This is a genomic window from Serratia sp. 121840015-1 (assembly GCF_053627655.1).
Genome location: NZ_JBSEYF010000006.1, coordinates 230,687 through 287,330, shown reverse-complemented (window position 1 = coordinate 287,330; position 56,644 = coordinate 230,687). Strand labels below are relative to the sequence as shown.

Below are 56,644 nucleotides of genomic sequence, written 5' to 3'. Positions count from 1 at the left end.
ACCAGCGCCAACTGCGCATAGTCGCACTGCAAGATATATTCTGCTTCCGGCACCTTTTGTGCCAACGCCAACTGCTTCAACGCCTGTTGAACACCGTTGCCATAGGCTTTCACCAGCCCGCCGGTGCCCAGCTTGACGCCGCCATAGTAACGAACGACCACGGCGGTCACTTCGCCGATACCGCTGCCCATCAGCTGCGCGAGGATCGGTTTGCCGGCGGTGCCCGACGGTTCTCCGTCGTCGGAGAACCCCAGCTGCTGCGAGTCATCGGGGCTGCCGGCGACGAATGCCCAACAATGGTGCCGCGCCGTTGGGTGCTCATCCCGCACCTGCTGAATAAACGCCTTTGCCGCTTCTACCCCGCTGGTCGGCGCCAGCAGGGTGATAAAACGGCTCTTCTTTATTTCTTCGGTAAAGCAGGTTGCTTCAGCCGGTATCGGGTACGGCCGCATCAGGCCAGGTTCAGATCGCGCGTCATGTTCTCGATGCGCTTTTCGTGGATCACGATGTTGTCTTCGATGCGGATGCCGCCGTATGGCTTCAGCGCATCGATGCGATCCCAGGCGAAGTGCTGCTTGAACTCACCGCTGCGCCACGGCGCCAACAGAGAGTCGATGAAGTACAGACCCGGCTCGATGGTCAACACCATGCCCGGCTGCAACACGCGGGTGCAACGCAGGAACGGATACTTGGACGGCGCCGCCAGGTGGGTGCCTTGCTCGTCCTGCATAAAACCGGCGGCGTCGTGCACCTGCAGGCCCAGCGGGTGGCCCAGCCCGTGCGGCAGGAACGGCGTGGTGATACCCGTTTCAACCATCGCCTCTTCGCTGAGGCCGTTCACCAACTTGTGATTCTTGAGCAGCTTGGCGATGCGCTGGTGCATCTGCACATGGTAGTCGGTATAACGCACGCCGGTTTTGATGGTGTCGATCAACGCCAGCTGCTCACCGTTGAGATCTTTCACCAGGTGGGCGAACTCGCTGCCGCTTTGCGCCGCGTAGGTGCGGGTCAGATCGGCGGCGTAGCCGTTATATTCCGCGCCGGCGTCGATCAGAAAACTCAGGGATTCGGCCGGCGGCTGATGATCCAGCTTGGTGTAGTGCAGTACCGAAGCGTGTTCGTTCAGCGCCACGATGTTGTCGTAAGGCACATCGGTATCGCGGTGGCCGGTCGCCGTCAGGTAGGCCAGGTTGATGTCGAACTCGCTCATGCCGGAGAGGAAGGCCTCATGCGCCGCACGATGGCCGGTTACCGCCGTCTTCTGCGCTTCGCGCATGCAGGCCAGCTCATAGCCGGTTTTGATCGAACGGTGGAAATCCAGGTAGTTCAACACCGCTTTCGGATTGATGTTCTCAGAAGGGATGCCGAGATCGCGGGCGCGCTGTTGCGCATAACCGATATAGCCCACGCGCTCGCGCTGCGGCGGAAGCTGCTGGGCGATGGCGTCGGCGTTGGCCAGCGGCATCAATTCAAGGGATTTGGTCCAGAAACTCTCCGGCAGCGGCTCTACGCTGTGCCAGTAGTCAACCGGGGAGTAGAACCACAGCTTCGGCTTGTTAACACCGTCGATCCACAACCAGCAGTTCGGCACCGACGTCACCGGCACCCAGGCTTTGAAATGCGCGTTCACTTTGAACGGATAGCTATGGTCGTCCAAAAATACCTTTTGCAGTTCTCCGGAGTGAATCAGCAGCGCATCCAACTTGTTGCGCTCCAGCACTTCGCGCGCGCGTTTTTGCAGCTCTGCCAGGTGGTCGTTATACAAAGAAGCCAGCGTTTCCATCACAGTACCCTTATGCCTTAGCACGAAAGAAGCCATCTTAACACAGCGCTCCGACGCACCAACCTCATCGCGTTGGGCATGCGGAGCAGCTCGCAATTCCCTGCAAATGCCGTTACATCCGCAGTTTAACCATTAGCCAACCGGCCAGGCCGAGCACCGCTATCGCCAGCGCCCACAGGCCATGGTGCTCCAACAACACCGCGCCGGCCGCGGCGACGCCCGCCAGACACTGCTGCAGAAAGCCGCACAGCGCCATCGCATAGGCACCGTACTCTTTGGCGTCGCTGACCGCCATCGCCATGCTGTTGGGAAACAACACCGCCTGGCCAAAAATAGTCAGGCAATACAGCGCGATGAACAGCGCCATACCGGAAAGGCCGGCCAGAATGCCGCTCCACCACAATATCAGGATCGCCACCGTCGCCAGGGCCACGATGCCGCTGCCGGTTTGCATCAGTTTTTTCCCGCCGACGCGCGCCACCGTACGGTTCACCGTCAACGCGCCGCTAAAGTAGGCGATGCCGATCACCAAGCCCAGCGCGCCGAACGCCGTGACGTTGAGACCAAAACCCTGTTGCATGACGAACGGGCTCACCTCCTGCAACGTCACCGTGGTGGCGAAACCCAGCCCGCCGACGCAGGCCGGCCAAAAAAATCCCGGCCGCCGCAGGATGGCGAAGTAGGTAGCCGTCAGCGCCGGGCGAGGCCCGCGATCGCGCCCCGCCTCCAGCGGCAGCGTCGCCATCAGCGCCAGAATGGCCAAACCGGTGGCCCCCATCAAGACGAAGCCCATCTGCCAGTGCGAATATTGGCTGAGCAGGCCGCCGACGAACTGACCGCCGCCCAGCGCGGTGATAAAAGCGATAGAGAGCACCGACAGCCGCCGCGCCAGCTCGTCACCGCTCCAGTTATCCCGCACGATGATGCGTGCAATGATCGCCGCGCCACCGGCACCCACACCCTGCAGCGCGCGCAGCGCCAGCAGCTGGGCGCCGTTGCTGCACAGCGCCAACAGCCCGCTGCAGCCAATGAAAAGCAGCAGGGAAAGCGTCAGCGGCGCTCGGCGGCCAAAGCGATCGGCAGCCGCGCCCCAGAACAGCACCGGCAAGGCAGCGCCGATGACGAAGATCGAAATGGACAGCTCGGTGGCGCGCCGGCTCATTGCCAACTCGCGCATCACCGTCGGCAGCGAAGGCAGGTACACGGTCGTCGCCATCTGCGCCATAAATACCAACAGACACGCCAGCGTCATGGTTCTGGCGGGAATACTCCATAAGCCGCTGCGTTTGACACAAGCCGCCTTAGTCATGCCTTACCTCGTCTGAATGCTAAATCGCTGCAGGCAAGTGTATGAGGGCCGACAGACTCCAGCAAATGCCGATAGCACATAAAATATAACTTCGTTTTAAATCAAAAAACTAACTTGGCGAGATGTGATCCGACCAGCAAATATGCAATCTCTCATTTGCATATTTTTAACATAAAAACCACACTCCTCATCATCTGGTCATACCAGATCATACGCTGATTCAGGAGATAGACATGCTCTACCAAGGCGAAACATTACAACTGCACTGGCTCGATAACGGCATCGCCGAGCTGGTGTTCAACGCACCGGGCTCGGTCAACAAGCTGGACACCCGCACCGTCGCCAGCCTGGGCGAAGCGCTCACCGTGCTGGAAAACCAGCCTGAGCTGAAGGGGCTGCTGCTGCGCTCCTCCAAAGCCGCGTTTATCGTCGGCGCCGATATCACCGAATTCCTTTCTCTGTTCGCCGCACCGGCTGAAAAGCTGCAAGAGTGGCTGGTGTTCGCCAACAACGTCTTTAACCGGCTGGAAGATTTGCCGGTGCCGACCATTTCGGCCATTAACGGCTATGCGCTCGGCGGCGGTTGCGAATGCATTCTGGCGACCGATTTCCGCGCCGCCTCACCGGACGCGCGCATCGGCCTGCCGGAAACCAAATTGGGCATCATGCCGGGCTTCGGCGGTTCCGTCCGCCTGCCGCGCCTGCTGGGTAACGACAGCGCGCTGGAAATCATCGCCGCCGGCAAAGACGTCAGCGCCAAAGACGCGTTGAAAGTCGGTCTGGTGGATGCGGTAGTGGCACCGGAGAAACTGGCCGAAGCGGCGCTGAAAATGCTGCAACAGGCGATCGACGGCAAGCTGGACTGGCGCGCCGCGCGTCAACCTAAGCTGGAGCCGCTGAAGCTCAGCCCGATTGAAGCCGCGATGAGCTTCACCACCGCCAAAGGCATGGTGCTGCAGACCGCCGGGAAACATTACCCGGCGCCGATGACCGCGGTGAAAACCATTGAAGCCGCCGCCAAGCTGGGCCGCGATGAAGCGCTGAAACTGGAAACCGCCAGCTTCGTGCCGTTGGCGCGTTCTAACGAAGCGCGCGCGCTGGTCGGCATCTTCCTTAACGATCAGTTCGTGAAGGGCCAGGCGAAAAAGCTGGCCAAGAATGTGGATGCGCCGAAACAGGCGGCGGTGCTGGGCGCCGGCATCATGGGCGGCGGCATCGCCTACCAATCGGCGCTGAAAGGCGTGCCGGTGATCATGAAAGACATCAGCGACAAGTCGCTGACGCTGGGCATGAGCGAAGCGGCCAAGCTGCTCAATAAGCAGCTGGAGCGCGGCAAGCTGGATGGCCTGAAAATGGCGCAGGTGCTGTCGACCATTCAGCCGACGCTGGACTACGCCGGCATCGAGCGCGCACAGGTGATCGTTGAGGCGGTCGTCGAGAATCCGAAGGTCAAAGCCGCCGTGCTGTCGGAAGTGGAAAACCTGATCGATGAGGACACCGTTCTGGCGTCGAACACCTCGACCATTCCGATTAATCACCTGGCAAAATCGCTGAAGCGCCCGCAAAACTTCTGCGGCATGCACTTCTTTAACCCGGTACACCGCATGCCGCTGGTTGAAATCATCCGCGGCGAACAGACCAGCGATGACACCATCGCCAAAGTGGTGGCCTACGCCAGCCGCATGGGCAAAACGCCAATCGTGGTGAACGACTGCCCGGGCTTCTTCGTCAACCGCGTGCTGTTCCCGTATTTCGCCGGCTTCAGCCTGCTGCTGCGCGACGGCGCCGACTTCCGTCAGATTGATAAAGTGATGGAAAAACAGTTCGGCTGGCCGATGGGCCCGGCCTACCTGCTCGACGTCGTGGGCATCGACACCGCGCACCACGCGCAGGCGGTAATGGCCGCCGGCTTCCCGGATCGCATGAGCAAAGACTATCGCGACGCCATTGACGTGATGTTCGACAACCAGCGCTTCGGTCAGAAAAATCAATTGGGCTTCTACCGCTACAGCCAGGACAGCAAAGGCAAACCGCGCAAGGACAACGACGAGCAGACCGACGCGCTGCTGGCCGAAGTGAGCCAACCGCGCCAGACCATCAGCGACGAAGAAATCATCGCGCGCATGATGATCCCGATGATCAACGAAGTGGTTCGCTGCCTGGAAGAGAAGATCGTCGCCAGCCCGGCGGAAGCCGATATGGCGCTGGTCTACGGCATTGGCTTCCCTCCGTTCCACGGCGGCGCGTTCCGCTACCTGGATACGCTCGGCACCGCCAACTACGTTGAGCTGGCCCAGCGCTACGCACACCTCGGCGCCCTGTATCAGGTGCCGGCCGGTCTGCGCGCCAAGGCCGAACGCAATGAAAGCTACTACCCGGTGGCGACACCGCTGTCCGACGTCGCTACCCGCCAACCGGCATGAGGTCATAAAGATGGAAAACGTAGTTATTGTTGATGCCGTACGCACGCCGATGGGCCGCTCCAAGGGCGGCGCCTTCCGCCAGGTGCGCGCCGAAGATCTCTCCGCTCACCTGATGCGTGAAGTGCTGAGCCGCAACCCGGCGCTGGATGCCGCCGAGATCGATGACATTTACTGGGGCTGCGTGCAGCAGACGCTGGAGCAAGGCTTCAACATCGCCCGCAACGCCGCGCTGCTGGCCGAGATCCCGCACCGCGTGCCGGCGGTGACCGTCAACCGCCTGTGCGGCTCTTCGATGCAGGCGCTGCACGACGCGGCGCGCGCCATCATGGTCGGCGACGCGCACGTCAGCCTGATCGGCGGCGTGGAACACATGGGTCATGTGCCGATGAACCACGGCGTGGATTTCCATCCGGGGCTGAGCCGCAGCGTGGCCAAAGCCGCCGGGATGATGGGGCTGACCGCCGAAATGCTGGCCAAGATGCACAACATCAGCCGCCAGATGCAGGATGAGTTTGCCGCCCGCTCCCACCAGCGCGCGCATGCGGCGACGCTGGCAGGTTACTTCAAAAACGAGATCATACCGACCAACGGCCACGACGCCGATGGCGTGCTGACCCGTTACGATTTCGATGAAGTCATTCGCCCGGAAACCACCGTCGAAAGCCTGTCGGCCCTGCGTCCGGCGTTCGATCCGGTCAACGGCACCGTCACCGCCGGCAGTTCTTCCGCCCTGTCGGACGGCGCTTCCGCCATGCTGCTGATGAGCGAATCGCGCGCCAAAGCGCTCGGTTTGAAGGCCCGCGCCCGCATCCGCTCGATGGCGGTCGTCGGCTGCGATCCTTCCATCATGGGTTACGGCCCGGTGCCGGCCAGCAAGCTGGCGCTGAAACGCGCCGGTCTGAGCGTGCAGGACATCGATCTGTTCGAGTTGAACGAGGCGTTCGCCGCCCAGTCGCTGCCGTGCATCAAGGATCTGGGCCTGATGGACAGCATCGACGACAAGATCAACCTGAACGGCGGCGCCATCGCGCTCGGCCACCCGCTGGGGTGTTCAGGCTCCCGCATCTCGACCACCCTGTTGAACAACATGGAACGTCGCGACGCGCAGTTCGGCCTGGCGACCATGTGCATCGGCCTGGGCCAGGGCATCGCCACCGTCTTCGAACGCGTTTAGCTGTGTCTATCTTGGGATGACCGCGTCACCACTTCAAATCGCGGCATCCCGCCAAGTTTAGTTGCCGTTCTTCCCGCCTGTCAGGGGCGGGTTTTTTATGCCTGAAGTTTGCCGGCGCCCAAATAAAAACGGGGCGACCCTCGGCCACCCCGTTCACTGCGCATCGCCTCTGTCAGATAAACGAAAACGCATCGCCGAACATATGCGCTTCCAGCGCGCCGCGCTCGGCGCAGAAACGCTCACGGGCGATTTTCGCCATCTCGAAACGCCCGGCGATATAGATATCGTGCTCCGCCAGCGTGCCGAAATCCTGCAGCACCGCGCTGAGCACGGTGCCGCTGCGGCCGCGCCATTCGGCTTCCGGCTGCTCGACCACCGGGATCACCTTCAGATTCGGATGCTGCAACGACAGCGCTTCCAGCTCGCTCAAATCGTACAGGTGCTTCAGCTCACGCCCGCCCCAGTAGATCGAAATATCGCGATCGGGCTGCTGCTCCAACGCGGTCAACAAGATTGAACGCGCGTAAGAGAAGCCGGTACCGCCGGCGATCAGCACCAGCGGACGGCTGCCCTCTTCCCGCAGCCAGGCGTCGCCGTGCGGCACGTCGACGGTGATCGCCTGCTCTTTCAGGATGCGATCCATCACCGCCATGGCATACAGATTCAGCTCCGAAGCGCCGATGTGCAGCTCGATATAATCTTGCTGCGTCGGGGTAGATGCCAGCGAGAACGGACGCTTGTCGCGCTCGTCCATCACCACCATCAGATATTGCCCTGCCTTGAAAGAAAACGGCTGCTCGGGCACCAGACGTACCCGATAAACCGTATCGGTAATGGCCTCTACCGAGGTCACTTTACAGCTCAATATTGTCATGCGTTCCCTCTGTCGGGTCATCAATGCAAAGCTGAGAACAGAGCCTGACGCTACAGCGTCGGTTCCCTGTCACTGAAGATTGCGAGCTCATCCCAGATTTCGTCGACGCGCGCACGTACCTTTTCATCCATCTGAATCGGACGGCCCCATTCGCGATCGGTTTCACCCGGCCATTTATTGGTGGCGTCCAGCCCCATCTTCGAACCCAGGCCGGAAACCGGCGAGGCGAAGTCCAGATAGTCGATCGGCGTATTCTCCACCAGAACGGTATCCCTTGCCGGATCCATTCGTGTGGTGATCGCCCAAATCACGTCGTTCCAGTCGCGCGCATTGACGTCGTCATCGCAGACGATAACAAATTTGGTGTACATAAACTGCCGCAGGAACGACCAGACGCCCATCATCACGCGTTTAGCGTGGCCGGCGTACTGTTTTTTCATGGTCACTACCGCCAGGCGGTACGAGCACCCTTCCGGCGGCAGATAGAAATCGACGATTTCCGGGAATTGTTTTTGCAGGATCGGCACGAACACTTCATTCAGCGCCACGCCCAGGATCGCCGGCTCATCCGGCGGGCGGCCGGTGTAGGTCGAGTGGTAGATCGCGTTGCGGCGCTGGGTGATGTGGGTGACGGTGAACACCGGGAACTGGTCGATTTCATTGTAGTAACCGGTGTGGTCGCCGTAGGGGCCTTCCGGCGCCATTTCACCCGGCTCGATATAGCCTTCCAGCACGATTTCGGCGCTGGCTGGCACTTCCAGATCGTTGGAAAGGCACTTGACCACTTCGGTTTTATTGCCGCGCAGCAGCCCGGCAAAGGCGTATTCAGACAGGGTATCCGGCACCGGCGTGACCGCACCGAGGATGGTGGCGGGATCGGCGCCCAGCGCTACCGCGACCGGGAAACGCTCGCCGGGGTGCGCCTGGCACCACTCCTGATAATCCAGCGCGCCGCCGCGATGCGACAGCCAGCGCATAATCACTTTGTTCTTGCCCAGCACCTGCTGGCGATAGATGCCGAGATTTTGCCGTTCCTTATGCGGGCCACGGGTCACCGTCAGCCCCCAGGTGATCAGCGGCGCGGCGTCTTCCGGCCAGCAGTGCATCACCGGAATACGGCCCAGATCGACATCCTCACCCTGCCATACCTGCTCCTGACAAGGCGCGGATCCCAGCACCTTGGTCGGCATGTTCAGCACCTGCTTGAACTTCGGCATTTTGTCGAACAGATCGCGGAAGCCTTTCGGCGGCTCAGGCTCTTTGAGGAACGCCAGCAGTTTGCCGACTTCGCGCAGCGCGCTGATGTCTTCCTGCCCCATGCCCATCGCCACGCGATTGGCGGTGCCGAACAGGTTGCACAGCACCGGCATGTCGTAGCCTTTCGGGTTTTCAAACAGCAATGCCGGGCCGCCCGCCCGCAGGGTGCGATCGGCAATCTCCGTCATTTCCAGGTAAGGATCGATCGGCTGGCTGATGCGTTTTAGTTCCCCTCTCTTCTCCAGCAACGAGAGGAAATCGCGTAAGTCACGGTATTTCATGCTGATCATTATAACGGCCAGTGGGGAGGGCATTATAAGCCCTCTTCACGGTTGTTGCTGCAATTTTGTTAACGCCGCCCGCTGCGGGGTGGCCCTCAGCCGCAGTTGAACGGCACTAGCGTGGCCAGCGCACGCGTATCCTGATATTCGCGCGTCTCCTCGCCGTGGCGGAACACCTTGAAGCCCTGCCCGTTAGCGCTGAAGTAACGCAGCGCATCGCCTTCAACGTGCAGCAGGCTGCCTTCACGCAGCGCCACCACCGATTCACTCGGGTTGACCGCGCAGAACTCCGCCAGGCGCTCGTCACGGGTTTCGCCCATGTGGCCGCTGATATGCGCGTCGATGTAATGCGGGTTGATCTGCACCGGGAACAGCCCCAGCGCCGGCAGCACCACGCTGCAGCGCACCGGCATATCATTGGTGGTACGAATGCTCGGCGTAGCCACGTTGCAACCGGCGCTCCAGCCGACGTAAGGCACCTCACGCTCGCGCACCGCGCGCTGGATAGGCACGATCAGGCCTTGTTCGTGCAGCATTTGGTTCAGCAACCAGGTATTGCCGCCGCTGACCAAAATACACTCCGCCTGCGCGATCGCCGCCGCCGGCGAAGCGGCGTGGTGGATACTGGTGACTTCGATGCCCAGCGTTTGCGCCAGCTCCTGCGCACGCTGGTCGTAGTCATAACGGATCAGGGCGTAAGGGATAAAGACGGCGGATTTGATGCCGCGACGCGCAATCATCGCCAGCAGTTGGCTTTTGGCGTACCCCAGCAGCTCGGCTTCGCCAGACAGCTTGCCGTTGCTCAACAGAAACAGCTCCATTTCTTTCCCCCTCGGTCAAAAACGATGAATAGCGTCACAGCCGGTAGCGCAACGCCTTGCCATACTGTGACGGTAACAAATTTTCAGCCCTCTGTTATACCAGCGCCGTATCGATAAGTGTGTGACCCCTCGCTAATAGCCGCATATTCATAGAGATAGGTGATGTTACACGCTGAAACTTGCATCACTATGTATCCGGAATAGCTTTTGATATGCTTACCGGCTGGCAGAAAGGCATGTGAAATTATGGAATCCTGGTATCTACTTTATTGCAAACGCGGTCAGCTGTTGCGAGCGCAGGAACATCTGGAACGGCAGCAGGTAAACTGCCTCAGCCCGATCATCACGCTGGAAAAGATCGTGCGCGGCAAGCGCATCGCGGTCAGCGAACCCCTGTTTCCCAACTATCTGTTTGTGGAGTTCGACCCGGAGCGCATTCACACCACCACCATCAGCGCCACCCGCGGCGTCAGCCACTTCGTGCGTTTCGGCGCGTTGCCGAGCGTGATCCCGAGCAAGGTGATCGATGAGCTGCGCACGCACGCCAGCGAAACCTATGTCGATCCGGAAACCCCGCAGCCGGGGGATACCGTTCTGATCGTCGACGGCGTATTCGAAGGGCTGCAGGCGATCTACACCGAGCCGGACGGCGAGGCGCGTTCCATGTTGTTGCTGAACCTGATCAACAAACAGGTCAGTCAAAGCATCGACAACCGACAGTTCCAGAAGATGTAATGCAAAAGGCGCCCTCAGGCGCCTTTTTGTTGGCTCAGTTGGCGCTTAACGACGCATCGCGTCGTCGTGCAGCCACTGGGCGACACGCTTGGCGAAGTAGGTCAACACACCGTCGGCGCCGGCGCGTTTGAAACACATCAACGACTCCATCACCGCAGGTTGTTCTTGCAGCCAGCCGTTCTGAATCGCCGCCATATGCATCGCGTACTCGCCGGACACCTGATAAGCGAAGGTTGGCACGCCGAAGGTATCCTTCACGCGGCGTACGACGTCGAGGTACGGCATGCCCGGTTTCACCATCACCATGTCCGCGCCTTCCTGCAGATCCTGTGCAATCTCCTGCAGCGCTTCGTCGCTGTTGGCCGGATCCATCTGATAGGTCTTCTTGTTGCCGCCCTTCAGGTTGCCGCTGGAGCCCAGCGCATCGCGGAACGGGCCGTAGTAACAGGAAGCATACTTGGCGGAATAGGCCATAATCTGGGTATTCACCAGGCCCTGCAATTCCAGACGATCGCGGATCGCCCCGATGCGGCCGTCCATCATGTCACTCGGCGCCACGATTTCCGCACCCGCTTCGGCATGGGACAGCGCCTGACGCACCAGGATGTCTTTGGTCACGTCGTTAATCACATAGCCCTGCTCATCGATGACCCCGTCCTGCCCATGCGTGGTGTAGGGATCGAGCGCTACGTCGGTCAGAATGCCCAGCTCAGGCACCGCGTCTTTCAGCGTGCGCACCGTGCGCTGCACCAACCCTTCCGGGTTATAGGCTTCTTCCGCATGCAGCGATTTCAGGCCCGGCTCGATCACCGGGAACAGGGAGATCACCGGCACGCCGAGTTTGGCAATGGTTTCCGCTTCTTTGACCAGCAGATCGATCGTCATGCGCGATACGCCCGGCATCGAGGCCACTTCTTCCTGACGGTTGCTGCCTTCCATGACAAACACCGGATAAATCAGGTCGTTGACCGTCAGTTGGTTTTCGGCGACCAGGCGGCGGCTGAAGTCATGACGGCGCACGCGGCGCATACGGCGACCAGGGAAGGTACCCGGAAATGCATAGCTCATAGTTTTCTCCTAGCTCAAACCAGCCGGAATAGCCGGCGGGCGTTCTCATCGGTTTTTTGCCCCAGCCATTGCGGCTCTTCCTGTCGCCAGACGGCGACCTGATGCACGATATGGGGCAGGAAACAGGGTTCGTTGCGGCGAGATGCGGGTTTAGGTTGTAAATCCCGGGGCAACAAATAAGGGGCGTCCGTTTCCAGCAGCAGACGCTCGGCCGGGATCTGCGGCAACAGGGCGCGCAATTCCAGGCCGCGCCGCTCGTCGCAGACCCAACCGGTAATCCCGATCGACAGGCCCAGCGACAGGCAGCTTGTTAATTCTTCGGCGGTGCCGGTGAAGCAGTGCACCACGGCCGCGGGCAGTTTATCCAACCACGGCGTCAGTAGCTCGGCAAAACGTGCGTGTGCGTCGCGGCAGTGGAGAAACACCGGCAGCGCCAACTCCGCCGCCAGCGCCAGCTGCGCGGTGAACGCCGCTTCCTGCTGCGCGGGCGTCGAGAAGTTGCGATTGAAATCCAGGCCGCATTCGCCGATCGCCGCCACTTCAGGGCGCGCGGCCAACGCATAAATCTGCTCGGCGGTGTGTTCATCCCAACCGCTGGCGTAGTGCGGATGCACGCCGGCGGTAGACCAACCGTAGCCCGCATGTTGCTGCGCCAGTTCGGCGGCCTCGCGGCTCTCCGCCAGATCGGTGCCGGTAATCAACATCCCCGTCACGCCCGCAACGCGGGCGCGTTCCACCACCGCCTGGCGGTCTTTGGCGAATTGGCTGCTAGTGAGATTAACGCCGATATCAAACATGGTTTTTTCCAAAGCAAAAGCCGCCCAATGGGCGGCTTCGCAATCAATGTGGATCAGGGTGCTGGGGGTTCGTCACCCTCGTCTTCTTCTTCCGCCTGCGGGCGACGTTTACCGGTATAGAAGCGAGCGAAGAACACCCCCACTTCAAACAGCAGATACATCGGTATTGCCAACAGGGTTTGCGAGAACACGTCCGGCGGCGTCAACAGCATGCCGACCACAAACGCGCCGACCAACACATACGGCCGTTTCTTCTTCAGATCTTCCGGCGAGGTGACGCCGCTCCAGCACAGCAGAATGATGGCGACCGGCACTTCGAAGGCGACGCCAAACGCCATAAACAGCGCCATGACGAAATCGAGGTAGTTTTTAATGTCGGTCGCAATGGTCACCCCCATCGGCGCGGTCTTGGCAAAGAAGCCGAAGGCCAGCGGGAACACGATGAAGTAGGCGAAAGCCATGCCGAGGTAGAACAGCAGGCTGCTGGACACCAGCAGCGGCATCATCAGGCGGCGTTCATGCTTGTACAGCGCCGGTGCGATGAATGCCCACACCTGATACAGAATCATCGGCGCTGAGACGAACACCGAGACGATCATGGTCAGCTTGATCGGCGTAAAGAACGGTGACGCCACGTCGGTAGCGATCATGCTCGCCCCGGCCGGCAGCTGCTTGAGCAGCGGCGCAGAGACCAGCTGGTAGATGTCGTTGGCGAAAAACACCAGCACCACGAACACCGCCAGCACGCAAATAATCGAGTTCAATAGCCGCTTGCGCAGCTCTATCAGATGACTGATAAGGGGTTGGGTATCTTCAACAGCCATGTATTAACGATCGCCACTAGGTTGGTGAGACGCTGGGGTTTTATCCGCAACAGGTTCGACAGGTGCCGGCGCGGTTTCCACCGGCGCTTTAGCCTGCTGCGCTGGCACTGGCGCGGCCGGTGACACAGGCGCGACGGCCTCAGGCTCCGCTGCCGGTTTTGGCACGGCGGCGGGCGCGCTGGCGCTGGTTGCCGCTTCCGCCGGCGTCACGCCGTCGTGCAAGGCTTCCGGATCGGTGACCTGCGGGTTATGAATGGTGTTCGCCAGCTCTTCTTTCTCGCCCCGGTAGGTGCGTTTCAATGATTCCGCCGCGTCTTTCAGCTCATCCATTGACGCCTTCAGCTCCGGCGTCAGGTTCTGCAAACCGGCCTGTTCCGCTTTTTTCAGGCTGTCCTGCAGCTCCTGCAGCTTCAGTTCCTGAGACAGTTCGTGCTGCACCGAGGCCGCCAGCGAGCGCAGCGCGCGGATCCAGCCCGACACCGTTCTGACCGCGACCGGCAACCGTTCCGGCCCCAGAACAACCAGGCCGATCACCAGCACCAGCAGCAGCTCACTAAACCCAATGTCAAACACGGTTTATACCTGCTCTTTGTTCTTCGACTCTTCCGGTTTCACTTCCGGCTGCTTATCGGTAATAGGCTTGGCCGAGAAGTCAGCGTCATCCAGGCTGCTTTTCTCAGCCGTGTTGGGGGTCGACGGCGTGTCGTCGCCGATCGCCTTCTTGAAGCCCTTGATCGAGGCGCCGAGATCGGAGCCCAGCGTGCGCAGTTTTTTGGTACCGAACAGCAGCACCACGATCACTGCGATGATCAACAATTGCGTAATACTAATACCGCCCATTTTAATTACCTCTAATTTTAAAGGGTCTTTCAAAGCCAGCCCGCATTATAGGGCCGACTTTACCAGAGTGACGAATTAAATCAGGTGGTTCGCTTCCAGCCAATCACCCAGCATACGATGCCGGCGGCCATCATCCAGGCAGGAAACACCTCGATTTGCCCCAGCAGCAACAGCGTGCCGCTTACCAAGAGTGTAGCGCCAACGCCGAACAAATAACGTGACTGCCCCTGACGAACCCGCTGAGCCTGCATTTGGTTGGTCAGCTTATCAACGCTTTGTTGCAACAGTTTATGCTGCTGCAGGCTGTCGTAAAACAGCTCGGGCAGTTCCGGCAGCTTCTCCGCCCAGAACGGTGCTTTTTCTTTCAGCGCGCGCACCACGGCAGGGATGCCGACCTGATCGCGCAGCCAGCTCTCAAGGAACGGCTTGGCCGTGGTCCACAAATCCAGCTGCGGGTAGAGCTGGCGCCCCAGTCCTTCAACATACAGCAAGGTCTTCTGCAATAACACCAGCTGCGGCTGCACTTCCATATTGAAGCGGCGTGCGGTGTTGAACAGGTTCAGCAGCACGTTGCCGAAGGAAATCTCCGCCAGCGGTTTCTCGAAAATCGGCTCGCACACGGTGCGGATGGCGAATTCAAAGTCTTCCACATTGGTGTCGCGCGGCACCCAACCGGAGTCGACGTGCAGTTCCGCCACCTTGCGGTAATCGCGGTTGAAGAAGGCGATGAAATTTTCCGCCAGGTAGCGTTTATCATCCTTGTTCAGCGAGCCGACGATGCCGCAGTCGATGCCGATATAGCAAGGATCTTCCGGATGTTCGTAGCTGACGAAAATATTACCGGGATGCATGTCCGCATGGAAGAAGCTGTCGCGGAATACCTGGGTAAAGAACACCTGAACGCCGCGTTCCGCCAACAGTTTCATGTTGGTGCCCTGCTGCTCCAGCGTGGCGATATCCGAGACTGGAATGCCGTAGATGCGCTCCATCACCAATACGCTTTCACGGCAGTAGTCGGAATAAACTTCCGGTACGTACAGCATCGGGCTGCCGTCGAAATTGCGGCGCAGCTGAATGGCGTTGGCCGCTTCTCGCAGCAGGTTCAATTCGTCCAGCAGGGTTTTCTCGTACTCGCGCACCACTTCGCGCGGGCGCAGACGGCGGCCGTCCGGCAACAGCTTCGGCACCCAGCCGGCCAAACGGTACATCAGGCGCACGTCGGCCTTGATGATCGGCCCGATATCCGGCCGGATCACCTTCAGCACTACTTCCTGGCCGGTGGTTTTGAGCCGCGCGGTATGCACCTGCGCGATCGAAGCAGAGGCCAACGGCTGCTGATCGAAATCGTCGAACCAGGTTTCCAGCGGGCCGCCCATCGCCAGTTCGATATGTTTACGCGCCAGCGCGCCGTCGAAAGGCGCGACCCGGTCCTGCAACAAAGTCAGCTGATCGGCAATCTGCGGCGGAAACAGATCGCGGCGGGTCGACATCATCTGGCCGAACTTGATCCAGACCGGCCCCAGCTCCTGCAGCGCCAGCCGCAGGCGTTCACCCAGCGGCTTGTCCTTGTGCCGATTCGGCATCCAGAACAGCAACCGGCGGCCGAAGCGCAGCGGCAGCGTCAAACGCATTTTAGGGATCAGTTCGTCCAGCCCATAGCTGAGAAAAACGCGGACGATAAAATACAAACGGCGCAGTTCGCCTGGGGTCATCGCTTGCCCTCCAACTTGTCCATGCGGGCAGACAGCGCTTCCGCGCTGCGGGCGAGTGCATCAACTTCCTCGTTGAACCACACCACTTCCAGCGGCCCCGGTGCCAGACGCCACTCTTCCGTCAACGCCTCCGCCATGTCCTGCTGCCGGCGCATAAAGCCGGTTTTCAGCAGCGAGGCGCCTTTTCCCAGCGCCTGCGTAATGCCCTGGGCGGCGATATCGCCGATATAGGGCGCCAGCCACTCCGCCGGATCCCACTCCGCCAGATCGAGCAGGCCAACCAGCTGTTGCACCACCTGAATATCGCCTTCCACCGTCAATTCGCCGCTGCGCATCAGCACCGGCAACTGCTGGCGATCGCGCAGCTTCAGTAAGGCGGGAATGCGGCTGCGCACGGTGCAATCGGCGCTGTCCTCAGACTGGCCCAGCACGTCCACGCGCAGTTCGCTGAACACCAGCACCAGCGGTGAAGCCAGCTCTTCCAGTTCGATACGCAGCACCTTGCCCGCCAGGCGTTGGCGAGCGGCTTTCATGCTGCGATCGCGAAACAGCAGATTATTCAGCGAGGTTTCCAGCGCACCGGTCAGCAGAGGGGTAAACAGCATCGGCATCTCCCTATCAGAACTTGAAGCCGCGATGCAGGGCGACAATCCCACCGGTCAGGTTGAAATAGGTGACGTTTTCAAAACCGGCGTTGCCCATCATGCCCTTCAGAGTTTCCTGATCGGGGTGCATGCGGATCGATTCCGCCAGGTAGCGGTAGCTGTCCGGATCCTTCACCACCAGCTCGCCGATCTTCGGCAATACGTGGAACGAGTAGGCATCGTAAGCTTTGCTCAGCGGCGCCAGCAGCGGCTTGGAGAATTCCAGCACCAGCAGGCGGCCGCCCGGCTTCAGTACGCGGAACATCGAGCGCAGCGCTTTGTCTTTGTCGGTGACGTTGCGCAGGCCAAAGGAGATGGTGATGCAATCGAAGTAATTGTCCGGGAACGGCAGCGCTTCGGCGTTGGCCTGCACGTAATTGATGTTGCCGACGATGCCGCGATCGCGCAGCTTCTCGCGTCCCATCTTCAGCATCGAATCGTTGATGTCCGCCAGCACCACCTGCCCCTGCTCGCCGACCATGCGGGAGAACTTGGCCGCCAGATCGCCGGTACCGCCGGCCAGATCCAGCACGCGCTGCCCACGGCGCACGCCGCTGCAGTCAATGGTGAAACGCTTCCAGATACGGTGGATGCCGAACGACATCAGGTCGTTCATCACGTCATACTTTGCCGCTACCGAATGAAAAACGTCCGCCACCATGGCCTGTTTTTCGTCTCTAGCGACGGTGCGAAAACCGAAATCGGTGGTTTCCTGCGGTTGATCTGCCATTGTCCTGCCTGCTATTCAGTCAATTTTGTGTGGATGAGTGTACCAGAAGCCTGGGGAATACCCCACCTCGCCACGGCCTCAGCCGTGCGAAACGAAGCCCGGTTCCCCGGCGGTATCGTCATCGTCTTTCGTCTGCGGCAGCGCGGCGACATCATCGTCGTTCGCCTCTTCCGCTTCATCGTGTTGCGCGCCGGCTTGCTGCGTCAGCAGCGGGTTGATCGGCCGTTTGACCTCAACCCCCAACGCGCGGAAACCTTCAATTTGGCCGATAAGGTTACCACGGCCTTCGCTCAGTTTGTTCATCGCCTGACGATAACTGCCCTGCGCTTTGTCCAGGCTCTGCCCCAGCGCGGACATATCGTCCACGAACAGCCGCATCTTGTCATACAGTTTCGCCGCGCGATCGGCGATGCGCTGGGCGTTCTGACTTTGATGCTCATAGCGCCACAGGTTGGTGATAGTGCGCAGCGCCACCAGCAACGTGGTCGGGCTGACCAGCATGATGTTGTGCTTGAGCGCTTCGCTGATCAGCTCCGGTTCGCGATCGATAGCCAGCAGGAAGGCGGGCTCCACCGGAATGAACATCAGCACATAATCCAGCGAGCGCAGTCCCGGCAGCTGCTGATAATCCTTGCGGCCCAGCATGCGAATGTGGCCGCGCAGCGAGGCGATATGTTCGCTCAGCGCCGCTTCGCGCTCCACCTCGTCTTCACCGTTGAAATAGCGCTCGTAGGCGATCAGCGACATCTTGGCGTCGATCACCACGTCCTTGCCCTGCGGCAGGCGCACGATCACATCGGGCTGCATGCGGCTCTGGTGATCCACCCGCACGTTGACCTGCGTTTCATACTCGTGCCCTTCGCGCAGGCCGGAGGCCTCCAGCACCCGGCTCAGCACCACTTCGCCCCAGTTGCCCTGCGTTTTGTTGTCGCCTTTAAGCGCCTTGGTGAGGTTAATGGCCTCGCGCGCCATCTGTGCGTTCAACTGCTGCAGATTACGTATTTCGTGCGTCAGCGTGTGACGTTCCCGCGCCTCCTGACCAAAGCTGTCCTGCACCTGACGGCGGAAACCGTCCAGCTGTTCACGCAGCGGCAGCAGCAACCGATCCAAGCTTTGCTTATTTTGCTCGTCCACCTTGCGGCCGCTGTGTTCAAAAATGCGGTTGGCGAGGTTTTCAAACTGGGTGGTGAGGCGTTGTTCGCTGTTGATAAGCAGGCGCTGCTTCTCCTCCGCCGCCATGCGCGTCTCTTCCAGACGGATGGTGACTTCGCGCAGCTCGGCCTCCTGCGCGCTGTTAACCTCGCGCTGGGCGCGCAGCTCCTGATTGAGCAATTCGCATTCGTTGTGCCAATGGTTGAGCTGTTGAAGCTTTTCATGCCCGGCCGCCAGCTGGCTGTGCAGGTTACGCAGCTCCAGCTCGCTCTGCCGCAGCTGCTGCTCGTGGCGCTGCAGAGCCTCCTGCCGCGCCGCCGTTTCCTGCTGCGCCTGCTGCAACGCTTGCTCCAGCAACCGCAGCTCGGTTTCATGCTGCGCATTCGTCTGTTGCACCCGCAGACTGGCGATCAACCACCCCAACAGCATGCCGATCGTTACGCCGCCAATCCCATAAATCAGACTGGTATCCACCCTGCCTCCTGTTGCACCTTGCCGTTCCGGCGTTTCGCACGCCCATTGCCCGTCACGTTAAGGGGAGCCTGTATGGATGTCCAGCCTGATTTTGCCCGCCGCGCACAATATTGCGCGGCGCTGCGCAATTTAGCGAGAAATCAGCCCAGCCACTGGCTGAGCCACTTGATGCCGAATGCCCCCGGCGCCAGAATGCCGAACGCCCAGATCATCGCCGACGTGACGTTGGCTAACTGGAAATAACGCTGCGGCATGCCGCAAATGCCGCCCACCAGCGGCACCACGGCGCGCAGCGGGCCGAAAAAGCGGCCGATGAAGATGCCCAGCACGCCCCAGCGTTCAAAGAACGCGTGGCCGCGCGCCAGCAGCTGCGGATTGCGCGACAGCGGCCACATATGCGCCACCCGGTCCTGATAGTGATAGCCGATCCAGTAAGAGAGCCAGTCGCCGAAAAACGCCCCGACGGCGGCAGCGGCCCAAATCGGCCAAAAGGCGATGCCGCTTTCGCCGATCAGCGCGCCCAGCGCCAGCAGGATCACCGTGGCCGGCAGCAGCAGCGACAAAAACGCCAGCGACTCGCCGAACGCCAGGAAAAAGATGATGGGAATGGCCCAGCCTTCGTGCTGACGCACGACGTCGCTGACCCAGTTGATAACGTCATTGAGGCTCAATGCGGGGCTCCTGATACGCGATAATTCGCCGCCTAGGATAGGCCGGGGCGAGTTAAACCCCGGCTAAACGCGCGGCGATTTACTCGAGGTAGAACGCCTGCAGCGCTTCGCGCTGGGCTGCGCCCAGGCCGTATTCCGCTTCCAGCCAGCGGTCGGTGGAACCGTATTGCTGACGGATGCAGCCCAACGCCGTCATCAGGAACTCCTCGCGCGCGCTGAGCACGTAGGCGAATTGCTCCAGCGCCGCCGCATTCAGCTTGATAGACAGCTGATCCAGCATCTGCTCGCGGAAAGTGGCCAGCGTGGTTTCGGTCAGCAGATAGTCTTCCAGCACCGTCGCTTCGTCGGCCCCCAGCGCGAACAGCACCAGTGCCGAACCGACCCCGGTGCGATCCTTGCCGACCGCGCAGTGCTGTACGATGGCGCCGCCGCCAGGATTGCTCAACAGCTGCGCCAGCCGCTGATAGGCCGCATTGCCGAACGGCAGGCGGCGATACAGCTCCAGCATGAACGCGCGGGCATCGAAGGCGGCCAGCGTCTCGTTGGTGAGCTTCTCCAGGTTGGCGTTGACTTCGCTGCTCAGCGGGTTGGCCGGCACGTGGTGATAATCGGCGCCATTCCACAGAATATCCGGCTTGGCCTGCACCTCGTCGGCATCGCGGTAGTCCAGCACCGAGCGCACCGGCACGCCGGCGAGAAAGGTGCAGTCGTTTTCCGTCAGCCGCTCGAGGGAACCGGAGCGGAACAGCAGGCCGCGCTTGATGCGGCGCCCGTCGGCCACGCCGTTGCCGCCGAAGTCGCGGAAATTGATGCCGCCGTCGAGCGGCGCGAGCGAAGGATGAAGCAGGATCTGGGCGGTCATAAACGTCCTCGTTGTTTTTGTTATGACAACGCGCGGCAGCCATCGGTGCAGCGCTGAGGAGTATCACCGTAACAGATTCGCCGCGAATGGAAAAACGGGCCGCGTCGGCGGCCCGTTGGGGGAAAGGCGATTACAGCAGGCGGCGGGCGGCGTCCACCACGATCTGCACCGCTTTGCTTTCGGTGTTTTTCATGGTCTCGGCGTTCGGGATCTCTTGCTGGGTGCGGTTGACGATCACCCCAGCCACCATGCCGGCACGCAGGCCCTGGCTGGCGCACATGGTCAACAGCGTGGCGGATTCCATTTCATAGTTCATCACGCCCATCGCCTGCCACTCTTCCATCGAGCCTTTGAAGCGGCTGACCACGCGGCCGGAGTAAGTGTCGTAACGCTCCTGGCCCGGATAGAAGGTATCGGAGGAGGCGGTCACGCCAATGTGCGTGGTAGCGCCGCTGGCCTTGGCCGCTTCCACCAGCGCGGTGGTGCAGGCGAAGTCAGCGACTGCCGGGAACTCCATCGGCGCAAAGTGCAGGCTGGCGCCGTCGAGGCGTACCGCCGCCGTGGTGACCAGCACGTCACCGACGTTGATGTTCGCCTGAATGGCGCCGGTGGTGCCGATGCGCAGGAAAGTGCGAATGCCCAGCTGCGCCAGCTCTTCCACCGCGATAGAGGTAGACGGGCCACCGATACCGGTAGAGCAGACGATCACCGCCTTGCCGTCCAGCTCCGCGCGCCAGGTAGTGAATTCACGATGGGAGGCCAGATGCACCGGATTTTCCATCAGCTTGGCAATCTTCTCTACGCGCTGCGGATCGCCCGGCACGATGGCAAGCTGGGCCCCTTGTAAATCGTTCTTGGTGAGGCCGAGATGAAAAACGTCAGACTGAGACATACGAGACTCCTCATGGATCATGTTTATTGGGAGGAACAAAAAAGCACTCTACTGAAAATCGCCGCTTAATTTCGTGACGATAGTCACTATGAAAAGAGAAACAAATTACATGCTACATATTTTTTGTGATTTTTATCACAAAAAAGCACTGTAACGCCCCTAGAGCGCACCGCTATACCTCAGTCTAGCCGACAAATCTTGCCGCCCTCTGCCCGTTGGTTGCCGGCTGAAACTATTTAGCTGATCAATTCGAAATACCCTCATCTTATCGGCTGCTTAGGGACAAAAAAGCCCTCTAACGCACCTTATGGCACTTACGCGGGCCAAAACGCGTAATAACATGATAAAAAGCGCTTAAAAATGCCGCAAAGCCAGATAATTAGCCGTTTTTTATCAACTTGTCCGAAAGTGCGCCACGCAGCGCCAATAATGGATAATCTTTCCTATAGTTAATCTCAGCGCTTTTTTCTATTGCACGGAGACCGCAATGAAAACCGAACATGTGATGACATTAGAACAGGCTCAGGGGGGATTCGCCCCGGCCGCCGCGCCGTTGGCCGCCTCCGCGATTATCACCGACGAACAGGGCATTCACGCCGGGCAAACGACCATTCCTTCTCAGGGCGACGCGCTGCCGGCCTACGTCGCCAAACCCGCCGACCAGAGCGGCCCTTTCCCCATCGTGCTGGTGGTGCAGGAAATCTTCGGCGTCCATGAACATATTCAGGATCTGTGCCGCCGCCTGGCCAAGCAGGGCTATCTGGCGATCGCGCCCGAGCTCTATTTCCGCCAGGGCGACGCCAACGACTACACCGATATCGGCGAGCTGTTCCAGCAGTTGGTCACCAAGGTGCCGGATCGTCAGGTGCTGTCGGATCTGGATCACGCCGCACACTGGGCTATCCGCCACGGCGGCGACGCCGGCAAGCTGGCGATCACCGGTTTTTGCTGGGGTGGCCGCATCACCTGGCTGTACGCGGCGCATAACCCGCAGTTGAAGGCGGCGGTCGCCTGGTACGGCAAACTGGTCGGTGAGAAAACGCTGAATTCACCGAAGCAGCCGGTCGACGTCGCCACCCACCTGTCGGCGCCGGTGCTGGGGCTGTATGGCGGGCAGGACAGCGGCATCCCGCTGGAGACGGTGGAAACCATGCGTCAGGCGATCCGCGCCGCCAACGCCGAGGCCGAAATCGTGGTGTATCCCGAAGTCGGGCATGCGTTCAACGCCGATTATCGTCCCAGCTACAACGCCGAAGCGGCGCAAGACGGCTGGCAGCGCATGCTGGCATGGTTCGCCCAGCACGGCGTCAAATAATTTCCCGCGCATAAAAAAGGGCGCCGAAGCGCCCAATCATCACACCAGTAAATCTATAAGCGGCGGTTTATCCGCCGCACGGCATCACGCGTGCTCGCGCAGGCGCTGTGCCGCCAATACCATGTTGGCCAGCGACTGCCGGGTTTCCGGCCAGCCGCGGGTTTTCAGGCCGCAATCCGGGTTAACCCACAGGCGTTCCGCCGGGATGTTCTGCGCCGCTTTACGCAGCAGCGCTTCAATCCATTCCACGCTCGGCACGTTCGGCGAGTGGATATCGTAGACGCCCGGCCCGATTTCGTTCGGGTATTCGAACTCTTTGAAGGCTTCCAGCAGATCCATATCGGAACGCGAGGTCTCGATGGTGATCACGTCGGCGTCCAGCGCGGCGATGGAGTCCATGATGTCGTTGAATTCGCAATAACACATGTGGGTGTGGATCTGGGTGTCGTCCCGCGCCACGGCGGCGTTCAGTTTGAAGGCGTCCACCGCCCAGTTCAGGTAAGCGGCCCAGTCGGATTGGCGCAGCGGCAGCCCTTCGCGCAGGGCGGGTTCGTCGATCTGGATGATGCCGATACCGGCTTTTTCCAGATCTTCCACCTCGTCGCGCAGCGCCAGCGCAATCTGCTTGGCAATCACTTCGCGGGTCACGTCTTCACGCGGGAACGACCAGCACAGGATGGTCACCGGCCCGGTCAGCATGCCTTTCACCGGCTTGTCGGTCAGCGACTGGGCGAATTTGGCCCATTCGACGGTGATGGCTTCCGGGCGGCTGACGTCGCCGATGATGACCGGTGGCTTCACGCAGCGGGAGCCGTAGCTCTGCACCCAGCCGTTTTGGGTAAACACGAAGCCGTCCAGGTTCTCGCCGAAATACTCCACCATGTCGTTACGCTCGGCTTCACCGTGCACCAGCACGTCCAGCCCGAGGCGCTCCTGCTCGACGATCGCCTGTTTGATGTGCTCACCGATGCTGGTGCGGTAGTTGTTGCCGTCCAAACGGCCCTGTTTGAAGTCCAGACGCAGGCCGCGGATCTCGGTGGTCTGCGGGAACGAACCGATGGTGGTGGTCGGCCAGGCCGGCAGGTTGAAACGCTCGCGCTGCGCCCTGGCGCGCTCGGCGTAAGCGCTGTGGCGTTCGCTGTCCTGCGCGGTGATCGCGGCCAGGCGACGCTCAACCTGTGGGTTGTGCACACGGCTCGACTGACGGCGGGCGCGGATCGGTGCGCTGTAGGCATCCAGTTCAGCCTGCTTGGCCGCGTCAGGCGCGTTCAGCGCCGAGCTCAACAGCGCCAGCTCGGCGCATTTTTGCAGCGCGAAGGCGAACCAGCTTTTCACTTCTTCGTCCAGACGGCTTTCCACGCTCAGGTCGATCGGGCTGTGCAGCAGTGAACAGGAGCTGCCGATCCACAGTGGGCGGGTGCTCACCAGCGGCTGAAGACGTTCGAACCAGCGGCTCAGATCGGCGCGCCAGACGTTGCGGCCGTTGATGACCCCCAGCGACAGCAGCCAGTCGTTCGGCAGTGCGGCGCTCAGCGCGGCAATATCGTCATGGCCGGCGACCAGATCGACGTGCAGCCCCTGCACCGGCAGCGTGCGGACGGTATCGAGGTTGTGGCCGACGCTGTCGAAATACGTGGTCAGCAGCAGCTTCACCTGCCCCTGCAGCGCGTCGTAAGCCGGTTTGAACGCATCCAGCCAGGCTTGCGGCAGCTCCAGCACCAGCGCAGGCTCGTCAATTTGCACCCACTCGACGCCGCGTTTCGCCAGCTCGGCCAGCACCTGTTGGTAAACCGGCAGGATGTCTTTCAGCAGCGACAGGCGGTCGAACGGCTCGCCCTTCACCTTACCCAGCCACAGATAGGTCACCGGGCCCAACAGCACCGGCTTGATGCGATGGCCGAGCGCCAGCGCTTCGTCCACTTCGTCCAGTAGCTGAGTCCAGCCCAGCTTGAACTGCTGGCCTTGCTGGAATTCGGGCACCATGTAGTGATAGTTGGTGTTGAACCATTTGGTCATTTCCGCCGCGGCCGCCGGCTCGCCGGTCGGTGCGCGGCCACGGCCGATGCGAAACAGCGTGTCCAGATCGATCGAACCATCCGCATTCTGATGGCGCGCCGGCACGTTGCCCAGCAGCAGGCTGGTGGTCAACACTTGATCGTACCAGGCGAAATCGCCGACCGGCACCAAATCCACCCCGGCCTGCTGTTGCTGCTGCCAATGACGAGCGCGCAGCTCGCGGCCAACCGCCAACAGCTCTTCCTGCGTTGAGTTGCCGGCCCAGTAGCTTTCCTGAGCTTTTTTCAGCTCACGTCGTAGCCCAACGCGAGGAAAACCCAGTGTGTGATTCAAAATTGCCATCGTCATATTCCCCATTTAGCCATCCAGATGTTTACACATCCATAATCAGCAGGTACTGTATTAACCACAAGCGCAATTTATTCACTGTCAATGTGAAGGACTCTCATGATCGAACTGAAACATTTACGGACGCTGCAGGCCCTGCGCAACAGCGGTTCGCTGGCGGGGGCGGCGGCCCAACTTCATCAGACGCAGTCTGCCCTGTCGCACCAGTTCAGCGATCTTGAACAACGTCTGGGCTTCAAGCTGTTCGTGCGCAAGAGCCAGCCCCTGCGCTTCACCGCCCAGGGCGAGATCCTGCTGCAGCTGGCGGAGCAGGTGCTGCCGCAGATCCAGCAGGCGCTGCAGGCCTGCCACGAGCCGCATCAGACCACGCTGCGCATCGCCATCGAATGCCACAGCTGCATTCAGTGGCTGACGCCGGCGCTGGACAACTTCCGCCGGCGTTTCCCGCAGGTGGTAATGGACTTCACTTCCGGCGTGACTTTCGATCCGCAACCGGCCTTGCAACAGGGCGAACTGGATCTGGTGATGACGTCGGATATTCTGCCGCGCAGCGGCCTGCACTATTCGCCGATGTTCGATTTCGAGGTGCGCCTGGTGCTGGCGCCGGATCATCCGCTGGCCGGCAGACCGCACATCGAACCGGAAGACTTGAGTGACGAAACGCTGTTGATTTACCCGGTGCAGCGCCAACGGCTGGATATCTGGCGGCATTTTCTGCAGCCGGCGGGCGTCAGCCCGGCGTTGAAGAACGTCGATAACACGCTGCTGCTGATCCAGATGGTATCGGCGCGAATGGGGATTGCGGCGCTGCCGCACTGGGTGGTGGAGAGTTTCGAACAGCAGGGTCTGGTGGTGACCAAAACCCTGGGTGACGGCCTGTGGAGCCGCCTGTATGCCGCCGTGCGCGACGGTGAACAGCGCCAGGCAGTGACCGAAGCCTTTATCCGCTCGGCCCGCCAGCACGCCTGCGATCATCTGCCGTTTGTGCGCGACGCCGCACGTCCCGGCGCGACCGGCGCCAAAGCGTTGGCGGCCGGCGTATAAACTTTCGGGCCCCCCGGCCGGGGTGGCCCGCCCGCTTAGCCGAGCTGTTTCGGCGCCACCCAGCGGCGATGCACCCACAGCGAAGCGACGATCACCGCCCCGCCGATGATAAAGCTCGGCCAGTGCGGCTGCTGTTGCCAGATGGCCAGGTTGACCAACAAACCGGCCGGCACATGCATATTGTTCATGATGCCGAGCGTGCCGGCATCCACCTGCGTCGCGCCGTAGTTCCACATGAAGTAGCCCAGCCCCGACGCCACCACGCCCAGCCAGATCAGCACGCCCCACTGCAGATTGGTGGTCGGCAGCTGCTGCGGATTGCCCCACAGGAACCAGGCCACCACCGCCACCGCCGCCGCCCCCAGGTAGAACCAGGAAAATGCGGTGTGCTGCGGCAAGGGGTGCACTTCCATCAGGCGCTTATAGCCGACCATGCCGATGGCGAAGCTGATATTCGCCACCTGCACCAACAGCAGCCCCCACCAGAAATGCTCACTCAGCTGGTGATAACGGATAATCGCCGCGCCCAGCACCGCCAGCAACGCGCTGAAGACATAGCCCCAACGCAGGCGTCGGCCGCTCAGCAAGTCGTAGATCAGCGTGATGTACAGCGGCGTCAGCACGGTGAACAGCAGGAATTCCGGCACCGTCAGGTACAGATAGGCGCGGAAGCTGAACAGGTACATGATGCCCAACTGGAAGGCGCCCACCAGCATATACAGCAGGATCACCTTGAGTTTGATGTTGCGCCAACGCAGAAACGGCAGAAACACCAGCGCCGCCAGCCCGATGCGCACCAGCGCCGAGAATCCGCTGTCGACGTGGCCCGCCAGGTACTCGCCAATCAGGCTGAAAGAAAATGCCCACAGAATGGTGGTTATAACCAAAAGCAGCACGATGGGTTCACCCTAAAAAGACCGAAAGGGCGATTGTAACGGAAGATGCGCACCGCGTTGGTGAAAAGGCGGTTTACATCCGAACAAAAGATAAACTACCGGCAAAATTTCACCGCTGGGTTAGGCTTAATAAAAAGGCGAGGTAACCATCATGAAAACTTCTCACATCCTGTTCGCCCTGCTGTGGCTGCCCGGCCTGGCTGCGGCGGCCAACGGCGTAACCGATCTGCGTTCACAGCAGCAGTTTCTCAACCAAAGCAGCCAGCAGGCCCAGCAACAGCGCCTGTTGAACAATCGGCAAATGGACCAACGCCGCCTGCAGCAACAGCGGCAGTTCGACAATCAGCGGCAACAGCTGATGCAAACCACGCCGAACGGCGGGCAACTGCTGCCTAATGGCAATCAGCCGCGCGATCCGTTCAATCGCACCGCGCCGGCGGTGCCGCAGGCACCGATGCCGGCTACGCCCGCACGCCCATAACGGTGAGGATCAGCGGCGTGGTGATCGCCGCCAGCACGGTGGACATCACCAGGCTGGTGGCGGCCGGGCCGGTGAGCGTATTGAACTGGCGCGACATCAGGTAGACGTTCACCCCCACCGCCATCGACCCCAGCAGCACCACAACGCGGGTTTCCATCGGCGGCAGATCCATCATCCAGGCCAGCAGCCAAATCACTAGCGGCTGCACCAGCAACTTCAGCACGCAGATGGCGCTGCTCAGCTGCCAGCCTTCGCTGATGCGGTACTCGGCAAGCCCCATGCCCAGCACCACCAGCGACAGCGGCGCCGCCACCTGGCCGAGCATGCTGACCGGCCGATCGACGAAGGCCGGCAGCGGCAGGCCGGTCAGGCTGAACAGGGTGCCGGACAAGATGCCGACGATCAGCGGATTGGTCAGCACGCTACGCGCGGTTTTAACGAAACCGCTCAGCGTCGGCGAACCATTGCGCGCCCATTCGATCGACACCGTCACCAGCGTCCACAGGATCAGGCCGTTGAACACCAGCACCAGCGCCACCGACGGGATCGCCGCCTCCCCCAGCATCACGCCGGCGATCGGCAAGCCGAGCATCACGTTATTGGAGAAAATACCGCCCAGCGCAAACACCGATCCGGCGACGCCATCCAGCCGGAAGAGATGCCGGGCGACGAGGCGGCCAAGCACGAACACGATCAGGCAACTGCCGAAGAACGCGATCAGCAGCCGGGCGTCGACCGCCGGGCGCTGCGAGAAGTCGCACATCATGCGAAACAGCATGGCGGGCAAGGCGAGGGAAAACACGAAGCGCGTCAGGCCATCGGTGATGCTGGCAGGCCATTTCCCCCAGCGAATCAGCCCATAACCCAACGCAATCAGGACGAACAGCGGTAAAGACAGCACGATCTGGTGCCACAGTGACAGGATAAAGCCAGGCATCGCATTCCTTCCGGTGGTGCGGCGGCAAGGCTTGTCGTCGCGGGATTCATCGGTGCCGGATTAAAAATCCGGGCCGATCAAATCTATCCGGTCGGTGCAAATGCAGTCAACGCCCCAGTCGAGCAGCAGGCGCGCGCGATCCGGTTGGTTGACGGTGTACACCAGAATGCGCAGCCCGGCGTCTTTCAACGCTTTTACCCGCTCGGCGGTCAGCGCTTTGTGATCGATATGCAGCGAGACGCAGTCCAGGCGTCCGGTCAGCTCGCGCCAGTTGTCGTCCCAGGCCTCGAGCAGCAGGCCGCGCGGCAAATCCGGCACGGTGCGCTGCGCCGCCGCCAACGCTTCTACCGAGAAGGAGGAAAGCAGCGGATCGGTCTGCCCTTGCCACAGCAGCCGCGCCGCCAGCGCCACCACCCGGCCGCTTTCATCGTCGCTGCCGGTGGTCGGCTTGATCTCGATATTGGCCATCAGGCCGTGTTCCTGGCAGCGTTCCGCCACCTCCGACAACAGCGGCAACCGCTCGCCCTTGAAGGCCGAGCTGTACCAGTTGCCGGCGTCCAGCTGCACCAGTTTGTCCCACGGCAGCTCGCCCGCCACGCCCCAACCGTTGCTGGTGCGATCCAGCGTGTCGTCGTGCAGCAGGAAAATTTGCCCGTCCTGCGCCAGCTTGGCATCGAACTCGATCATCTTGTGGCCGTGGCGCGCGCCGACGTCGATCGCCGCCAGGGTGTTTTCCGGCGCCAGAGAACCGCCGCCGCGGTGGGCGACGATATGAGGGTAAGGCCAGGGTCTAGTCATCAATCCATCCGTAATCCGCTATGGGTGTCAAAGAAGTGCAGCGCCTGAGCAGGCAGCTGCAAATATAGCGTACTGCCCGCCGCCGGCAAGGTTTCGTGCGACAGCCGCGCGATCACCCCGTGGCCGCCCCACTGGCCGTGCGCCAGATTGTCGGCCCCCAGCAGTTCCAGCGTCTGCAGCTGCAGCGGCACGCCCTGGCCTTGCGCCACCCGTTGAATATGCTCCGGCCGAATGCCCAACGTCAACTGCCGCCCCGCCCACTGCGGTTTGGCCGCCGGCAACGGCAGCGCCATGCCGTCCGCCAGCAGCAGCTGGCCGCCGTCGGCGCTGAGGATGCCGGGCAAGAGGTTCATCGCCGGCGATCCGATAAAGCCCGCGACAAACAGCGAAGCCGGCCGTTGGTACACTTCGCTCGGGGTGCCGATCTGTTCCGCCACGCCCTTGTTCATTACGATGACCCGCTGCGCCAGCGTCATCGCTTCCACCTGATCGTGCGTCACGTACAGGCTGGTGGTTTTCAGACGACGATGCAGCTGTTGCAGCTCCAGGCGCATCTGCACCCGCAGCTTGGCGTCCAGGTTGGACAGCGGCTCATCGAACAGGAATACCGCCGGTTCGCGCACGATGGCGCGCCCCATCGCCACGCGCTGGCGCTGGCCGCCGGAAAGCTCGCGCGGTTTGCGTTTAAGCAACGGCTCCAGCTCCAGGATGCGCGCCGCCTCCTCCACCCGCTGGCGGATATGATCCTTGCCGAATCCGCGGATCTTGAGGCCGTAGGCCATGTTGTCGTACACGCTCATGTGCGGATAGAGCGCGTAGTTCTGGAACACCATCGCGATGCCGCGATCCTTGGGCTCCAGATCGGTCACGCGCCGGGTATCGATATAGATATCGCCGCTGGTGGTACGTTCCAGCCCGGCCACCATCCGCAGCAGCGTGGATTTGCCGCAGCCGGACGGGCCGACCATCACGATGAATTCGCCGTCCGCCACATCGAGGTCGATCTGTTTGATCACCGGCGTTTTACCGTCGTAAGACTTGGTGACCGCCTGTAGTTTTAATCCTGCCATCGTCGTTATTTCTCGCTATCAACCAGGCCGCGCACAAACCAGCGCTGCATCAGAAGCACCACCGCCAGCGGTGGCAATAAAGTCAGAATCATCGCCGCCATCACCTGGTTCCACTGGGTCGGCGCGCCGGAAGTGGAGATCATGCTCTTGATGCCCGCCACCGCGGTGCCCATCGAGGCGTCGCTGGTGATCAGGATCGGCCACAGGTATTGGTTCCAGCCGTAGATAAAGGTGATGACGAACAGCGCCGCCAGATTGGTTTTCGACAGCGGCAGCACGATGTCCCAGAAGAAACGCATCGGCCCGGCGCCGTCGATGCGCGCCGCCTCCAGCAGCTCATCCGGCAGCGTCATGAAGAACTGACGCAGCAGGAAGGTCGCGGTGGCCGAGGCCATCAACGGCAGCGTCAGGCCGGTGTAGCTGTCCAGCAGGTTGAGGTTGGAGATCACCTCCACCGTCGGGAAAATACGCACCTCCACCGGCAGCATCAGGGTGAGGAAAATCAGCCAGAAGAACAGGCTGCGCAGCGGAAAGCGGAAGTACACGATGGCGTAAGCCGACAGCACCGACACCGCAATTTTGCCGAAGGTGATCGCCAGCGCCATGATCACGCTGTTCAGCAGCAGCAGCGAGAACGGCACCTTGAGGTTGCCCACGCCGCCCTGCCAGATATTGCGGATGTTCTCCCACAGGTGGCCGCCGGGCACCAGCGTCATCGGTACCTGAAACACCTGCTTGTCGTCCAGCGTGGCGGCGACAAAGGCCACGTACAGCGGGAACAGCACCACCAGCACGCCGATAATCAGCATCACATGGCTGAAGATATCCAGCCCGCGTCGATTCTCAATCATTGATAGCGCACCTTACGTTCAACAAAGCGGAACTGGATCACCGTCAGGCCGATCACCAGCAGCATCAGGATCACCGACTGCGCGGCAGAGCTGGAGAGATCCAATCCGGCGAAGCCTTCGCGGTAGATCTTGTAGATCAACGTGGTGGTGGACTGCACCGGCCCGCCGCCGGTGGCGGCGTCGATCACCGGGAAGGTATCGAAGAAGGCGTACACCAGATTGACCACCAGCAGGAAGAAGCTCACCGGCGCGATCAGCGGCAGCACCAGATGGAAGAAACGCCGCACCGGGCCGGCGCCGTCGATGGCCGCCGCCTCCACCAGCGAGCGCGGGATCGACTGCAGCGCCGCGAGGAAAAACAGGAAGTTATAGCTTATCTGCTGCCATACCGAGGCCAGCACCACCAGGAACATCGCCTGGCCGCTGTTTTGCGCATGGTTCCAGTTATAGCCCAGCCCGTTGAGGAAATGGGTGATCAACCCCAGGCCGGGGTTGAACAGAAAGATCCACAGCACCGCCGCCACCGCCGGTGCCACCGCATAGGGCAGGATCATCAGCGTGCGATAGAGGCGGCTGCCGCGCAGCACGTAGTCCACCAGCGCGGCGAAGAACAGCGACACCGCCAGCCCGATGCCCGCCACCAGGAAGCTGAAGATCAGCGTGGTGTAGAACGAGTCGAGATAGTAAGGATCCTGAAACAGCTGCTTAAAGTTATCCAGCCCAACAAACTGGCTGGACAGGCCGAACGGATCGAGGCTCTGCACCGAATACCACAGCGCCTCGCCGGCGGGCCATAAAAAGAAGACGGCGGTAATCAGCAGCTGCGGCAGCACCAACGCATAGGGCAACCAGCTGCAGCCGAAACCGGGACGGGAAGATGACATAGCAGTTAAACCATTAATCGGGTACGGAAGGATTGGCGTGAAGACGCGAGCCCGATCGGACGGGCCCGCGACGCAGGGTTACTTGGTTGATGCTTCGAAACGGCGCAGCAGCACGTCACCGCGCTGCACGGCGGCGTCCAACGCCTGCTGAGGCGTTTTCTTACCGGTCCACACGCCTTCCAGTTCCTCATCCACCACGCTGCGGATCTGCGGCATGTTGCCCAGGCGCAGGCCCTTGGTGAACGGCAACGGCGGCTTGTTCAGCATCTGGCGAGTGGCGACGTCGGCACCCGGGTTCTTGTCGTAGAAGCCCTGCTGCTTGGTCAGATCGTAAGCCGCGGTGGTGATCGGCAGATAGCCGGTCTTCTGGTGCCATTCGGCGGCGATTTCCGGCTGCGCCAGGTACTGCAGGAACTCGGCCACGCCCTTGTAGGTGGCGGCGTCTTTGCCGTTCATCACCCACAGGCTGGCCCCGCCGATGATGGCGTTCTGCGGCGCGTTTTTCGCGTCAGCGTCGTACGGCATCATGCCGACGCCGTAGTTGAATTTGGCGTAGTGCTTGATGTCCGCCAGCGAACCGGAAGAAGCGGTGGTGATGGCGCAGTCGCCGTTATAAAACTTCTCGGTGGATTCGTCTTTGCGGCCGAAGTAGGTGAAATCGCCCTTCTTGTTCATCGCCTCCAGCAGCTCGATGTGCTTGACCTGCAGCGGCTTGTTGAACTCCAGCTTGGCGTTGGTGCCGCCGAACCCGTTGTTTTCGCTGGCGAACGGCACGCCGTGCCAGGCGCTGAAGTTCTCCAGCTGGATCCAGCCCTGCCAGCCGCTGGCGTAGCCGCACTTCATGCCGGCCTCACGCAGCTTGGCGGTATCCGCCGCCAGCTCCTGCCAGGTTTTCGGCGGCTGGTCCGGGTTCAGGCCGGCCTTCTTGAAGGCGTCTTTGTTGTAGTACAGCACCGGCGTGGAGCTGTTGAACGGCTGAGACAGCAGATGGCCGCTCTTGTTGTCGGTGTAATAGCCGGCTACCGTCGGCACGAACACCGACTCGTCGAAGTTGATGCCGGCCTCTTTAAACACCTCGTAGACCGGTTTGATGGCCTTACTGGCCATCATGGTGGCGGTACCCACCTCGTAAACCTGCAGGATCGCCGGCGCCTTGCCGGAGCGGTAAGCGGCGATACCCGCCGCCAGGCTCTGTTCGTAGTTGCCTTTATAAACCGGCACAATCTTGACGTCGCTGTGCGACTGGTTGAAGCGCTCCGCCAGGGAATCCACTTCCTTACCCAGTTCGCCTTCCATCGAATGCCAGAACGGGATCTCGGTCGCCGCCAGCGCCTGAGTGCTGACCGCCAGGGTCAACGCGACGCACAGCGTGGTTTTGCGAATAGCGTAGGTGAGCATGCCTAACTCCTGAAAAAAGCTGGTGTAAAAGCGCGTGAGCGAAAAGAATCAATTCTTGATGAGGGAGTGCCCCCTATAGCTTTCGAGTTGCAGCTAGGCGGCAACCTGCTGGCACCCTGGAGCTTAGCTAACTAAGTGACAGGGGGGCAGTCGGGCAGCCAACAACGCTGCGGCTCGAAAGATGACGGGGGATAACATGCCATGCGCGGATGACAGAAAAATAACCGTTATATGACAGCCACATGACGGCAAGGTGAAGTGAAGATGGCGGTTTGATGTCGGCGGCGGGCATGGGCTCCGCCGCCGCGAGGATTACAGCGAACGGCGCAGACGCGCCACCGCTTCCTGCATCTGCTGTTCGGTGGCGGTGGCGAACGACAGGCGGAAGGTCGAACGATCCGGGTTGTCGGAGAAGAAGTATTCCCCCGGCACGAACACCACGCCCTGCTGCAGGGTAGCGTTCAGCCATTCGGTGGCGTTGAACGGCTGGCGGAAACGTGCCCACAGGAACATGCCGCCCTTCGGCTTATCGAAGGTGATGTAGTCGCCCAGCTCCTGCTCCACCAAACCGGCCAGGATCTCGCCCTTCTGTTTGTAGGCGGCGCGGATCTTGTCGATCTGCGCCGGCAGGCGGCCCAGGCCGAGGTAGCATTCGACGATGCTCTGCGACAGCGCGCTGGCGTGCAGATCCGCCGCCTGCTTGATGATCGCCACTTTATGCAGCAGGAACGGCGGCAGGATCGCCCAGCCCAACCGCAGGCCCGGCGCCAGGATCTTGGAGAAGGTCGAGGTATAGATGATGTGGTCGGTGTTGCCCAGCACCCGCTGCGACACCTGATGCAGCGTCGGGTGGCGCTCTTCGGTAAAACGCAGCTCGCCGTACGGATCGTCTTCGATGATCAGGAAGTTATGTTCGGCGGCCAGCTTCACCAGCAGTTCGCGGCGCTCGGCGCTCAGAGTGATGCCGCTGGGGTTGCCGAAGTTCGGCACCACGTACACGCCCTTGATGCGCTGGGTTTTCAGCAGCTCGGCCAGCTCTTCCACCACCATGCCGTCGCTGTCGGACGAGACCGACATGATGTTGGCTTCCGCCAGCTCCAACGTTTGCAGCGCCGCCAGGTAGGTCGGGCGCTCCACCACGAACACGTCGCCGGGGTTGACGATGGCGCGCATCACCAAATCCAATGCCTGCTGCGAGCCGGCGGTGACCATCACCTCTTCCGCGCCAGCGGTGACGCCGCGCTCGGCGCACAGCGCGCAAATGCGCTCACGCAGCAGCGGGCTGCCCTCGGTCAGGCCATACTGGAACGCGCTTTTCGGCTGTTCGGTGATCGCCTGCTGGGTGGCGATGCTCAATCCTTCGAAATCGAACAGCGCATCAGAGGGGATGCCGCCCGCCAGCGAAATGACGTGTTCCATCTTGCTGTGTTTAAGCAATTCACGGATGGCCGAACTTTTTACGTTAACGATGCGCTGCGCGAGTAACCCTTCTGTCTTCATTTCTTCTTCTCGTACCTGATTATTTTAATTCGTAGGGGGGCGGATTAACCGCCCAGATACGCCGACCTCACTGCTTCGTTGGCTAACAATGCAGCCCCCGTATCTTCCAACACCACGCGGCCGTTTTCCAGCACATAACCGCGGTCCGCCAATTTCAGCGCCTGATTGGCGTTTTGTTCCACCAGGAAGATGGTCATGCCCTCTTCCCGCAGCTGCTGAATGATGTCGAAAATCTGCTGGATGATGATCGGCGCCAGCCCGAGCGAGGGCTCGTCGAGCAGCAGCAGCTTCGGCTGGCTCATCAGCGCGCGGCCGATGGCCAACATCTGCTGCTCGCCGCCGGACATGGTGCCGGCACGCTGGCTTCGGCGTTCCAGCAGGCGCGGGAACAGAGTGAACACCCGTTCGATGCGCTGTTGATACTGCCGGCGATCGGCGAAGAAGCCGCCCATCGCCAGGTTTTCTTCCACCGTCATGCGCGAGAAGACGCGCCGCCCTTCCGGCACGATCGCCACCGCTTCGCGCATGATGTGCGAGGTTTGCCACTGGGTGATGTCCTGGTTCTGAAAGACGATGCTGCCTTCGCTGGCGCGCGGCTCGCCGCACAGGGTGCCGAGCAGCGTGGTTTTACCGGCGCCGTTGGCGCCGATTAACGTCACGATTTCCCCCTGGCTTATCGTGAGACTAACCTGATGCAGCGCCTGAATTTTGCCGTAATGGGCGGATACCTGATTGAATGACAACATATTATTCTTCGCCCAAATAAGCCCGGATCACGTCCGGGTTGTTGCGGATCTCCGCCGGTGTGCCCTGCGCCAGCGGCGTGCCCTGATTCACCACGTAAATGCGGTCGGAAATGCCCATCACCAGCTTCATGTCGTGCTCGATCAGCAGCACCGATACCTTATGCCGATCGCGCAGCTCGACGATCAGGTGATCCAGCTCGTCGGTCTCTTTCGGGTTGAGGCCGGCGGCCGGTTCATCCAGCATCAGCAGCTCCGGCCGGGTCACCATGCAGCGGGCGATCTCCAGCCGCCGCTGCTGCCCATAGGCCAGGTTGCCCGCCGAGCGGTTGGCCATTTCCAGCAGGCCGACGCGCTCCAGCCACTCCGCCGCGCGCGCCAGTGCTTCGGCTTCGGCGCGGCGGAAGGCCGGGGTTTTCAGCAACCCGGCAAACACGCCGCTTTTCAGGTGCTGATGCTGCGCCACCAGCAGGTTTTCGATCACCGTCATTTCACGGAACAGCCGCACGTGCTGGAAAGTGCGCACCACCCCCATGCGGGCGATGGCCTGCCCCGCTAACCCTTCCAGGTGGCGATCGCGCAATTTGATGGTGCCGCCGGTCGGGCGGTAAAAACCGGTCAGGCAGTTGAACACCGTGGTCTTACCGGCGCCGTTGGGGCCGATCAGCGACACGATTTCACCTTCGTTCAGCGTCAACGCCACGTTGTTGACCGCCAGCAGCCCGCCGAAACGCATCGACAGGCCCTCCACCTGCAGCAAAGGTTGAACGCTCATGCCTGCTCCCCCTTGCCCGCGTGAATGTCCGCCGCCTGCAGCTTCAGCTGCGGCCGTTTCATCGGCAACAGCCCCTGCGGCCGCCAAATCATCATCAGCACCATCAGCGCACCCAGCAGCAACATGCTGTATTCATTCAGATCGCGCATCAGCTCGCGCGACACCACCAGCAGGATCGCCGCCAGAATGACCGCGAACTGCGAGCCCATGCCCCCCAGCACGACGATCGCCAGTACGAAGGCCGATTCGACGAAGGTGAAGGATTCCGGGCTGACGAACCCCTGGCGCGCGGCGAACAGCGTGCCGGCAAACCCGGCGAAAGCGGCGCTGATGGTAAAAGCGGTCAGCTTGATGCGCGTCGGGCTGAGACCCAGCGAGCGGCAGGCGATCTCGTCTTCGCGCAGCGCTTCCCAGGCGCGCCCCAGCGGCATACGCAGCAGGCGGTTGATGACGAACAGCGTCAGCACCACCAGCAGCAGCGCCACCAGGTACAGGAACACGATGCGATCGCTCGGATCGTATTTCAGGCCGAAGAAGTTATGGAAGGTATCCCAGCCGCCGTCGCGCACGCTGCGGTTGAACTCCAGGCCGAAGAAGGTCGGTTTCGGGATCTGGCTGATGCCGTTCGGTCCGCCGGTGATCTCGGTATTGTTCAGCAGCAGGATGCGCACGATCTCACCGAAGCCGAGCGTCACGATTGCCAGATAGTCGCCGCGCAGCCGCAGCACCGGGAAACCGAGCAGGAAGCCGAAGGCGGCGGTGACGATGCCCGCCAGCGGCAGGCTCTCCCAGAAGCCGAGGCCGTAATAGTGATTCAGCAGCGCGTAGGTGTAAGCGCCGATGGCGTAGAAACCGCCGTAGCCGAGCACCAGCAGACCGGACAAGCCCACCACCACGTTGAGGCCGAGGCCCAGCATCACGTAGATCAGCGTCAGGGTGGCGATATCCACCGTGCCGCGCGAGACCAGGAACGGCCAGGCGACCGCCGCGACGATGAGCAGAGCCGCCAGCAGCTTTTGCCGCGGCGTGGTGCCGTCGAAGCTCGGCAGCACGAACGCCGGGCCGGAGACTTTTTTCAATCCTTGCTGCAGCAGCGGGCGCAACAGCTGGAAGAAAAAGACGATGACGCAGCCGATGCCGATCCACATCCAGCGCACTTCCGCCGCGCCGTGCACCACCAACTTGGTGCCGTCCAGGCTAAGCTGCATGCCCATCAGGAATGACGCCATCACGAACAGCACCGCCGTGGCGATCAGCGCATTGAGCAGATTGAGTTTCATACTTTCTCAACCTCCGGACGCCCGAGGATGCCGGTCGGCATGATCAGCAGCACCACGATCAGCAACGCGAACGACACCACGTCTTTATATTCAGTGCTGAGGTAGGCGGAGGTCAGCGCTTCCGCCACGCCCAGCACCAGGCCGCCGATCATCGCGCCGGGAATGCTGCCGATACCGCCCAGAACCGCGGCGGTGAAGGCTTTCATACCGGCCATAAAGCCGATGTAAGGGTTGATGACGCCGTAGAACTGGCCGAGCAATACCCCGGCCACCGCCGCCATCACCGCCCCGATGACGAAGGTCAGCGAGATCACCCGGTCGGTGTTGATGCCCAGCAGGCTGGCCATCTTCAGGTCTTCCGCACAGGCGCGGCAGGCGCGGCCCATGCGCGAATAACGGATAAACAGCGTCAGCGCCAGCATCGCCAGGAAGGTCACGAGCCAGATGATCAGCTGCATGGTGCTGATGGTGGCGGCGAAGCCGTTGCTTTCCCCCAGCACCCACTGGCCGGTCACCAGGCTGGGCAGCGCCAGATCGCGTGAGCCCTGCGTCAGGCTGACGTAGTTTTGCAGGAATATCGACATGCCGATGGCCGAGATCAGCGCAATCAGGCGCTTGGAGTTGCGCACCGGCTTGTAGGCCACCCGCTCGATGCTCCAGCCGTAGGCGCTGGCGATGACGATCGAGACCAGGAACGCGGCGCCGATCAGCAACCAGCCGACGTCGATACCGAGCATCATCAGGGCGGCGATGACGATAAAGGAGACATAGCTACCGATCATGTACACCTCGCCGTGGGCGAAGTTGATCATGCCGATGATGCCGTAAACCATGGTGTAACCGATGGCGATCAATGCATAGGTGCTGCCCAACGTTAAGCCGTTGAACATCTGCTGCAGAAAATAGAGGAGCTGCTCTGACATACTCTGAACCCTTGGCTGCGAAACCCGCCGGCGGAGAACCGGCGGGTAAAGGGAGACGGGGCCGGCAAGCCGACCCGCCGGGCGCAGCGGGCTGCGCCCCACCCTAATCATTATGGCTTATTTGATCGGTGTGGACGTGCCGTTGGCATGCCATTCGAACACGCCGAACTCGAAGCCTTTCAGATCGCCCTTGTCATCCCAGGTCAGCGGCCCCATCACGGTCTCCACCGGCTTGCCGGTTTTCAGATCCTTGACGATATCCGCCGGCTCCTGGCTGCCGCTGCGCTCCATGCCGGTGGTCAGCGACTGCAGTGCGGCATAGGTGGTCCAGACGAACGGGCCGGTCGGATCCAGCTTCTTGGCTTTCAATGCATCGACGATCGGCTGGTTGGCAGGCACCTGGTCGTAGCGTTTCGGCAGCGTCACCAGCATGCCTTCCGAAGCGGCCCCGGCGATGTTGGACAGCGAGGAGTTGCCCACGCCCTCCGGCCCCATGAAGCGGGTGGTCAACCCGGCCTGCTTGGCCTGACGCAGGATCTGGCCCATTTCCGGGTAGTAACCGCCGAAGTACACGAAGTCGATATTTTCTTTCTTCAGGCGCGCCACCAGGGTGGAGAAGTCTTTGTCGCCGGCGGTGATGCCTTCGAACATCGCCACTTCGGTGCCCTGTTTTTTCAGGCTGTCGCGCACCGAGCGGGCCAGGCCTTCACCGTATTGCTGCTTGTCGTGCACCACGGCGATGCGCTTCGGCTTGATGTCGCTGAGGATGTATTTGGCGGCGGTCGGGCCCTGATCCGAGTCCAGGCCGGTGGTGCGCAGGATCATCTTGTAGCCGCGGGTGGTCAGATCGGCGTTGGTGGCCGCCGGGGTAATCATGATCACGCCTTCGTCTTCATAGATATCGGACGCCGGCTGGGTGGACGAGGAGCACAGGTGGCCGATCACGTAGCGAATGCCGTCGTTGATCACCTTATTGGCGACCGCAACCGCCTGTTTCGGGTCGCAGGCGTCGTCGTATTCCACGCCGACCAGCTTGTCGCCCTTGATGCCGCCCTTGGCGTTGATGTCGGCAATCGCCTGGCGCGCGCCGGTAAACTCCATGTCGCCATACTGCGCGACCGGGCCGGACATCGCCCCGACGATCGCCACCTTGATGTCTTTCGCCATGGCCGCCTGGCTCATGGCCATCGCAATACAACCCGCCAGCAGTGCCTTACCTGTTGTTAATTTCATCCGCAAATCCCCATCTGTCGTTGTGAACGTACCTGTTGTGTTTGCCTGCGCCCGATCGTTATTGACCGCTTTTGTTATAAGTAATAATGATTTAGGCGTTTTATCGGCATTATTTTCTAATAAGACTTTATTTTTCATACCATTAAACAGGAATTTTCTTCTGCAAATCAACTTCATCCGGCAGAAACAAGCGGTGTAAACAGGATAAAATTCGAATTAAATCTGCGCTCTTTACCTTGAGGCGTAGTGCGTTGTGCTGGTTAACAATCCGTTTACTAACTATTTACTCGGAAAATGCCCCGTGCAAAAAACATATTGCACAGTAATCGTACAGAAAAACTTACACAACGCTCTGCACAAGATCTATTACACTGTCGGCATCATTTAGCTGCGCGGAAATTCTGCATGAAACTGACCATCGAGCGCCTGACCGCGCTGTCCCCGCAAGACCTTATCGACCTCGGTAAAATTTGGCCGCACCAGCAGCCGGAACAGTGGCAGAGCTGGCTGAGCGACGGCAAGGCGCTATTCGCCGCCCGCTTCAACGAGCGGCTGCTGGGGGCGGTGAAAATCGCGCTGCAGGACGACCGCGCCGAACTGCAGGACCTGCTGGTGCGCGAAGTGACGCGCCGCCGTGGCGTCGGTCTTTACCTGGTGCAGGATGCGCAGCGTCAGCTGCCGCAGGCCGCCCACTGGCAGCTGTCGACCGCCGGCCTGGCGCCGCGCGAACGCGGGGAAGTCGATAACTTCATGCGCGCCTGCGGCTTCGCACCGCAGGGCGATCTCTGGCAAAAATGAAACGCCGGCTGGCGGCGCTGGTCTTGATTGCGCTGGGGCTGGCGGCCGCGCTCCTCGGGCGCCAGCAGGCGCTGCGCCTGGCCTCAGACTGGGATCAGCAGGTTTATGTCTGGCAGCGGGTCTGGACGCCGCAGCACGCCGATGCGCTGGCGCACAGCCGCGATCTGTTCGGTGGGCTGCGGGTGCTGGCGCTACAGGTACATCCGCGCGAGGGCTGGCGGGAGATCCCAGCCGATCTCAGCCTGCTGAAGCAGGACGGCCGCCCGCTCTGGCTGGTAGCACGCCTCGACGGCCAGCTGCCGCAGCTGGACCAAGAAGCCATTATCCAGCGTCTGCTGGCGCTCACCCAACGCTGGCAGGCGGCCGGGCTGCCCGTCACCGGCGTCGAGATCGATCATGACGCCGCCACCGCCCACCTGCCGGACTACCAACGCTTTCTACAGCGGCTGCGCCAACGGCTGCCCACCGCTTTGCAACTCGGCATCACCGCCCTGCCGGCCTGGATCGGCTCACCCGCTCTGCCCGGCGTACTGCAGCAGGCCGACAGCTCCGTCCTGCAGGTGCATGCGGTGCTCTCGCCGCAGCAGGGGCTGTTTGACGGCCCCTTGGCGCTGCGCTGGGTGCGGCAGTACGCCGCCGTCACACCGAAGCCGTTTCGCGTCGCGCTGCCGGCCTACGGCATGGCGCTGCTGGGGTTTGATGCGCAGGGCGCGCAGGTGGAGAGCGAATCCTCGCTGCGCGTGGCGGGCAACGGCCGCGAGCTGACGGTAGCGCCGCAGCAGATCGCCGATTTTCTGCAGACGCTGGCGCAGCAAACGCCGCCCCGGCTGCGCGGCATTATCTGGTTTCGCTTGCCGCTGGTGGACGATCGGCGCGCCTGGTCGCTCGCCACGCTGCGAGCGGTGATCGAACGGCGGCCGCTGAACGTCGACTGGCAGGTAAAATTTAGGCCTCAGCCACAGCAAAACGGGCTGTATGATCTGATAATTCATAACAACGGGCCGGTGGACGCCCCGCTGCCGCAAGAGGTGGTCATCCGCGCCGACGACTGCCTGGCAGCGGACGCGGTCGGCAACTACCGGCTGGAATCCGCACCGCAACGGCAACGCTTTATCCGCATCAGCGGCGACCAGCTGCGCGCCGGGCAATCCCGGCCGCTGGGCTGGCTGCGCTGCCAACAACTGACGCCAGGAGGCACCCTTGTCACACCTTGATTCGCGCGCGGCACGGAACACCCGCCGCCTTCTTCCGCTGGCCATGCTGATCGGCGCCGCGCTGGCGCTGCCGCTGAACGGCTATGCCTGCGGTCCGGATTTTCCTAACCGGCTGCTGATCGACCGCAACGGCACCCTGCTGTATATGCCGGAGGGCAATTTCGCCTTCGAAGCCGGCCGACTGGTGCCGGCGGATAAGCAGCTGCCGCACTGGCAAGCCCCCCCGCCGCCGATGCCGCCGAAACCGATGCCGCAGTCGCCGGAAACGGTGGCAATCGGCAAAATGCGCGCCGCCAAAACGGTGGAAGAGGCTGACGCCGTCAATACTCAGGGGTTGTCCAACGCCGCGCGCCTTTATCAACTGGGCGCCGTCGCTTTCGCCAACCACGATCCGCGCGCCGCAGAGTATTTCCAGCAGGTGCTGAAGCTGCCGGCCGCCGAACAGGGCGACTGGGGACTGCGGGCGCAGTATTCGCTTGGGCGGGTGTTGATGAATGACCACGGCACGCCGATGAATGAATCGGGTGAAGCGGCGCCCGCCGCCGAGCATCCGCCTAAAGCCGAACTTGAACAGGCGTTGGCGGCGTTCCAGCAAGTGATCGATCGGGTGAAAAGCGGCGCCGCCGACCCCGATCAGCTGGCGCTGAGCAGCCTCGGGCAGCAGGCGCGCATCCACCTGTGGCTGGGTGACGTCGCTCCCGCCGCCCACCTGTACGCACAGCAGGCGGCGCAGGGCGATCCGAGCGGCGGGCAGTCGCTGCAGTACGTCTCCAGTTTCCTGGTCAATCCCGACCATCTGGAAACGCTGAAACAGGTTATCGGCGATCCCTTAATCCAACAGCTGGTGACCATTGAACTGTTCGCCCGCAGCGGCAACCTGCAGATGGCGGATACCGACGGCAACGGCCGCTCCGCACAGATCATCAGCCAGATCCTGACGCTGCTGGACGGCACGGTGAAAAGCGGCTTCGCCGGCAGCGATCGGCTGGCGGCATTGGCCTACCGTTCCGGGCAGTACCCGATGGCGGCCAGCCTGCTGAAAAACGCCGGCGACAGCGGCCTGGCGTGGTGGCTGCGCGCCAAAATGGCGCTGCGTGACGGTGACGTGAAAGCTGCCACCGCCGCCTATGCCAAGGCGGCAAGCGCATTCCCCGCCGACGAAAGCTGGGGCGAACAGCGCAACGCCGACTTCGTCGCGGAAACCATCGTGCCCGAGTGCCGGGTGGCCGGCGAACAGGCTATCCTGGCGCTGAACCGCGGCGACTATCTGCAGGCGATGGACCTGCTGTATCGCGGCAAGGCGATCTACTGGGCCGACGTGGCCGATGTGGCGGAGCGGGTGCTGACCGTCGATGAGTTGAAAGGCTTTGTCGATAAGCACGCCCCGGCGCCGACGACGCCGCTCAAGCCGGTTAACCCGGACGACTACGGCGGCCAGCAGATCACGCCGGAAGTGCAGCTGCGCGAACTGTTGGCGCGGCGCTTGATGCGCGCCGGGCGGGCCGCAGAGGCGCAGGCCTACTTCGATATCCCCAACTACCGCCAGGCGGCGCAGCAGTATGCCGACGAGCTGAAGGCCGCCAAGGACAAGTCCGCCGCGCCGCTGACGCGCGCACAGGCTTACTATCGCGCCGCCAACCTGCTACGCGCCCAGGGGCTGGAGTTTACCGGCTATGAGATGACGCCGGACTACGCCATCTATGGCGCCGGCTATTCCTATCTGGGGGATGCGTTCGATACTCGCGAGCTGAAGCACAAAAGCTGGATAGACAGCGCAGAAGCGGCGCGCGCCAAGGCGGCGCTGCCGGCGCAGGACAACCGTTTCCTGCACTATCGCTGGCAGGCCGTGGGGTTGGCGCAGCAGGCGGCCGATCTGCTGCCGCCGAAAAGCCAGGCCTACGCCGCCGTGCTGTGTAACGCCGCCAGTTGGGTTATCAAGCGCGACGCCAAGACCGGTCGGGCGCTTTATCAGCGCTACATCAACACCGGCACCCGCTACCCGTGGGCGGCAAAATTCGGCTACGACTGCCCGGCGCCGGACTTCGCCACTGTTGCGCCATAACGCCGAATTTCAGGCATGAAAAAGCCCGGCTTGCCGGGCTTTTTTTTCGAATATCGCATCGACTCAGGCTTCAATCGCCATTTTCAATTTCTTCATGGCGTTCTTTTCCAACTGGCGCACACGCTCGGCGGAAACGCCGTACTGATCGGCCAGCTCCTGCAGCGTCGACTTGTTGTCGTCGTCCAGCCAACGGGCGCGGATGATATGCTGGCTGCGCTCGTCCAGACCTTCCAGCGCATAGGCCAGTTTGTCTGCGGCGTTGCTTTCCCAGTTATCTTCCTCGATGCCTTCGGCGAAGTCCGAGCTCTTGTCCTGCAGGTACAGCACCGGCGCCATCGCCTGGCCATCGCGGGCCTCGTCGTCCGGAGTCGGATCGAAGGTCATGTCCTGCGCCGCCATGCGAGATTCCATCTCGCGCACGTCTTTGCTGGTGACGCCCAGCTCGCGGGCCACCAGCTCCACTTCGTCCTGGTTGAACCAGCCTAAACGCTGTTTGGTTTTGCGCAGGTTAAAGAACAGCTTGCGCTGCGCTTTGGTGGTCGCCACTTTCACGATGCGCCAGTTGCGCAATACGTACTCGTGGATTTCCGCCTTAATCCAATGCACCGCAAAGGAAACCAGACGCACGCCGACTTCAGGGTTGAAGCGGCGAACGGCTTTCATCAGGCCGATATTACCTTCCTGAATCAGATCCGCCTGCGGCAGACCGTAGCCTGAATAGTTGCGGGCAATATGAGCGACAAAGCGCAGGTGAGACAGGATGAGCTGCTTAGCGGCATCCAGATCGCCCTGATAATGCAGCCGTTCAGCCAGCTCCCGCTCTTCCTCTGCCGTCAGCATCGGATAGGCGTTGGCTGCCCGGATATAGGCTTCCAAGCTACCTTGGGGTACTAAGGCTAAAGTTTGCATTTCTTTGGTCATTCAAACCCTCTCTATGAGAATACAAAATCATGCAGGTGATTATTACAGCGGGGAAATGATTGATTCTACGGCAGTTGCTGAAGCAAAAGCGGTTCCACACGCCGGGCACCTTAACATTTGCTGCAATTTTTGACCGTACTCCGCCCTATAAGTTCACCCTTTTTTGCAAGCATTGTTGCTGACAATACGTGACGAGGGTGCAGGCCGATAGGGAATTTGTGCGCTAAGAAGAGAGGTGTGGTGCTGACTTCGCTTGAGGTCACTCTTCTCCCGCAACGCGATCAAAAGCAGCAGGAGAAGAGTATACCAAAAAAATCTTACTGTGGTGTAAATCGGCGTAAATGTTGCACTGTCGCCAGCCAGGCGGCGATCCAGCCGATCATCGCGGAGATGATCAGCAGCAGCAGCGCCTCGTCCCAGCCCAGCCCGTGCAGGGTGAAGGTGGTGCCGAATACCTTGGCTACCCCGGCGACGACCGACTCCAGCTGCCACACCAGCGCGCCTGAGAGCACCAGCGACAGCAGCGCGCCGGCAAAGCCCAGCATCGCCCCGCCGTTGAGGAACGGCCGCAGGATAAAGCCGTCGGTGGCGCCGATCAGCTTCATCACATTGATGGTGTCGCGACGGCTGAAGATGCTCAGACGCACGCTGTTGCCGATAACCAGGAACACCGCCACGATCATCAGCACGCCGATGATCGCCGCGATCTGGCCCGCCAGCCCGGTGAGCGCCGCCAGGCGGGCAAACCAGCTGTCATCCATACGCACTTCTTCCACGCCCTGCACCGCCGCTACGCGATCGCGCAGGGTGTTGAGGGTGTCCGAACTCTGGAAGCTCATCTTCGGCGTGACGATCGCCACCGCCGGCAGCGGGTTCTCTTCCAGCATGTCCAGCGCGCCGCCAAAGCCCGACCAGTTGCGGAACTCGCCGCGCGCTTCTTCACGCGACAGGTAGTTCACCTTCTCCACGCCGGCTTCCGCCTTGATGGCATCGAGCACTTTCAGCGCCGCGTCGTCATCGAGCGACTTATCCAGGTAGACCGTCAGCTGCGGCGTCGGGTACCACTGGCTGGCCGCGGTGCTGACGTTTTTCCACACGATGTAGCACACGCTCGGCAGCGTCAGGGAGATGGCGATCACCATCACCGTCAGCAGCGTCGCCAACGGCTGACGCAGCATGTCTTTGATGGCGTTCATCCAGGCGTAACGCCACTGTTCGCGCCAGCCGCCGCGCAGCGCCTTGCTCTTGGCGGTTTTTGCGTTATTGGCCATGGTGAGCGCCCCCTTGCATGCGGCCCTGGCTCAGCGTCAGGATGCGGTAATTACGGCGGGCGATAAGCCCGGTGTCGTGCGTCGCCATTAATACGGTGACGCCGACGCGGTTGAATTCTTCAAACAGGCGCAGAATGCCTTCCGACAGCGCGTCGTCCAGGTTGCCGGTCGGCTCATCCGCCAGCAGCACCGCCGGCTTGTTCACCACCGCACGGGCGATGCCCACGCGCTGCTGCTCACCGCCGGACAGCTGAATCGGGAAGTTTTTCGCTTTATCCAGCAAACCGACCTTGTCCAGCGCGGCGGAGACGCGGCGACGGATGTCTTCGGTGCTGGCGCCGGCGATGATCAGCGGCATCGCCACGTTGTCATACACCGTGCGATCCAGCAGCAGATGGTGATCCTGGAAGATCATGCCGATCTGCCGACGCAGAAACGGCACCTCGCGGTTTTTCAAACGGCTGATGTCGTGGCCGCCAAACCAGATGTGGCCGGCGCTGGGCCGTTCGATACCGCAAATCAGTTTCAGCAGGGTACTTTTCCCCGCGCCGGAATGGCCGGTCAGAAACGCCATTTCCGCCGGGCGCAGATGGAAATCGACCCCCTGCAGCGCTTGCCGTCCGCCCAGATAAGCTTTACTGACCTGTTCAAAGCGAATCATCCGTATTAATCCTCTCGGGCAAAAAGTGCCTCAATAAAATCGTCAGCCTTAAACGGCCGCAAATCTTCGATGCCTTCCCCGACGCCGATATAGCGAATCGGGATACCGAACTGATCGGCGATGGCGAAGATCACCCCGCCCTTGGCGGTACCGTCCAGTTTAGTCAGCGTGATGCCGGTTAAGCCCACGGCCTCATTAAATAATTTCGCCTGACTGACCGCATTCTGGCCGGTGCTGGCATCGAGCGTCAGCATAACCTCATGGGGGGCCTGGTCGTCCAGTTTTTTCATGACGCGGACGATCTTCTTCAGCTCTTCCATCAGGTGCGATTTGTTCTGCAGACGGCCGGCGGTATCGGCGATCAAGACATCGATGCCGCGCGCCTTGGCAGCCTGCACCGCATCGAAGATCACCGAAGCGGAATCCGCGCCGGTATGCTGCGCCACCACCGGGATGCGGTTGCGTTCGCCCCACACCTGCAGCTGCTCTACCGCCGCGGCGCGGAAAGTATCCCCCGCCGCCAGCATTACCGACTTGCCTTCCGCCTGGAACTGGCGCGCCAGCTTACCGATGGTGGTGGTTTTACCCACGCCGTTCACGCCGACCATCAGGATGACATACGGGGTTTTCCCGCTGACATCCAGCGGCTGATCGACCTTGGCCAGAATTCCGGACATTTCCTCCTTCAGCTTGCCGTACAGCGCTTCGGCGTCTTTCAGCTGCTTGCGGCTGGCGTGCTGGGTCAGGGAAGTGATGATCTTGCGCGTGGTATCCACGCCGACATCGGCGATCAGCAGCTGTTCTTCCAACTCGTCGAACAGGTCGTCGTCGATCTTTTTACCGCGGAACAGCCCCATAAAGCCGGAGCCAAGGTTTTGCTTGGTCTTCAGCAGGCTGCGCTTCAGGCGAGCGAAGAAGCCTTCTTTGGTCGGGCGCTCCTGCTCTTGCGCAGCGGCCGGCGCTACAGGTTCAAGCAGCTCTTCTTCTTCCGGCTCCGGTTCAGGTTCGGCGACCGGCTCGGGCTCAACAATCGGCTCAGGTTCAACAACCGGCTCGGGCTCAACGACCGGCTCAGGTTCGACGACCGGCTCAGGCTCAACAACCGGCTCGGGCTCGACGACCGGCTCAGGTTCAACAACTGGCTCTGGCTCAACGACCGGCTCAGGTTCAACAACTGGCTCTGGCTCAACGACCGGCTCAGGTTCAACAACTGGCTCTGGCTCGACGACCGGCTCAGGTTCGACGACCGGCTCTGACTCGACGATCGGCTGCTGCTGCGCCACCACCTGCTCGGTCACGCTGACAATCTCTTCGGCCAACGCTTGCGCCGTTGGGTGTTCGGCCGCCGCCGGCAGGTTCTCCGCGATTTGTTCGCCGGCCTGACCGTTATCCCACTCTCCCGGGGTGTCGACGGAGGCGGCAGGTTCAGATTCCTGGGCGGGGAGCTTGTCATCCAGCTTGGCGGCAGCCGGTTCAGCCGGCGTCTCCGCGGCCTGAGGCTCCGCCTGCTCTACCGGCTGCTCAGGTTGCTGTTGCTCTTCTTCCTTTTCCTTCTGGCCAAAGCCCAGCCAGGAGAAAAACCCACGTTTCTTATCTTTTGCCATGTTATGACTCTACTCCGTACCGAAGGCTCGCTTACCCTACATACCTGAAGGATATATGCTGACAATAATCCGCCGAGTCTATCACTTTCCCTCGCGCAGCAACACGCATCCGGCATGCTTTCCGGTGTGAAATCAGACAACAAAGTTTTACCGTTCCCCCCGACGCCCGTCACCGGTAGAATAGGGGCAACTTTTCGTTAACCTCTGCGGCCCCGCGCCGCAAAAGAAATCAAACAACGCTTATGACAAGACTCTCGCCACGGGCGACGGCCAAAAAACCGCCCCAGGCCGCAGCCGGACAGATCCGCATCATCGGCGGCCAATGGCGCGGTCGCAAGCTTCCGGTGCCGAACAGCCCGGGGCTGCGCCCCACCACCGATCGGGTGCGCGAAACCCTGTTCAACTGGCTGGCGCCGGTGATTCAGGGCGCGCGCTGTCTGGACTGTTTCGCCGGCAGCGGCGCATTAGGGCTGGAAGCGCTGTCGCGCTACGCCGGCAGCGCCACGCTGCTGGAATTCGAACGGCCGGTGGCGCAGCAGCTGGAAAAAAATCTGGCGCTGCTGCAGGGCAAAGGGGTGGTTATCAACACCAACGCGCTGAGCTGGCTGGCGGGCGAGGGCCAACCGTTTGACGTGGTGTTTCTCGATCCGCCGTTTCGCAAAGGCCTGCTGGCGGAGACCGCCTTGTTGCTGGAGCAGCGAGGCTGGCTGGCCGACGAGGCCTGGATCTATGTAGAAGCCGAGGCGGAAAGCGCCGCGGCGGACGTGCCTGCCAGCTGGCAGCTGCACCGGGAGAAAGTCGCCGGCCAGGTGGCCTATCGCCTTTATATTCGTTCGCAAGAGAAAACCGACCATGCTGATTAATCTGGGCCGCCTGCTGATGCTGTGCGTGTGGGGCTTCCTGCTCTCTAACCTGTTCCATCCGTTTCCCAAGCCGCTAAAGTATTTCATCGACGTGGCGCTGTTCTTTATGGTGGTGATGCACGGCCTGCAGCTGGTGCTGCTGAAATCCACCCAGCCGAAGGATCAGCCGATCAGCTACTGGCAAGAAGCCAAGATCTTTATCTTTGGCGTGTTCGAGCTGTTGGCCTGGCAGAAGAAACAGCCGCCCATCAAGAAAAAGTGACCGCTACGGCTGAACGGTGAAAGAGACGAAGCGCGTGCCCTGCATGTTCAACGTGCCCTGCGCGCCTTGTTCTATCGGGTTGTATTGCCACTGTTTCAGCCGAAGCTGGATGTCTTCACCGCCCTGTACCGGGCGGAACACCACCTCGTAATACATCGGCTCATTGACCAGCGGTTCGCGCTGCGGCGCACGGGTCTTGGCGACCGGGAAGCTTCGCTTGTCGCTCACCGTCACCTGCAGACTGCGCATCGGTGCGCGGTCGTTTTCCGCCTCCTGCTGGCGCTGTTTGAAATAGCGTTGCGTGGCCAGCACGGCGATCAGCGCAATCACGGCGACAAAAAACAACGGTGGCTTACTCATCGGTTTCCCATTTCCTTCGCGGCCAAATCGGCGTAAACATAGCATTCTCAAGAAAGCATTGTCGATCGTCGGCAGGCTACCTACACTGAAATAAGAAGTGACATGGGTGACAGTTTGGAGCCGGTTGTTGCGGCTCCCTCATACATAAGGAAGACATAATGAGTTGGCCGTTCCTTGCCGTATTCTTTTCCGGTTGGCTGTTCGTCGACGCCTCATACCGTGGGCCGCGCTGGCAACGCTGGGTGTTCAAACCCGTCACGCTGCTGCTGCTGTTGCTGTTGGCCTGGCAGGCGCCGGTGCTCAGCGCGGCAGGTTATCTGATCGTACTCGGCCTGCTGGCGACGCTGATCGGCGACGCGCTGCTCCTGTTGCCGCGCGAGCGGGTGCTGTACGCCATCGGCGCCTTTTTCCTCTCCCACCTGCTGTATACCCTGAGCTTCGCCAGCCAGATGACGTTCAGTCTGTTCTGGCCGCTGCCGCTGGCGCTGCTGGCGATAGGCGCGTTGCTGCTGGCCACCCTTTGGACCCGGCTGGAAGAGATGCGCTGGCCGATCGTCACCTACGTGGCGATGACGCTGCTGATGGTCTGGTTGGCGGGCGAACAATATTTCCTGCGCAGCACCGATTTCGGCTTCTCGCTGCTGACCGGTACCTCGCTATTGCTGCTGGCCAACGTGGTTTGGCTGATCAACCGCTACCGTTTCACCTTCCGCGCAGCGGACGCCATCGTCGCTTTCTGTTACTTCTCCGGCCACTTCCTGATCGTGCGCTCACTCTACCTGTAACGACCTGCCGCGGGTTCGGCACGCCGAACCCGTTCCCACATCAAGCCAACGCTTTCAACGTTAAGGCATCATCGGCACCCAGCTGGTTGCGATACAGATCGCCGTCGCGCGAGAAGAACGCCAGCGTGCTGCCATCCGCCCGCAGCAGGGCGATGCCGTCCGGCGCCGGGCGCCAGCCCACCACCTCGGCCGCAAACACGCTTTGCAGACAACGTTGCCGATCCACCAGCTGATAGCCGTTGGTTTCACTTTGCTCATTCGCCAAAAACTCGATTTGGCATTGCCGTTCGCTGTCGGCCACCTGCCATTGCCCCGCCAGCGACTGCGCGGTCGGCAGCGCCAGGCTGCCGGCCATGACCGCACTCGTCACCATCATGCCGCCCGCCGCCAGAGCGGTGCGCGTTAAAGTACCTTTCATACCGGGCTCCCGCATCACGCCCGGCCGAGACTGCGCCGGGCGTGTCGTTGCTGTGTTACACGATAAAGTCGGTGGCGACGTCTACCTGACCGACGATTTTCACCAGGAAGTCCGGCGCCTGATGACCCCCGATGTTCACCGACAAATCGGTCACGTTGTTGGAAGCGTTGTAGCTGAGCAGCGCTTCACCGGCCGCGCCGCTGAAGTGATCGACGAAGTGGATGAAATCACTGCTCTGCGCCTCTTTGTTGAAGAACGACAGGTCAATTTTGTCGATCCCTTTCTGGAAGTCGCGGATCCAGTCCGAAGCACCCGGTGCAGAATCGCTGGCAGCGGTGAACACGAAGGTATCCTGGCCGGAACCGCCCCACAACTCATCCGCCCCACCGCCGCCGAACAGCACGTCATTGCCCGCGCCGCCTTTCAGCACGTTGTTGGCCGCGTTGCCGACGATCACGTCATTGCCGGAACCGCCAATGGCGTTCTCGATGGTCACCCCGGCGGCGATCGAGACGTTGCCCTTCAAACCACCCACGTCGGAGAACGATTTCTCATTCAGGTTGATGCGCTGGTTCGCAGTGTAACCGGAGAAGTCGAAGGTATCGTTGCCGCCCGCATCCCAGACCGCAAAGATCAGTTTTTGCGAGTTGCTGGTGGTGCTGTAGTAATCGCGGCCGGTATTGGAGTTAAAGCCGTACACGGTGTCGCCGGTGCGGGTCGACAAGTTAGCGCCATACAGGTGTTGAATGGCGGCAATGTCGTCCAGCAGCGGAGCGGCGGCGTAGTGACCGCCGTTGTCGCCACCGGTGTTGGTTTCACTCCAGTAGCTCATCAGGCTGAACTGGCGGGTGTCTTCCGCATAGCTCGCGTCGCGGTAGGTTGGGTTGCCTTGACCGGCGTTGTAATCGCCCGGGTGGCTCAGGCCCAGCGCATGGCCAATCTCATGGGTGAACGTCTGGCGACCGTAGTCTTCGGTCGCCGGATGTTTCACGTTGGATTGGTTGACGTTGTACCAGGTCTGGCCGCCCAGATCCTGGCCCTGCCAAATGGTGTTCGGCAGGAAGGCATAGGCCTGAGTGCCGTAATCATAGTGGCCGGGGCGATCCTGGCTGTAGTTGCCGAAGGTGATGTTGGCTTTTTGGCCGGCCGCCACTTCGGTGAAGGTGATATTGGCGACGTCAGCCCAGGACTGCAGCGACAGCTTAGCCTGCTGCTGCTGTTCCGCGCTGAACTTGCTCAGCCCGGTGTCGCCGGCGACGTTGGTGGCAGAGAACTTATAGTCCGGGAAGGAGAAGGTTAATTTAACCGGCTGGCCAAATACCTTGTAACCGTTCCAGGTTTGGTTCTCACGGGTAATAAACAGCCCAGCTTGCTCGTTAGAAAATGAATCCTTGCCATTAATCTGAATCCCGTTGCCACGCTCATGATAATGCAGCAGGTCGGCTACAGCATCGTAGCCGGTTTTGGCGGCTGCGAAGTTGGATTCAGTAATTTCAATTGCCTTTTTAGTAGATTGCATTGGTTCGATTCCACTCATTATCTGATCGTTATCAATCAGACAGATAGACATAACCTCCCCGTAAGCTACGGTTAATGAACCTTAAGCTTGCTGGAAGGGGCTTATGCGCCGTTGCCGGCAGTGTGTTAGGTAGAATTAATGCATATATATCAGCAAATAAGATTGCCATTAAAAATGGTAATCGATTCCAATTATAGGCAGGGTCGCGAAACTGAACATAAAATAATCAACCTTTTATTGTCTCAACGAAAGTTTGTTATGCTGCTTTTTAGGCTTCTTTACAAAACAAATGAAACTTAACGAGGATAAGTTGGCACCAAACTTCAATAACAATGCGGCCTGCAGGCACAAGCGAATCATGCTGGCTTGGTACGAGTAAAAAGGTAAATTTTGCTAAAGCGTTATAGGTTAATAACTCTTTATTATTAGGTCAGGCGACTTTTTAGTTTCTATAGGAATATTATTTTCTTATTTAAACTAACGGCAGTGAGGCTTTTCACCCAAATAGGGGATAAGAAAAGCCTATAGATTTAAATTCGCATTATTCATTATTGAATGAATACCCCTTTATACACTCGAACGCCGTTAGCAATAATTCTCATCCGGCGCTTGACTCTGGAGTTGACTCCAGGGTGTAGAGTCAGCTGAGCAAACCCGTTTAACAGCCCGAAGGGGGGACGTTATGCACAATCAGCAAAACCATAATCATCAGGAACATCACCACACCGAAGGCGGATGCGGCTGCAACCACAGCCACAGCAAAACCCAGCATGGCTGCAGCAGCGAGCCGAAAAACGCCGCCGCACAGGCCGAACACACCCACCACCATCACGATCATGGCGATAGCAGCTGCTGCACCGCCGCACCCGACGATCCGGACGAGGAAAGCGACAGGCTGGCCGCCGCTCCCCCTTCCGGTAGCCAACGTTTCAGCTGGAAAGTCACCGGCATGGACTGCCCCAGCTGCGCCAAGAAAATCGAAAATGCCGTCACCGCACTCCCCGGCGTCGACAGCGCGCGCGTGTTGTTCGCCACCGAGAAACTGGTGGTCGATGCGCAGTCCGATATCAGCCTGCGGATCCAGGACGCGGTCGCCCAGGCCGGCTTTACCCTGCTCGGCACTCAGATCGCCAAAGCCGCCGCGCCGAAAACTTCACGCTTCGGCGAATTCGCACCGCTGCTGCTGTTGACCACCCTGATGGTCGTCAGCTGGGTGCTGGATCGGGTTAACCCGGAGCTGGGCCGCATCGCCTTTATCGCCACCACGCTGGTCGGATTGGCACCGGTCGCCGCCAAGGCGCTGCGTCTGATTCGTTCCGGCACGCCGTTCGCCATCGAAACGCTGATGAGCGTGGCGGCCATCGGCGCGCTGTTCATCGGCGCCACTGCCGAGGCGGCGATGGTACTGCTGCTGTTTATGGTCGGTGAACTGCTGGAATCCTACGCCGCCAACCGCGCGCGGCGCGGCGTGACGGCGCTGATGGAGCTGGTGCCGGAAGATGCGCTGCTGCTGCAAGGTGCGGAGCGCAAACGCGTGCCGGTCGCCAGCCTGCGTCCGGGCGACGTGATTGAAATCGCACCCGGCGGGCGCCTGCCGGCCGACGCCGAGCTGCTCAATCCGTTCGCCAGCTTCGACGAAAGCGCCCTGACCGGCGAATCGGTACCGGTCGAGCGCCAACAGGGTGAGAAAGTGGCCGCCGGCAGCCTGTCCGTCGATCAGGCGGCGCAGATGAAGGTGATCTCCGAGCCCGGCAAAAACGCCATCGACCGCATTTTGCAGCTGATTGAGGAGGCCGAAGAGCGCCGCGCGCCGATAGAACGCTTCCTCGATCGGTTCAGCCGTTATTACACCCCGGCCATTATGCTGCTGGCCGTCGCGGTGATCCTGGTGCCGCCGCTGCTGTTCTCGCAGCCGTGGGATACCTGGATCTATCGCGGCCTGACGCTGCTGCTGATCGGCTGCCCATGCGCATTGGTGATCTCGACCCCGGCGGCGATCACATCCGGGCTGGCAGCCGCCACGCGGCGTGGCGCGCTGATTAAAGGCGGTGCGGCGCTGGAGCAACTGGGCCAGATCCAAACTATCGCCTTCGATAAAACCGGCACCCTGACCGAAGGCAAGCCGACGGTGACCGACGTGCTGCCGATCGGCGCGCTCACCGAACAGCGGCTGCTGCAGCTTGCCGCCGCGGTGGAAGCCGGTTCACATCACCCGCTGGCGCAGGCGATCATCAACCGCGCCGCCGAAAGCGGGACGGAGCTGCCGCTGGCGCAGGCGCGCCGCGCGCTGGCCGGCGTCGGCGTGGAAGGGATCGTGGACGGCAAGACCGTGCTGATCAGCGCGCCGGGCAAGCTGGCACTGGGCCTGCTCGACGCCCAATGGCAGAGCCAGGTAGACAAGCTGGAAAACGCCGGCAAAACGGCGGTAGTGGTGCTGGAAGACGGCGCGCCCATCGGCTTGCTGGCGCTGCGCGATACGCTGCGCGGCGACGCCAAACAGGCCATAGCCGAACTGAACGCGCTGGGTATTCGCGGCGTGATGCTGACCGGCGACAACCCGCGCGCCGCCGCGGCGATCGCCGGCGAGCTGGGCCTCGACTATCGTGCCGGTCTGCTGCCGGAAGATAAGGTCAGCGCGGTTACCGAACTGAGCGAACTGCGCCCGACGGCGATGATCGGCGACGGGATCAACGACGCCCCGGCGATGAAGGCCTCCAGCATCGGCATCGCCATGGGCAGCGGCACCGACGTGGCATTGGAAACCGCCGACGCCGCCCTGACCCACAACCGGCTGGTGGGCGTCGCGGAGATGATCCGCATCTCGCGCGCCACCCACGCCAATATCCGGCAAAACATCACCATCGCATTGGGGCTGAAGGGGGTCTTCCTGATCACCAGCCTGCTGGGGCTGACCGGTTTGTGGCTGGCGGTGCTGGCTGACTCCGGCGCCACCGCGCTGGTCACCGCCAACGCGCTGCGGCTGTTGAAAAAGCGCAGCTAAGTTCGGAAACCAATACGGGCGCGGCATACCGCGCCCGTTGTCATTTCGGGGAAAGAGACTTTTCCTTCATCAACACGACCTTGTCGCCGCTATACGCCTTTACGCAGCAAATAACGGTATGGCGCCTGCTCGGTCTCCTGCGCCACCAGCGTGTGTTCCATAAAGCGGCAGAACCCCGGAATATCGCGGGTGGTAGCCGGATCGTCGGCGATAATCAGCAGCGTTTCGCCGTTGTCCATATGGCGCACGGTTTTACGCACCATCATCACCGGTTCCGGGCAACGCAGGCCCAGCGCGTCGAGCGTCTGGTCTGCCTGGGCAAATAAGTCAGTCATGCAATTTTTCTCGTTCAAAAACGATCGGCGAACGCTCGCCGCATCTCATTAGCGCCTAGTTTACGCCGGTAGTTTTTCTGCGCAAGATGCGTTAACGTTTGCGTTAAATTTAACCATTGCATTGGTTGCGCAAACGCGTATCATGCTGCCGCGCAGCGTTTTTTGCTGTTTTAACAAGACACACTGGGTTCCCTCACCCCACTGCTAAAAAGGCTACAATATGTATTCGTTTACCGCACAGCAGCGCTTCACGGCGTTGGTCTGGCTTTCGCTGTTTCATATCGCCATCATTACCTCCAGCAACTACCTGGTGCAGCTGCCGATCACCGTTTTCGGCTTCCATACCACCTGGGGCGCCTTTACCTTCCCGTTTATCTTCCTGGCGACCGATCTGACCGTGCGCATTTTTGGCGCGCCGCTGGCGCGGCGGATTATCCTGGCGGTGATGGTGCCGGCGCTGTTCATCTCTTACGTGATCTCCACCGTCACCTATCAGGGAGAGTGGCAGGGATTCGCGGCGCTGGGCAGTTTTAACCTGTTCGTGGCGCGCATCGCCGTGGCCAGCTTCATGGCCTACGTGCTCGGCCAGATCCTCGACGTACATGTGTTCAACCGCCTGCGCCAGCGCAGCGCCTGGTGGGTGGCACCGGCAGCGGCGATGTTCTTCGGCAACATCAGCGATACGCTGGCGTTCTTCTTCATCGCCTTCTACAAGAGCAGCGATCCCTTCATGGCCAACAACTGGGTGGAGATCG

General features: G+C 61.1%; 54 protein-coding genes (2 of these 54 cut by a window edge). 14 read left to right on the top strand and 40 right to left on the bottom strand.

What is annotated here, in order from left to right; all coding sequences use genetic code 11:
• The 3 genes from ACUXAC_RS22975 to ACUXAC_RS22965 all read right to left on the bottom strand — a co-directional run.
• Positions 1-452, bottom strand: the 5' portion of a protein-coding gene (locus ACUXAC_RS22975) for an IMPACT family protein (RefSeq protein WP_084826254.1). It extends 163 nt beyond the left edge of the window; the window shows 452 of its 615 coding nt (coding positions 1-452); its start codon is at positions 450-452; its stop codon lies beyond the left edge, outside the window.
• On the bottom strand, positions 452-1,783 hold the full coding sequence (pepQ, locus tag ACUXAC_RS22970; RefSeq protein WP_070915666.1) for a Xaa-Pro dipeptidase: 1,332 nt from the start codon (positions 1,781-1,783) through the stop codon (positions 452-454). Before pepQ ends, ACUXAC_RS22975 begins: the two co-directional genes overlap by 1 nt.
• Before the next feature lie 112 nt (positions 1,784-1,895).
• Complete coding sequence (locus ACUXAC_RS22965) at positions 1,896-3,092, bottom strand: MFS transporter (RefSeq protein ID WP_308343322.1); 1,197 nt, start codon at positions 3,090-3,092, stop codon at positions 1,896-1,898.
• Between the two features lie 233 nt (positions 3,093-3,325).
• Here ACUXAC_RS22965 and fadB point away from each other — a divergent pair, with 233 nt between their 5' ends.
• Both fadB and fadA read left to right on the top strand, forming a co-directional pair.
• Positions 3,326-5,515 (top strand): fatty acid oxidation complex subunit alpha FadB, encoded by a 2,190-nt coding sequence (gene fadB / locus ACUXAC_RS22960; RefSeq protein ID WP_342121139.1) that lies wholly within the window; start codon positions 3,326-3,328, stop codon positions 5,513-5,515.
• 10 nt (positions 5,516-5,525) lie between these two features.
• Positions 5,526-6,689, top strand: coding sequence for an acetyl-CoA C-acyltransferase FadA (gene fadA / locus ACUXAC_RS22955; protein WP_025304928.1), 1,164 nt, complete (start codon positions 5,526-5,528; stop codon positions 6,687-6,689).
• Positions 6,690-6,861: 172 nt separating this feature from the next.
• Here the strand turns inward: fadA and fre are convergent, their stop codons facing one another.
• From fre to pepE, 3 genes are all read right to left on the bottom strand, one after another.
• Positions 6,862-7,563 (bottom strand): NAD(P)H-flavin reductase, encoded by a 702-nt coding sequence (gene fre / locus ACUXAC_RS22950; protein WP_004934474.1) that lies wholly within the window; start codon positions 7,561-7,563, stop codon positions 6,862-6,864.
• 50 nt (positions 7,564-7,613) lie between these two features.
• Positions 7,614-9,110 carry a 4-hydroxy-3-polyprenylbenzoate decarboxylase gene (gene ubiD / locus ACUXAC_RS22945; protein WP_025304926.1) on the bottom strand — a complete coding sequence of 499 codons (1,497 nt, stop codon included), beginning with the start codon at positions 9,108-9,110 and terminating at the stop codon, positions 7,614-7,616.
• Between the two features lie 86 nt (positions 9,111-9,196).
• A complete protein-coding gene (pepE, locus tag ACUXAC_RS22940; protein WP_060424139.1) occupies positions 9,197-9,922 on the bottom strand; it encodes a dipeptidase PepE in 726 nt (241 codons plus the stop codon).
• 246 nt (positions 9,923-10,168) lie between these two features.
• On the opposite strand from pepE, the gene rfaH reads away from it, so the two are divergent.
• Entirely contained in the window at positions 10,169-10,657 is a 489-nt protein-coding gene (gene rfaH, locus ACUXAC_RS22935) for a transcription/translation regulatory transformer protein RfaH (protein WP_004934466.1), read from the top strand.
• Between the two features lie 45 nt (positions 10,658-10,702).
• Here rfaH and hemB read toward each other — a convergent pair whose 3' ends face one another.
• The 12 genes from hemB to udp all read right to left on the bottom strand — a co-directional run bounded on the left by hemB (position 10,703) and on the right by udp (position 21,323).
• A complete protein-coding gene (gene hemB / locus ACUXAC_RS22930) occupies positions 10,703-11,725 on the bottom strand; it encodes a porphobilinogen synthase (RefSeq protein ID WP_387444108.1) in 1,023 nt (340 codons plus the stop codon).
• 14 nt (positions 11,726-11,739) lie between these two features.
• Positions 11,740-12,522 (bottom strand): 3'-5' ssDNA/RNA exonuclease TatD, encoded by a 783-nt coding sequence (gene tatD, locus ACUXAC_RS22925; protein ID WP_070915677.1) that lies wholly within the window; start codon positions 12,520-12,522, stop codon positions 11,740-11,742.
• A 53-nt stretch (positions 12,523-12,575) separates the two neighbouring features.
• On the bottom strand, positions 12,576-13,346 hold the full coding sequence (gene tatC / locus ACUXAC_RS22920) for a Sec-independent protein translocase subunit TatC (protein WP_004934456.1): 771 nt from the start codon (positions 13,344-13,346) through the stop codon (positions 12,576-12,578).
• Between the two features lie 3 nt (positions 13,347-13,349).
• Entirely contained in the window at positions 13,350-13,919 is a 570-nt protein-coding gene (gene tatB, locus ACUXAC_RS22915; protein WP_060424141.1) for a Sec-independent protein translocase protein TatB, read from the bottom strand.
• Between the two features lie 3 nt (positions 13,920-13,922).
• Entirely contained in the window at positions 13,923-14,186 is a 264-nt protein-coding gene (gene tatA, locus ACUXAC_RS22910; protein WP_004934452.1) for a Sec-independent protein translocase subunit TatA, read from the bottom strand.
• A gap of 80 nt (positions 14,187-14,266) precedes the next feature.
• The gene (ubiB, locus tag ACUXAC_RS22905; protein ID WP_038874180.1) at positions 14,267-15,898 is read right to left on the bottom strand and encodes a ubiquinone biosynthesis regulatory protein kinase UbiB; all 1,632 of its coding nucleotides are present in this window, start codon (positions 15,896-15,898) and stop codon (positions 14,267-14,269) included.
• Entirely contained in the window at positions 15,895-16,503 is a 609-nt protein-coding gene (ubiJ, locus tag ACUXAC_RS22900; RefSeq protein ID WP_060424142.1) for a ubiquinone biosynthesis protein UbiJ, read from the bottom strand. Before ubiJ ends, ubiB begins: the two co-directional genes overlap by 4 nt.
• Before the next feature lie 13 nt (positions 16,504-16,516).
• The gene (gene ubiE / locus ACUXAC_RS22895) at positions 16,517-17,272 is read right to left on the bottom strand and encodes a bifunctional demethylmenaquinone methyltransferase/2-methoxy-6-polyprenyl-1,4-benzoquinol methylase UbiE (protein ID WP_025304918.1); all 756 of its coding nucleotides are present in this window, start codon (positions 17,270-17,272) and stop codon (positions 16,517-16,519) included.
• Positions 17,273-17,350: 78 nt separating this feature from the next.
• A complete protein-coding gene (gene rmuC, locus ACUXAC_RS22890) occupies positions 17,351-18,898 on the bottom strand; it encodes a DNA recombination protein RmuC (RefSeq protein ID WP_387444100.1) in 1,548 nt (515 codons plus the stop codon).
• A 140-nt stretch (positions 18,899-19,038) separates the two neighbouring features.
• The gene (locus ACUXAC_RS22885) at positions 19,039-19,569 is read right to left on the bottom strand and encodes a DedA family protein (RefSeq protein ID WP_019455291.1); all 531 of its coding nucleotides are present in this window, start codon (positions 19,567-19,569) and stop codon (positions 19,039-19,041) included.
• Between the two features lie 79 nt (positions 19,570-19,648).
• Entirely contained in the window at positions 19,649-20,431 is a 783-nt protein-coding gene (locus ACUXAC_RS22880; RefSeq protein WP_049209368.1) for a tyrosine-protein phosphatase, read from the bottom strand.
• A 130-nt stretch (positions 20,432-20,561) separates the two neighbouring features.
• Positions 20,562-21,323, bottom strand: a complete 762-nt coding sequence (udp, locus tag ACUXAC_RS22875; RefSeq protein WP_004934432.1) for a uridine phosphorylase — start codon at positions 21,321-21,323, stop codon at positions 20,562-20,564.
• A 487-nt stretch (positions 21,324-21,810) separates the two neighbouring features.
• Here udp and ACUXAC_RS22870 point away from each other — a divergent pair, with 487 nt between their 5' ends.
• Positions 21,811-22,638, top strand: a complete 828-nt coding sequence (locus ACUXAC_RS22870; RefSeq protein ID WP_038874174.1) for a dienelactone hydrolase family protein — start codon at positions 21,811-21,813, stop codon at positions 22,636-22,638.
• An 84-nt stretch (positions 22,639-22,722) separates the two neighbouring features.
• Here the strand turns inward: ACUXAC_RS22870 and metE are convergent, their stop codons facing one another.
• Positions 22,723-25,011 carry a 5-methyltetrahydropteroyltriglutamate--homocysteine S-methyltransferase gene (gene metE, locus ACUXAC_RS22865; RefSeq protein ID WP_387444094.1) on the bottom strand — a complete coding sequence of 763 codons (2,289 nt, stop codon included), beginning with the start codon at positions 25,009-25,011 and terminating at the stop codon, positions 22,723-22,725.
• Positions 25,012-25,101: 90 nt separating this feature from the next.
• On the opposite strand from metE, the gene metR reads away from it, so the two are divergent.
• The gene (metR, locus tag ACUXAC_RS22860; RefSeq protein WP_038874173.1) at positions 25,102-26,046 is read left to right on the top strand and encodes an HTH-type transcriptional regulator MetR; all 945 of its coding nucleotides are present in this window, start codon (positions 25,102-25,104) and stop codon (positions 26,044-26,046) included.
• A gap of 35 nt (positions 26,047-26,081) precedes the next feature.
• Here metR and ACUXAC_RS22855 read toward each other — a convergent pair whose 3' ends face one another.
• Entirely contained in the window at positions 26,082-26,942 is an 861-nt protein-coding gene (locus ACUXAC_RS22855; RefSeq protein ID WP_197848224.1) for a carboxylate/amino acid/amine transporter, read from the bottom strand.
• 151 nt (positions 26,943-27,093) lie between these two features.
• On the opposite strand from ACUXAC_RS22855, the gene ACUXAC_RS22850 reads away from it, so the two are divergent.
• Positions 27,094-27,423: a hypothetical protein gene (locus ACUXAC_RS22850; RefSeq protein WP_038874168.1), complete on the top strand. Its 330-nt coding sequence runs from the start codon at positions 27,094-27,096 to the stop codon at positions 27,421-27,423.
• Here the strand turns inward: ACUXAC_RS22850 and ACUXAC_RS22845 are convergent.
• The 12 genes from ACUXAC_RS22845 to ACUXAC_RS22790 form a co-directional block, all read right to left on the bottom strand.
• Positions 27,404-28,360: an AEC family transporter gene (locus tag ACUXAC_RS22845; RefSeq protein ID WP_049202434.1), complete on the bottom strand. Its 957-nt coding sequence runs from the start codon at positions 28,358-28,360 to the stop codon at positions 27,404-27,406. The two genes, ACUXAC_RS22850 and ACUXAC_RS22845, sit on opposite strands and share 20 nt — an antisense overlap.
• Positions 28,361-28,420: 60 nt before the next feature.
• A complete protein-coding gene (gene ugpQ / locus ACUXAC_RS22840) occupies positions 28,421-29,158 on the bottom strand; it encodes a glycerophosphodiester phosphodiesterase (protein ID WP_387444089.1) in 738 nt (245 codons plus the stop codon).
• Positions 29,158-30,228 (bottom strand): sn-glycerol-3-phosphate import ATP-binding protein UgpC, encoded by a 1,071-nt coding sequence (locus tag ACUXAC_RS22835; RefSeq protein WP_060441195.1) that lies wholly within the window; start codon positions 30,226-30,228, stop codon positions 29,158-29,160. Before ACUXAC_RS22835 ends, ugpQ begins: the two co-directional genes overlap by 1 nt.
• 5 nt (positions 30,229-30,233) lie before the next feature.
• Positions 30,234-31,079 (bottom strand): sn-glycerol-3-phosphate ABC transporter permease UgpE, encoded by an 846-nt coding sequence (gene ugpE, locus ACUXAC_RS22830; RefSeq protein WP_019455301.1) that lies wholly within the window; start codon positions 31,077-31,079, stop codon positions 30,234-30,236.
• Entirely contained in the window at positions 31,076-31,963 is an 888-nt protein-coding gene (ugpA, locus tag ACUXAC_RS22825) for a sn-glycerol-3-phosphate ABC transporter permease UgpA (protein ID WP_015376293.1), read from the bottom strand. Before ugpA ends, ugpE begins: the two co-directional genes overlap by 4 nt.
• A 78-nt stretch (positions 31,964-32,041) precedes the next feature.
• The gene (ugpB, locus tag ACUXAC_RS22820) at positions 32,042-33,361 is read right to left on the bottom strand and encodes a sn-glycerol-3-phosphate ABC transporter substrate-binding protein UgpB (RefSeq protein ID WP_387444085.1); all 1,320 of its coding nucleotides are present in this window, start codon (positions 33,359-33,361) and stop codon (positions 32,042-32,044) included.
• A 312-nt stretch (positions 33,362-33,673) separates the two neighbouring features.
• A complete protein-coding gene (locus tag ACUXAC_RS22815; protein WP_141971650.1) occupies positions 33,674-34,861 on the bottom strand; it encodes an aminotransferase-like domain-containing protein in 1,188 nt (395 codons plus the stop codon).
• Between the two features lie 44 nt (positions 34,862-34,905).
• Positions 34,906-35,607, bottom strand: a complete 702-nt coding sequence (gene livF, locus ACUXAC_RS22810; RefSeq protein ID WP_047729392.1) for a high-affinity branched-chain amino acid ABC transporter ATP-binding protein LivF — start codon at positions 35,605-35,607, stop codon at positions 34,906-34,908.
• Between the two features lies 1 nt (position 35,608).
• Positions 35,609-36,379: a high-affinity branched-chain amino acid ABC transporter ATP-binding protein LivG gene (gene livG / locus ACUXAC_RS22805; protein ID WP_025304904.1), complete on the bottom strand. Its 771-nt coding sequence runs from the start codon at positions 36,377-36,379 to the stop codon at positions 35,609-35,611.
• Positions 36,376-37,659 carry a high-affinity branched-chain amino acid ABC transporter permease LivM gene (locus ACUXAC_RS22800; RefSeq protein ID WP_060441197.1) on the bottom strand — a complete coding sequence of 428 codons (1,284 nt, stop codon included), beginning with the start codon at positions 37,657-37,659 and terminating at the stop codon, positions 36,376-36,378. The genes livG and ACUXAC_RS22800 overlap by 4 nt, the downstream gene beginning before the upstream one ends.
• Positions 37,656-38,582 carry a high-affinity branched-chain amino acid ABC transporter permease LivH gene (gene livH / locus ACUXAC_RS22795; protein WP_038874154.1) on the bottom strand — a complete coding sequence of 309 codons (927 nt, stop codon included), beginning with the start codon at positions 38,580-38,582 and terminating at the stop codon, positions 37,656-37,658. Before livH ends, ACUXAC_RS22800 begins: the two co-directional genes overlap by 4 nt.
• A 117-nt stretch (positions 38,583-38,699) precedes the next feature.
• Positions 38,700-39,815, bottom strand: coding sequence for a branched-chain amino acid ABC transporter substrate-binding protein (locus ACUXAC_RS22790; protein WP_025304902.1), 1,116 nt, complete (start codon positions 39,813-39,815; stop codon positions 38,700-38,702).
• Between the two features lie 405 nt (positions 39,816-40,220).
• Between ACUXAC_RS22790 and panM the strand changes: the two genes are divergently transcribed.
• Genes panM through ACUXAC_RS22775 form a run of 3 tightly spaced genes read left to right on the top strand, consistent with a single transcriptional unit; the run spans position 40,221 to position 43,889 of the window.
• Positions 40,221-40,613: an aspartate 1-decarboxylase autocleavage activator PanM gene (gene panM, locus ACUXAC_RS22785; RefSeq protein WP_149571833.1), complete on the top strand. Its 393-nt coding sequence runs from the start codon at positions 40,221-40,223 to the stop codon at positions 40,611-40,613.
• A complete protein-coding gene (locus ACUXAC_RS22780) occupies positions 40,610-41,827 on the top strand; it encodes a DUF3142 domain-containing protein (protein WP_421115356.1) in 1,218 nt (405 codons plus the stop codon). The genes panM and ACUXAC_RS22780 overlap by 4 nt, the downstream gene beginning before the upstream one ends.
• A gap of 43 nt (positions 41,828-41,870) precedes the next feature.
• Complete coding sequence (locus ACUXAC_RS22775) at positions 41,871-43,889, top strand: hypothetical protein (RefSeq protein WP_421115357.1); 2,019 nt, start codon at positions 41,871-41,873, stop codon at positions 43,887-43,889.
• A 63-nt stretch (positions 43,890-43,952) separates the two neighbouring features.
• Here ACUXAC_RS22775 and rpoH read toward each other — a convergent pair whose 3' ends face one another.
• The 4 genes from rpoH to ftsY all read right to left on the bottom strand — a co-directional run bounded on the left by rpoH (position 43,953) and on the right by ftsY (position 48,346).
• Positions 43,953-44,810, bottom strand: a complete 858-nt coding sequence (gene rpoH, locus ACUXAC_RS22770; RefSeq protein WP_038874147.1) for an RNA polymerase sigma factor RpoH — start codon at positions 44,808-44,810, stop codon at positions 43,953-43,955.
• Positions 44,811-45,127: 317 nt separating this feature from the next.
• On the bottom strand, positions 45,128-46,081 hold the full coding sequence (gene ftsX / locus ACUXAC_RS22765) for a permease-like cell division protein FtsX (RefSeq protein WP_033636680.1): 954 nt from the start codon (positions 46,079-46,081) through the stop codon (positions 45,128-45,130).
• Entirely contained in the window at positions 46,071-46,742 is a 672-nt protein-coding gene (ftsE, locus tag ACUXAC_RS22760) for a cell division ATP-binding protein FtsE (RefSeq protein ID WP_004934337.1), read from the bottom strand. Before ftsE ends, ftsX begins: the two co-directional genes overlap by 11 nt.
• Positions 46,743-46,747: 5 nt before the next feature.
• Positions 46,748-48,346 (bottom strand): signal recognition particle-docking protein FtsY, encoded by a 1,599-nt coding sequence (ftsY, locus tag ACUXAC_RS22755; RefSeq protein ID WP_421115355.1) that lies wholly within the window; start codon positions 48,344-48,346, stop codon positions 46,748-46,750.
• 242 nt (positions 48,347-48,588) lie between these two features.
• On the opposite strand from ftsY, the gene rsmD reads away from it, so the two are divergent.
• Both rsmD and ACUXAC_RS22745 read left to right on the top strand, forming a co-directional pair.
• A complete protein-coding gene (gene rsmD, locus ACUXAC_RS22750) occupies positions 48,589-49,209 on the top strand; it encodes a 16S rRNA (guanine(966)-N(2))-methyltransferase (protein WP_060424175.1) in 621 nt (206 codons plus the stop codon).
• Complete coding sequence (locus ACUXAC_RS22745; protein ID WP_004934327.1) at positions 49,199-49,471, top strand: DUF1145 family protein; 273 nt, start codon at positions 49,199-49,201, stop codon at positions 49,469-49,471. The genes rsmD and ACUXAC_RS22745 overlap by 11 nt, the downstream gene beginning before the upstream one ends.
• A 3-nt stretch (positions 49,472-49,474) precedes the next feature.
• On the opposite strand, the gene ACUXAC_RS22740 is transcribed toward ACUXAC_RS22745, so the two are convergent.
• Positions 49,475-49,831, bottom strand: coding sequence for a DUF2500 domain-containing protein (locus ACUXAC_RS22740; protein ID WP_060424177.1), 357 nt, complete (start codon positions 49,829-49,831; stop codon positions 49,475-49,477).
• A gap of 158 nt (positions 49,832-49,989) precedes the next feature.
• On the opposite strand from ACUXAC_RS22740, the gene ACUXAC_RS22735 reads away from it, so the two are divergent.
• Entirely contained in the window at positions 49,990-50,616 is a 627-nt protein-coding gene (locus ACUXAC_RS22735; protein WP_049200035.1) for a lysoplasmalogenase, read from the top strand.
• Positions 50,617-50,656: 40 nt separating this feature from the next.
• Here the strand turns inward: ACUXAC_RS22735 and ACUXAC_RS22730 are convergent, their stop codons facing one another.
• On the bottom strand, positions 50,657-51,034 hold the full coding sequence (locus tag ACUXAC_RS22730; RefSeq protein ID WP_038874139.1) for an AprI/Inh family metalloprotease inhibitor: 378 nt from the start codon (positions 51,032-51,034) through the stop codon (positions 50,657-50,659).
• A 55-nt stretch (positions 51,035-51,089) separates the two neighbouring features.
• Positions 51,090-52,553 (bottom strand): serralysin family metalloprotease, encoded by a 1,464-nt coding sequence (locus ACUXAC_RS22725; protein WP_421115354.1) that lies wholly within the window; start codon positions 52,551-52,553, stop codon positions 51,090-51,092.
• A 682-nt stretch (positions 52,554-53,235) separates the two neighbouring features.
• On the opposite strand from ACUXAC_RS22725, the gene ACUXAC_RS22720 reads away from it, so the two are divergent.
• Positions 53,236-55,554, top strand: coding sequence for a zinc/cadmium/mercury/lead-transporting ATPase (locus ACUXAC_RS22720; RefSeq protein WP_421115353.1), 2,319 nt, complete (start codon positions 53,236-53,238; stop codon positions 55,552-55,554).
• A gap of 89 nt (positions 55,555-55,643) precedes the next feature.
• Here ACUXAC_RS22720 and tusA read toward each other — a convergent pair whose 3' ends face one another.
• Positions 55,644-55,889 (bottom strand): sulfurtransferase TusA, encoded by a 246-nt coding sequence (gene tusA / locus ACUXAC_RS22715; protein WP_025304890.1) that lies wholly within the window; start codon positions 55,887-55,889, stop codon positions 55,644-55,646.
• Between the two features lie 220 nt (positions 55,890-56,109).
• Here tusA and ACUXAC_RS22710 point away from each other — a divergent pair, with 220 nt between their 5' ends.
• A protein-coding gene (locus ACUXAC_RS22710; protein ID WP_060424186.1) for a 7-cyano-7-deazaguanine/7-aminomethyl-7-deazaguanine transporter crosses the window boundary here: on the top strand, positions 56,110-56,644 show its 5' portion. The gene runs 125 nt beyond the window's last position; 535 of the gene's 660 nt are visible here — the first part of the coding sequence; its start codon is at positions 56,110-56,112; the stop codon falls past the right edge of the window.

Coding starts and splice junctions, on each gene's coding strand:
- pepQ (WP_070915666.1), bottom strand. CDS start 1,783: ATGGAAACGCTGGCTTCTTTGTATAACGACCACCTGGCAGAGCTGCAA.
- ACUXAC_RS22965 (WP_308343322.1), bottom strand. CDS start 3,092: ATGACTAAGGCGGCTTGTGTCAAACGCAGCGGCTTATGGAGTATTCCC.
- fadB (WP_342121139.1), top strand. CDS start 3,326: ATGCTCTACCAAGGCGAAACATTACAACTGCACTGGCTCGATAACGGC.
- fadA (WP_025304928.1), top strand. CDS start 5,526: ATGGAAAACGTAGTTATTGTTGATGCCGTACGCACGCCGATGGGCCGC.
- fre (WP_004934474.1), bottom strand. CDS start 7,563: ATGACAATATTGAGCTGTAAAGTGACCTCGGTAGAGGCCATTACCGAT.
- ubiD (WP_025304926.1), bottom strand. CDS start 9,110: ATGATCAGCATGAAATACCGTGACTTACGCGATTTCCTCTCGTTGCTG.
- pepE (WP_060424139.1), bottom strand. CDS start 9,922: ATGGAGCTGTTTCTGTTGAGCAACGGCAAGCTGTCTGGCGAAGCCGAG.
- rfaH (WP_004934466.1), top strand. CDS start 10,169: ATGGAATCCTGGTATCTACTTTATTGCAAACGCGGTCAGCTGTTGCGA.
- hemB (WP_387444108.1), bottom strand. CDS start 11,725: ATGAGCTATGCATTTCCGGGTACCTTCCCTGGTCGCCGTATGCGCCGC.
- tatD (WP_070915677.1), bottom strand. CDS start 12,522: ATGTTTGATATCGGCGTTAATCTCACTAGCAGCCAATTCGCCAAAGAC.
- tatC (WP_004934456.1), bottom strand. CDS start 13,346: ATGGCTGTTGAAGATACCCAACCCCTTATCAGTCATCTGATAGAGCTG.
- tatA (WP_004934452.1), bottom strand. CDS start 14,186: ATGGGCGGTATTAGTATTACGCAATTGTTGATCATCGCAGTGATCGTG.
- ubiB (WP_038874180.1), bottom strand. CDS start 15,898: ATGACCCCAGGCGAACTGCGCCGTTTGTATTTTATCGTCCGCGTTTTT.
- ubiJ (WP_060424142.1), bottom strand. CDS start 16,503: ATGCTGTTTACCCCTCTGCTGACCGGTGCGCTGGAAACCTCGCTGAAT.
- ubiE (WP_025304918.1), bottom strand. CDS start 17,272: ATGGCAGATCAACCGCAGGAAACCACCGATTTCGGTTTTCGCACCGTC.
- ACUXAC_RS22880 (WP_049209368.1), bottom strand. CDS start 20,431: ATGACCGCCCAGATCCTGCTTCATCCTTCGCTCGCGCCGCTCGACGGC.
- udp (WP_004934432.1), bottom strand. CDS start 21,323: ATGTCTCAGTCTGACGTTTTTCATCTCGGCCTCACCAAGAACGATTTA.
- ACUXAC_RS22870 (WP_038874174.1), top strand. CDS start 21,811: ATGAAAACCGAACATGTGATGACATTAGAACAGGCTCAGGGGGGATTC.
- metE (WP_387444094.1), bottom strand. CDS start 25,011: ATGGGGAATATGACGATGGCAATTTTGAATCACACACTGGGTTTTCCT.
- metR (WP_038874173.1), top strand. CDS start 25,102: ATGATCGAACTGAAACATTTACGGACGCTGCAGGCCCTGCGCAACAGC.
- ACUXAC_RS22850 (WP_038874168.1), top strand. CDS start 27,094: ATGAAAACTTCTCACATCCTGTTCGCCCTGCTGTGGCTGCCCGGCCTG.
- ACUXAC_RS22845 (WP_049202434.1), bottom strand. CDS start 28,360: ATGCCTGGCTTTATCCTGTCACTGTGGCACCAGATCGTGCTGTCTTTA.
- ugpQ (WP_387444089.1), bottom strand. CDS start 29,158: ATGACTAGACCCTGGCCTTACCCTCATATCGTCGCCCACCGCGGCGGC.
- ACUXAC_RS22835 (WP_060441195.1), bottom strand. CDS start 30,228: ATGGCAGGATTAAAACTACAGGCGGTCACCAAGTCTTACGACGGTAAA.
- ugpE (WP_019455301.1), bottom strand. CDS start 31,079: ATGATTGAGAATCGACGCGGGCTGGATATCTTCAGCCATGTGATGCTG.
- ugpA (WP_015376293.1), bottom strand. CDS start 31,963: ATGTCATCTTCCCGTCCCGGTTTCGGCTGCAGCTGGTTGCCCTATGCG.
- ugpB (WP_387444085.1), bottom strand. CDS start 33,361: ATGCTCACCTACGCTATTCGCAAAACCACGCTGTGCGTCGCGTTGACC.
- ACUXAC_RS22815 (WP_141971650.1), bottom strand. CDS start 34,861: ATGAAGACAGAAGGGTTACTCGCGCAGCGCATCGTTAACGTAAAAAGT.
- livF (WP_047729392.1), bottom strand. CDS start 35,607: ATGTTGTCATTCAATCAGGTATCCGCCCATTACGGCAAAATTCAGGCG.
- livG (WP_025304904.1), bottom strand. CDS start 36,379: ATGAGCGTTCAACCTTTGCTGCAGGTGGAGGGCCTGTCGATGCGTTTC.
- ACUXAC_RS22800 (WP_060441197.1), bottom strand. CDS start 37,659: ATGAAACTCAATCTGCTCAATGCGCTGATCGCCACGGCGGTGCTGTTC.
- livH (WP_038874154.1), bottom strand. CDS start 38,582: ATGTCAGAGCAGCTCCTCTATTTTCTGCAGCAGATGTTCAACGGCTTA.
- ACUXAC_RS22790 (WP_025304902.1), bottom strand. CDS start 39,815: ATGAAATTAACAACAGGTAAGGCACTGCTGGCGGGTTGTATTGCGATG.
- panM (WP_149571833.1), top strand. CDS start 40,221: ATGAAACTGACCATCGAGCGCCTGACCGCGCTGTCCCCGCAAGACCTT.
- ACUXAC_RS22780 (WP_421115356.1), top strand. CDS start 40,610: ATGAAACGCCGGCTGGCGGCGCTGGTCTTGATTGCGCTGGGGCTGGCG.
- ACUXAC_RS22775 (WP_421115357.1), top strand. CDS start 41,871: ATGCTGATCGGCGCCGCGCTGGCGCTGCCGCTGAACGGCTATGCCTGC.
- rpoH (WP_038874147.1), bottom strand. CDS start 44,810: ATGACCAAAGAAATGCAAACTTTAGCCTTAGTACCCCAAGGTAGCTTG.
- ftsX (WP_033636680.1), bottom strand. CDS start 46,081: ATGGCCAATAACGCAAAAACCGCCAAGAGCAAGGCGCTGCGCGGCGGC.
- ftsE (WP_004934337.1), bottom strand. CDS start 46,742: ATGATTCGCTTTGAACAGGTCAGTAAAGCTTATCTGGGCGGACGGCAA.
- ftsY (WP_421115355.1), bottom strand. CDS start 48,346: ATGGCAAAAGATAAGAAACGTGGGTTTTTCTCCTGGCTGGGCTTTGGC.
- rsmD (WP_060424175.1), top strand. CDS start 48,589: ATGACAAGACTCTCGCCACGGGCGACGGCCAAAAAACCGCCCCAGGCC.
- ACUXAC_RS22745 (WP_004934327.1), top strand. CDS start 49,199: ATGCTGATTAATCTGGGCCGCCTGCTGATGCTGTGCGTGTGGGGCTTC.
- ACUXAC_RS22740 (WP_060424177.1), bottom strand. CDS start 49,831: ATGAGTAAGCCACCGTTGTTTTTTGTCGCCGTGATTGCGCTGATCGCC.
- ACUXAC_RS22735 (WP_049200035.1), top strand. CDS start 49,990: ATGAGTTGGCCGTTCCTTGCCGTATTCTTTTCCGGTTGGCTGTTCGTC.
- ACUXAC_RS22730 (WP_038874139.1), bottom strand. CDS start 51,034: ATGAAAGGTACTTTAACGCGCACCGCTCTGGCGGCGGGCGGCATGATG.
- ACUXAC_RS22725 (WP_421115354.1), bottom strand. CDS start 52,553: ATGCAATCTACTAAAAAGGCAATTGAAATTACTGAATCCAACTTCGCA.
- ACUXAC_RS22720 (WP_421115353.1), top strand. CDS start 53,236: ATGCACAATCAGCAAAACCATAATCATCAGGAACATCACCACACCGAA.
- tusA (WP_025304890.1), bottom strand. CDS start 55,889: ATGACTGACTTATTTGCCCAGGCAGACCAGACGCTCGACGCGCTGGGC.